Source organism: Paenibacillus sp. J31P316, assembly GCF_056269105.1.
In genome coordinates, this window is record NZ_JBWDNI010000027.1 from 1 (window position 1) to 55,195 (window position 55,195).

Consider the following 55,195-nt stretch of genomic DNA (forward strand, 5'->3'; position numbering starts at 1 on the left):
TTTTAAACTCTTCGTTGAATCTTTTCCGTTGTTCACCCATGTGAACACCTCCTGTTGAAGTTATTATTCACTTTCTCTTAAGAGGTGTCCACTTTCTATTCTAGGCCCAGAAAAGCTGCTGTTTCGCAGCTTTAGGCACTCGCCGGAGCCGATTCGGCCGGAAAAGCTGTTGTTTCGCAGCTTTAGGCAGCCGCCGGAGCCGATTCGGCTGGAAAAGCTGCTATTTCGCAGCTTTCGGCGCTCGCCTGAACCGGTTAGGCCGGAAAAGCTGCTGTTTCGCAGCTTTGAGCACCTGCCGGAGCCGGCTCGACCGGAAAAGCTGCTGTTTCGCAGCTTTGGGCATCCTCCGGAGCCGATTCGGCTGGAAAAGCTGCTATTTCGCAGCTTTGGGTACTCGCCGGAGCCGGTTCGGCCGGAAAAGCTGCCGTTTCGCAGCTTTAGGCAGCCGCCGGAGCCGGTTTGGCCGGAAAAGCTGCTGTTTCGCAGCTTTGGGCACTCGCCGAAGCTGGCTTGGCCGGAAAAGCTGCTATTTCGCAGCTTTGGGCAGCCGCCGGAGCCGATTCGGCTGGAAAAGCTGCTATTTCGCAGCTTTCGGCGCTCGCCTGAACCAGTTCGGCCGGAAAAGCTGCTATTTCGCAGCTTTAGGCAGCCGTCGGAGCCGGTTCGGCCGGAAAAGCTGCTGTTTCGCAACTTTTGAACTTAGACAGTTTTCGGTGGTTCTTCGCACGTTTTATATAACCGTTACAAGTAGTTGCTCGCCTGTTCATTCACCCGAAAGCCGGTCACATACGTCTCTTTGGCAAGTGGCGAGAGCAGTCCGAGCTCCGATAATCTTACCAAGGTTTTACGCGCTGCTCGAAAGGTGAGCTTGAAACGATCCGAGACGTCACAGGTTCGAATAGGCACTGTCATGTTGCAAGCCATGCGGAGCACCTCTCTTTCCAGCGGGGATAGCGATGCTTCTAATGCGGGGGCCATTCGCAGCGCATGAGGACCGATGGCGAGTTGGAGAAGCATGCGGCAGATTTCAGGGCGCTGCTGAATATCATCGAAGGAGAAATGTATCATTCTCCATCCGATGCCGGTCAGGTAGGTGTCCCGATTCAGCGAGTAACTGAAGCGTTCGCGATCCATGTCTTTCACATGGCTCTGAAAACCGTCGCACTCGATGCCGAATTGCCCGGTTGGCGGCAGGTATGCGAAGTCGAGGAATTGCGATTTGCGATTCCAGTCCATTACTTCGTATTCCGGGTGCAGATGCTCGAAAGTGCCGAATAGCGGCCACCACACCTGCTCGAGCAGCAATTTCTCCGCATGCCGATGGCCGCGGATGAGTCGGCCTCGCCGTTCTCCGGATCGTGTCTCCGAATGCCGAGCGATAAACTGTTCGTAGGCAGCTTCAAATCTAAGATTGATCATTTTCATTCCTCCTTGGATCAGGACATAAAAAAACGTCCTTCCGCCGGTTACCGGCAAGGAAGGACGTTCTTCGTCTGTTCCAAGTATATCATGCCACTGCGCCGAATCCAGCATCTTTAGTGAATGAACTTCACGCGAAAGTTTTACTCGGCTATTGGTTCGACTGCTTCTCTCGATGCAACGAGCCGTAGGAACTAAGAGTTCAAATCCGGTCTCACGCCCGTGACGAGATAAACGACGGATTCCCCGATGTTGGTCGCATGGTCGGCGAAGCGTTCGATGTAACGGCCGACGAAGCTCAGCAGGTTCGCTTGGGAAATCGTCTTCGGATTCTCCATCATCAGCGTGAACAGCTCGCGGGTGATCTGAGAATACAGCGCATCGACGAGATCATCGTCCTTCGCCATCTTGTAGGCCATGTTCACGTTTTCCTGCACGAACGACTGGATCGATTCATACGTCATCATTTGCACGATTTGCGACATGCGCGGCAGGTCGATCAACGGCTTGATCAGCGATTGGCCTTCCAGGCGAATGACGACCTTGGCGACGTCGACGGCGAGATCGCCCATCCGCTCCAGATCGCTGGCGATTTTGAACGCGACAAGAATGCGGCGCAAGTCCTTTGCCACCGGCTGCTGCGTCGCAATCAGCGTCGCGCCGAGCTCGGAGATTTTCTCCTCGATTTTGTTGAGCTCTTTATCTTCCTTCACGATGCGTCTTGCTTCGACCGCATCGATCGTTTCGAGCGCCGTCATCGCCTGCTCGATCGCCGTTTCGACGCGCCGCCCCATTTCCACGATCAGCTCGTTCAGTTCTTCCAGTCCGTGATCGAACTCTTTCCGTCTCGTCATCATGGCTAGTCCGCTCTCCCTCTCCTAATGGTTTCCGTCTCCGACTACTCGAAGATGCTGGTGAATGCTGCGTTCTCCGACTACTCGAAGATGCTGGTGAATGCTGCGTTCTCCGACTACTCGAAGATGCTGGTGAATGCTGCGTTCTCCGACTACTCGAAGTTGCTGGTGAATGCTGCATTCTCCGACTACTCGAAGTTGCTGGTGAATGCTGCATTCTCCGACGTTCGTCGGAGAATGCAAACCAATCACCTGAACGCAATCCGATCACCTGAACGCAAACCAATCACCTTAACCGAATCGTCCGCTAATATAATCCTCCGTACGCTGGTCGCGCGGATTGGAGAACAACTTCTCCGTATCGGAGAACTCGACCACTTCCCCGTTTAGGAAGAAGACGGTTTGGTTCGATACGCGCGCCGCCTGATGCATGTTGTGCGTCACCATGACGATCGTGTATTTATCCTTCAGCTCCTGCGCCAGTTCCTCGATCTTGAGTGTCGAGATCGGATCGAGCGCGGATGTCGCTTCATCCATAAGCAGAACGTCGGGGTTAACGGCAATCGCGCGCGCGATACACAGCCGCTGCTGCTGGCCGCCGGATAAGCTGAGCGCGGAACGTTTCAGGTAATCCTTCACTTCATCCCATAGAACGGCGGAGCGAAGGCTTGTCTCGACGATCTCGTCCAGCTTCTGCTTGCTGCGGATACCGTGCAGGCGAGGGCCATATGCCACGTTGTCGTAGATCGATTTCGGAAACGGATTCGGCTGCTGGAACACCATGCCGACTTTCTTGCGCAGCGTCTCCACGTCGACTTCCTTGGAATAAATATCCGCGCCGCCGATCGTGATCTTGCCTTCGATCCGCGTGTTCGGAATCATGTCGTTCATGCGGTTAAGCGTCCGCAGCAGCGTCGATTTGCCGCAGCCGGACGGACCGATGAAGGCCGTGATCGCCTTCTCCGGAATATCCATCGTCACGTTCTTGAGCGCTTGGAAGTTGCCGTAATACAGATTTAATTTATGAATGTCGATTAAGGTTTGCGAAGCGATGGATTGCATGGCTTTTCCTCCATATCGGTGGATTGATTCCGTTTTCGCTGCTTTTGCCGATTGGCTCAGCCAGCTCTTTCTTCTTGCTACACACCCAATAGTAGCTTCCATTTGTCATTCGAATATGATTGTTTTGTAAACGGAATATTAAAATTAGCGAATTCCCTGCATCTCGCGCATTAGCGACTCCATGCTCTCGGTCACGCGCTGCGCCCGATCGTAGGCCTCGTCCGACAGCTTGCCGATCTCCGTCACGCTGCCGCTGTTGTCGGCAGCGGCATGGAACAGCTGCTGGAAGACATCTGCCGCTTCCTGGACATAACCCTGGCTGGCGTTGGCTTCGGCGCGGCCAAGACCGACCAGCTGCACCGTTTCCTTGACCGCGCTCAGAATGGATCCGATCAGCCGGTTAATATCGTCCGCGGACGACTTGGTCTGCGTCGCCAGCAGCCTGACCTCGCTTGCCACGACCGCGAAGCCTCTGCCGTGCTCGCCGGCGCGTGCCGCCTCGATCGTCGCATTGACCGCCAGCAGGTTGCAGCGGTCCGCCAGCTCGCGAATCAGCCGCGACACGGTTCCGATCGAGCCGGCCCGCTCATGCAGCTCGCCGATCTGCTGCTCCTGTATGTTCGTACGCTGCGACATGCTTTGGATCGCCGCGGATACTTTATCCAGCTCGTTCTTCCCCTTGAGCGTCAAATCGAGCATCGTCTTCGACATCGCCTCGCCCTTGGCCGACGCTTCGTGCACCTCTAGCACCGAGCGGTCGATATCCGAAATCATCGTCTGCGCGCCTTGAATCATCGCGAGCTGCGACTGAACCGTCCGCTGCTGCAGCAGCCGGGACAGCTTCAGCAGGTCGGACATGGTTAGAATCCCGATGCAGCGTCCGCCTTCCGTCACGACGACGCAATCGTAAAGCGTCCGGTCCTCCCGGCCCAGCGCGCGGTCGAGCAGCTCCTGCGGCGAGATATCGAACTCGACAGTGAGCGGCTGTTTATCCATGAGCTTCGTAATGGATCGTCCGTAATAGATCTCTCTGCCGAAACGGTGAGTCTGGATAATCGTGAGCCGGTTCTTCATGACGAGCCCCAGCGGGCGTTCATGACCGTCGCAGACGACGACGCATTCATGATCCGACGCGGCCGCGAACAGTCCGATGATTTCTTCGCAAGTTCGGGATGCCGCGATAAACGGCGTTTTGCGAATAAATGGCATCATGAGTTCGTGATCAGTCATTCGTGCAGCCGACTCCGACAACAAGCCTCCGGATACAACCTCTTTCGATTCCACAACAGCTACGCCCATGCCCCGCACTCCCTCTCTCAAGCAATGATCTTGCTTAACTATAGGACCAGAGCATTATCGCTGCTGTCGTAAAATGTAAGACGAGTGTTAATTTTAAGGTATTTTGTCGCATATATCCTGTCTTACCGCATTTTGCGCGCATTCAGCCACAGCGGTACCCGGAAGACAATATTGATCATCAGGACGATAAAGACGAGCACGGCTGCGGATTTCTCCGCGATAAGCCGCGCATCGGGAACGATCGCCTCGGATTGCACGTACCAGAGATGCACGGCCAGCGTCGCGCCCGGATCAAGCGGATTGAAATCCCACATGACGCCCGAGGACGTTACCCCGCCGGTCAGAATAATAACGGCGCTCTCGCCGAATGCGCGCCCTGCCACCAAACAAATCCCCGTAATAATGCCGTTCAAGGCAACCGGAATCAAAACGCGCCGGATCGTCTGCAGATGCGTGCTGCCAAGGGCGAACGAAGCCTGCTTCATCTCCTGCGGAACGGAGCGAATCGCTTCCTCCGTCACGCGGGTAAGCACGGGCAGGTTCAAGAACGCCAAGCTTATCGCCGCGCCGATGACCGTAAGTCCCAGATCGAGCGATTCGACGAATAAGACGATCCCGAACAGGCCAAAGATAATAGACGGCACGGAAGCCAGCCCTTCGACGCAAATCCGGATAAAGGCGATAAATTTATTCGCCGGCGCAAACTCGGCCAGATAGATGCCGGACGCCATGCCAAGCGGAATCGAGATGATCAGCGAGATAAAGAGGACGTAGAACGAGTTGAACAGCACGGGGCCGATCCCGCCGCCTTCCTCGATCTCGCTCGGTTCGCCGTATAGGAAGCCCCAGTCCAGCTGAGGCAGCCCCTTCTGGAGAATCGTATAGAGCAGCGCGATAATGAAGAGGATCGTGCAAATGCCAACGAGCCAAACGATGCCCGTAAACAGTTTATTCGTCAGCTGATTCATGCTTCTGCGCGCGGCAAATGGATGGCTGGCCGCGACTGCGGCTGGTTTGACTTCGCTCATGATTTCGCTCCTCTGCCTTGAATCGCCCTCACGGCAACGATCATGATCAGTGAAATGACGAGCAGGATAAAGCCCATCATATACAGCGCATAGTTCCACGCGGAATCGAACGGTACGTTCGGGATTTGCATGACGATATTGCTCGTCAGTACGGACGTCGGCTTGAACAGCGCATCCGCCAGCTGCGGCGTATTGCCGATGACCATGACGACCGCCATCGTTTCGCCGAGCGCGCGGGCCATGCCAAGAATGACGGCGTACATGATCCCGCTCTTAGCCGCAGGAATGACGACACGTACGACGGTCTGGAAGCGGGTCGAGCCGAGCGCATAAGAAGCGTCACGGAATTTCTTCGGTACGGCAACGATGGAATCGTCCGTAATACGGCTGATCGTCGGCAGCACCATGATGGTCAATACGATTGCGGCAGCTAATATACCATCGCCCAGGTTGGTTCCCGTAACCGACCGCAGCATCGGGATCAGCACCGTCATGCCAAGGAAGCCATAGACGACGGAAGGAATGCCGACGAGCAGGTCAAGAATGGGACGCAGCGCGTTTTTCAGCCAAGCGGGCGTCATTTCCGATAGGAAAATTGCAATAATCAAGGACAACGGCACCGAGATGGCCATCGTCAGCAGGGTAAGAGCGATCGTGCCGAAAATAAAGATAAATGCGCCGTACTGTTCGTTTTCCGGCACCCATTCGGTCGAGAAAAAGAAGGTTTTCAAGGACACGGTCTCGAACGTCAACATGCCGGTCCGCCCCATCAAGAAAAGAATCGAGAACAAAATCAAGCATACGAATACTGCGCTTGCGATACATACGATTTTGAACGTGCGGTTATAGAACGCCAGCCGCGCTCTGCGGCTGAATGCTTTGCCGGACGAACCCTCCAAGCTTCGGCCAAGTTCTTCGCCTGAGTAAACGGTACCGGGATTCGGCACTTCCATCATACTCATATCCATCTCTTCTCCTCTCATTTCATAAAGAAAAGCCAGCTTCCCGCCCAGTTGCAGAAGCTGGCTTCACGTGTTCCTACGACGTACCTGAGTGACGCCTTCGGTTGTTACTGCTTATTTCTTCATTGCCGCAAGCGGAATGAATTTGAGTTTTTTCAGGGAACCGTTTTGGAACTTCGAGCTTTGCACGTAGTCGATGAACGCTTTAACGGCGCCAGTCGGTTGACCTTTTGTCATGTAGTAGCCGTACGACCATACTTTGTACGTGCCGTTGATGACGTTAGCTTCCGTAGGAGCAACGTTGTTGATGCTGACGGCCTTCATTTTGCTGCCCGATACGTAGACAAGGTCGATGTAGCCGATTGCGCCCGGCGTCGTCTCGATCGCCGTCTTCATGTCGCCGCTCGATTTCACTTCTTTGTAGTATTTGCCTTTTGTCATGAAGTCCGTGCCGTTCAATGCTTTGATTTGGAAGTTAACGCGCGTGCCGGAACCGAATGCGCGGTTGACGACGACGATGTCCGAATCCTTGCCGCCGACTTCTTTCCAGTTCGTGATTTTGCCGGAGAAGATTCCGGACAGTTGGCTGTTCGTCAGGCTGGATACGCCGACGTCGCTGCTCGTAACGGCCGCGAAAGGAATAACGGCTACTTTGTTGGCCACTTGACCCGTAAAGGCGGCGAAGCCCGGTACGGCCGTGGAAGCATCCCAGTCGCAAGCGCCGATGTCGGCGATGCCTTTGCGCACGGATTGCGGGCCCGTTACGGAGCCTGCAGCGGATGCGGAAATTTTAACCTTCGGATTCAGCTTCTTGAATTCGTTGGCAGCCTGCAGCGTCAGCGGGAGCAGTGCCGAAGATCCGTTGATGACGATGCGTCCGCTCAGTTTGCTCGATGCGCTGACAGCGGATACGCTGCCGAATGTAAGGGAAAGTGCCATAACGGCCAAGCCAAGATTTCTAAACCATTTCGTTTTCATAGATAGTTAAATCTCCTCTCGTTTTGTCGAATCGAATGTATTAGTTCGTAACTTTCATCAGGGAATCGCCGTCTACTACATAGGTCATGTCGTCGACTACGACTGCTACAGGCGCGCCAGGAGCCGCTACGACTTCGCTTACGTTGCCTTCAAGGTTGCCGATCAGCTTGGATGTACCGGCTACCGTATCGACTTCGTAAAGGGCCGTTTGCTCGCCCGCGTCGGTCAGGGCATAGATTTTGTCGCCTGCGAATGCGGCTTGCAGCACGTCTTTATCGCCGATCAGCTTCGTGATCGTTTTGTCCTTCGCTACCGCGACCAGGGAAGAAGGCTGGCCATCAACCACGCTGATGTAGAACGCTTTGCTGCCGTCAGCTGCCGCGCCGACGAAGATTTTGTCGTCGGTCGAAGCCGTCAGCTTCGTGCCTGCCGCCGAGTCCTTCACCGAAGCGTCGTAGAAGTAGATTTGCGGCTCCGTGCCCGTCGTGTCGATCGCCACGTCGTCCGCGTCTACAGGCTTAGTGGCATCGGCCGTAACCGCGCCCGGTTTCGATACGACATAGAAGAATTTCGTGCCGTCCGTCGAAACGCTCAGGTTGGATTTGTAATCAACCTTGTCGCTCAGCACTTGCGTCAGCTTGCCGTCGGCGACGTTCAGCTTCTGGATGACCGTTCCTTTGTCGCTTTGCAGGAAGTAGATCGCGCTGCTGTCCGCGGACCATACCAGCTCGGGCTTGATCGAATTGTCGGCCGTTACGGTTTGGCTCGTGAAGCTTTTGCTCGTCAAGTCGATGACGTAGACTGCGCCGTCGTCGTCCGTGTAAGCGGCTTTCTTGCCGTCCGGCGATACCGACAACTCGGAAGCGGAATCGGAGCTCAGCACTTTCGTGAAGGCGCTCGTCTTCGCGTCGACGATGTAGTCCGTGCGTCCTTCGTCGGACAGCGCCGAAGCGAGCAATTGACCGGCGTTGATCCAGCTGATGCTGTCCGCATGGATGCGCTCAACCGAGTCGATCCATACTAGGCCCGCATCGTCCGTCGCGCCGTCTACGCCGAAGGCGCCAACGAAGTCCTCGACCGAGATATAGTAAGAACCATTAACGCTTACGACCGCTTGCTGCAGGTCTACTTGCTCGCCGTCTACCAGCGCTGCCGCTGAACCGGCATGAAGCTCGATGGAGTGGCCATGGATGTAAGCCGTTACGCCGGATTTCACGTTGACGACGAACATGGCGCCGGTCGCGGAACCGAGGTCGCGCAGCGATACCAGCGTCGTTCCGTTAGCTTGGATCGAGCGAACCTGGATGGAAGAATCGTTGACCATCACGTTAAACGGAACCGTTGCGGTAGCTTGCTGCGGCGTTGCGGCCGATGCGATGCCGATTGCGGACGTGCTGAGCGCGACTGCGAGCGCGGAAATCATAAGCGTTTTTTTCATGGACATTTGACTGTGATCACCCTTCTGAAATGGTTTGGTTTTCTGCGTCGTTTATATGTACAAGACCGATTATAGGGAAACTTTGTTAAGCGATCGTTAATCGTTTACCATGTATTGTTAAGTGGCCGTTAATCTATTGTGTAGAAATTATTAACAATTGGTCGCAACGGCTCATAAATTCGGTACGAAAGTCTGGATTTCGACCCCCTCAAACGAGAATTCGCGATAATTCGCAGCCGGAAGCGGTACATTCAGCTCATGGTATAAGCACAAAAAAAGCCCAGCGCCAAGCGCGAGGCTTGGGTCACCGGACTTAAATGGCGCATTCGCGGCACCTTGGAGAAGATGTCCGAGACGTGCCCGATATTAATGGGTAGAAGGCGTCGATTCCGCATGTTCCATGTCGCTCAGCTTCTTGCGGCCCATGAAGAAGGCGAAGAACAGTGCCAGCGCGGATGGAATGATCGCCCATGCGAACGTATGCGTGATCGAGTACGACAACCCGTTCGTGATTTTGTCGAGAATCTCGGCAGGAATATGTTTTCGGAGCTCAGGCGCCAGAATCGCGCGAGGATCGCTCAAATTCACGTCCTGTGGAAGCTGGCTTTTCTCATCCGCCGTGAACAACGTCGAGAACTTGTTCATCATCGTATGACTTTGAATAATGCCGAATACCGTAATGCCGATCGTCATGCCGAGCGAGCGCAGGAAGTTCAACGTCGCGCTTGCCGTGCCCCGCTCCTGCGGAGAGAACGAGAAGATCGCCGCGTTGCTCAGCACGGAGAAGGAAGCCCCGATGCCAAGTCCGATCAGAACCATGAAGATGATGACCGTATAACGATGCGATTCCACGCCCAGCGTCGTGAGCAGAATATTGCCGACCGTCAGCAAGGCCAGCGTCGGAACCATCAGGGAACGGAACGACGTCTTCATCATCAGGGCGCCGCCCATGGTAGCCGTCACGACGGAACCGACCATCATCGGCAGCAGCACGAGGCCGGAGTCCGTGGATTTGCCGCCGAACACGCCTTGAATATAGATCGGAATATAGACGGAAGCCGTTACGAAGGCCGCGCCGCTGAACATTGCGATCGCGTTGCTGGACGAGTACAACCGATTACGGAACATGCTGAATTTGATGATCGGCTCGCCCACGACCCGTTCGATCAAGATAAATGCGATCACCAGAAGCGCGAAGCCGCCGAACAGGCTTAGGATAACGCCGGAATCCCAGGCATAATCTTTGCCGCCGAGCTCCAGCGCGAACATCAGGCAGACGACCGCGCCGACGAGCGTAACCGCGCCGCCCCAGTCGATGCGCTGCTTGCTGTGCTCCACCGATTCTTTATAGAAGAATGCGATCATGACGAAAGCGATCAGGCCAAGAGGCAGGTTAATGTAGAAAATCCATTCCCATTGGATGTAATCCGTAATATACGCGCCGAGCAGCGGTCCGAAGATGCTCGATAAGCCGAATACGGCACCGAACAGGCCGCCCAGCTTGCCGCGGCTCTCCGCGGGTACGGCGTCGAACATGATGGTGAACGCGATCGGCACGAGCGCGCCGCCCCCGATGCCTTGAACCGCGCGATAGATGCTCAACTCCACGATGGAGTTGGCCGTACCGCAGAGAATGGATCCCAGCATGAACATTAATAATCCAAATATAAAAAACTTCTTGCGTCCGTACATGTCGGATAGCTTGCCGAAGATCGGCATGCCCGCCATCTCGGCTACCATGTAGGCCGACGTGACCCATACGAATTTGTCCATGCCGCCAAGCTCGCCGACGATGGTACCCATTGCGGTCGCAACGATCGTATTATCCATGGATGCCATCAGAATGCCAAGCAGAAGGCCGGCAACTACGATACCGACTTTGTTACGTTGTGCGCTCATGCTTTGTTATTCCCTCCTGTTACTTTCTCGATTACCGAATGGCCAAGTTGACGTTGCCGAACAGAACACCCGAGTTGCCAATAACCGAATTGCCGTGTCACCGATGCAGCTCCTCGTCGGGAGGCACCGTCATATGCCAGGCTGTCTCCCCGTTCAATTGCTCCGTCAAACTGCCATTCTTGATATCGTCCTTGAACGTTAGCAGCCACTCCAGCTCCGCATGCAGCTGATGGACGATATACTCCGCCTCGATCACGAAAATACGCGACAGCCCTTCCCCGCGCGCCAAGTCGATGCCGGCCTGCCGCTCCGCGATCGACTTCCGGATGAATCCGATCCGCTGCTCGAGCAGTTCGTACGTCTCCGCGGGCGAGATATGCCCGATGAACGCCAAGGCTGCCGGAAAATGGGCGTACTCCTTGACCGGCTCGTAAATCAGCTCGCGGAGCCAATCCATGAATCCCGCCTTTCCCGCATCCGTCGGCGCGTAAATCGTCCGCTCCGGATGTCTTCCTTCCCGCTGCGTCTCGAGCTCCACGATCCACCCCTGCTTCAGCAAAGCCTCCACAACAGAATAAAGCGAGCCGTTGTTCAGCTTGATGACATCCGGAATGCCGCGCTGCTTCATCGTGGCGGATATCTCATACGGATGCATCGGTTTCTCGTTGAGCAGCGATAAGACGGCAAGAGCCAGCATATTGTGTATTCTTCGATTGGCCATGAGTCTTAATCCCCTTCGAAACGATTTTGCATCGTATAGTCTGTTTCGACTATACGAGATCGAATGCTTGCTGTCAACGGTCTGGAGATGTAAACGATAGGAAAAGATTTTGTCTTGGCGCGCTTGATTATTCTAACGCGGCGATTGCCCCGAAGCTGCCGCGGGGGTTGTAGGAGAAATTGAATCGGAGCCCCAAAAAATAAATGAGTCCGGATTGGCGACACCGCCAACTGGCAGTCTAATTGAAAAAGGATCTTAATTTCTGATATCGAATATCTACTGTTATCGGATAGCCAACATTTAATGACAGGAGTTTGAAACGATGATAAAAGGATTCGGCGGTATATTTTGGAGAACGAAGAATCTTGAAGCCACGAAGAAATGGTACAGCGAAGTGCTGAAGATCGAAATCGGAGAATGGAATGGGACGATGATCAAACCCCAAGCGGGAAACGAGACGATCTTTTCTTTCTTTGCCGAGCATGACGCTTATTTCCCTGCGGAGCAGCAAGTGATGTTGAATTTCGAAGTCCATGATTTGAACGAGACGATTCAGCATCTTGAACGGATTGGCGTACCTATTGCCAAGCCAGCAGAGACAAGCGAATATGGATCGTTCGTTTGGATTGAAGATCCCGATGGCCGGCTGGTCGAGCTTTGGGAAAAATAACGGGTTATCCTCTAGTTGTATATTGAGCAAACGGGGAACGTTGGCGCAACAAAGACAGCGGCAGACTAAGACTGATGTTCAAGTCTTAGTCCGCCGCTGTTTGTTTGGTATGGTTAATTAACCGGAAGCTTGTAAAAGGCAGCGGCATTGTCGCCGTACACTGCCGCAAGCTGCTTCTCGGTCAACCCTTCCGGGAGCGCTGACTTCAGCACCTCGCGGACGTCCGCGTAGCTGCCTGCCAGAAGGCAGACCGGCCAGTCGCTCCCGAACATGACGCGCTCGGTGCCGAAGCATTCCACGACATGCCGCACGTACGCGGTAAACTGCTCCGGCTCCCAGGAATCGTGATCGGCTTCCGTCAGCATGCCGGACAGCTTGCAATAGAGTCCGGGATGGCTTGCGGCAAGCTCCTTGATTTGGCTGGCCCACGGCTCGAAGATCCCTTGTCCGATCTGCGGCTTGCCGATATGGTCGATAACCGCATGCAGATTCGGTATCTGCTTCAGAAGTTGAATCGTCTCCGGCAGCTGCTTGGAATGCATGAGCAGATCGACGGGCTGGCCGATCTCGGCCAGATAGCGAAGCGCCTCCAAGCTCTCCGGCTCCAGCACCTCGGACGCATCCTTCATTTCTTGAATCATGATCCGAACGCCGACGAATTTGGGATGGGCGCGGAACTTCTCCAGCACCGTCTTCCATCCCGGATCATGAAAATCAAGCCAGCCGACAACGCCAGCGATCGAATCCGCTTGGTCTGCCAGCTGCAGCATGTAGTCGGTTTCCGCATGGGTGGCAGCCGCCTGCACGACGATCGTCTGCCGAACCCCGGCGCGCTCCAAATCCGGCTCCAGGTCCTGCGGGCCGTAATCCCGGTAAAGCACGGGTCCGCCTTCCGGCGTCAGCCAGCCGTAGTCTCCCCGGTCAAGCTTCCAGTAATGCTGATGGGCATCGATTGTTCGACTCATTCCAAGCACCTCTTCGATTTTATGATTTTGATGCTGACTTTGATGCTCGCGTCGATTCGGCCGCAAGCCAACGCAGAAACGCCCGCCGCCCATTGAGCTCCAATGAACGGCGGGCGCGTGTCTTCTCGCTTAAGCCGGATCCTTGACGAAACGGTTCGTCAGCTTGCCCAGCTTCTCGATTTCGATCGTAACTTCGTCGCCCGGCTGCAGGTACACCTGTTGATCCTCCGGCAGTCCCAGCACGACGCCTTCCGGCGTGCCTGTCAGGATAACGTCGCCCGGCACGAGCGTCATATGCTGCGAAATGTAGCTGACGATCTCGTCGCAGCGGAAAATCATATCCGACGTATTGGAGTTTTGGCGCGTCTCGCCGTTCACGATTGCCTTGATGGTCAGGTCGTTCGGATTGCCGACCTCGTCCGCCGTCACGAGATAAGGTCCGAGCGGGCTGAAGTCGTCGCAGGACTTGCCGAGCAGCCATTGCTGCGTGCGCAGCTGCAGGTCGCGCGCGGACAAGTCGTTGACCGCGCAATAACCGAATACATGGCCGAGCGCGTCTTCCTTGGACACATACTTCGCCGTTTTGCCGATAACGATGACAAGCTCGGCTTCATAGTCCAGCTTCTGCGTCACTTTCGGAACGGCGATCTCCTTCAGATGACCCGTCAGCGTGTTGTTGAATTTATTGAACAGAATCGGGAATTGCGGGATCGGCGCATTCGTCTCTTCCGCATGCTTGCGGTAGTTAAGTCCGACGCAGATGATTTTGTTCGGCGCCGTTACGCACGGTCCCCACTCGATCTCTTCCTCGCTCACTACATAGGCTTCATTGCCCCCTTCAGGCAGCGAAGCGATAAATCCGCGCAGCGACGCTAGCGCTTGCTCGCCGCCCTCGATGACCGCCATGACATCGGACGGCACCTCTGCGCTTGCCCGGGAAGCTTCTGCCGCCAGCGCCTGCTCGACATCGATAACGCCGTTCTCCGTTACGACGCCCAGCGCGTTCCGGCCTTGTTTGGATATGCTGATCAATTTCATTTCGTTATTCCTCCTTATATAAATGAAAAATAAGTGCAAGCAGCTTAAGTTAATTCGTTATGCGTTCTTGCCGAATACAACGCCGCCGTCCACGTAAAGCGGCGCGCCCATGACGAACGACGACTCGTCGGAAGCCAGGAACAAGGCTGCCTTCGCGACATCTTCCGGCAAGCCGAGATCTCCGCTCAGCTGACGCTTCTGCAGACCGGCAATCGCTTCTTCTTTGTTGCTGTAGGATGTCTTCAGGTAGTTCTCCACGAATGGCGTCATGATCGTACCCGGAAGCAGCGCGTTGACGCGGATTTTGTACGGCGCGTAATCGACTTGCATCGATTTGGTCAGCGCAAGCACGGCGCCCTTCGTAGCGGCGTACGAGGCGCGGTTGGCAAGGCCGATCTCGGCGATGCAGGACGACATGTTGATGATGGAGCCTTTGCCGGCTTTCATCATATGCGGAATGACGTATTTGCTAGGTAGGAACACGCCCCGGATATTAACGTTGATGACACGATCCCACGTTTCCGGCTCGATCTCGTGCAGCACGCCTACGCCGCTGATGCCGGCATTGTTGAACAAGACGTCGATAACGCCGTATTTCGCGATGATTTGATCGACCATGGCGGATACTTCCTCGGGATTCGTAACGTCGGCGCGAATGAAGGTCGCTTCGCCGCCGGCCGCCTCGATTTCCTTCACCGTGTCCGTGCCGTGCTGCTCGGACAGATCGTTGATGATTAGCTTCGCGCCTTCGCTTGCGAATAGCAGCGCCGTAGCCTTGCCGATCCCTGAACCCGAACCTGTAATCAAAATGACTTTGTCTTGTAACCGCATTGTCTTCATCTCCTCTTCCGATTATGAACGCTGTGCGGAGAGCCGCCTTGCAAGCGCCTGCATCTCCGTTCTTGCCTCTTCGCCCTTCGCATCCCATTGATGCAGCAGCATGGAACAGCTGACCGCGGTCGCGGCCTGCCCTTCCCCTCCGCGGATCACGGCTGCGATGCAGCGGAAGCCCATGACCGATTCCTGGTCGTCTTCGGCATAGCCTTGCTCCCGAATCTCATGCAATTGCCGAAACAACGCTTCGCGCGTAGCAATCGTATGCGGCGTTAATGGCGGAAGCGCTTGCTCGGGATATAGAAGCTTCAACTCATCGTCCGTCAGCTGTGCGAGCATCGCTTTGCCGAGAGCGGTCGCATGCGCGGGCAGCAGCATGCCGGGCTCCGACTGAAGCCGAACCGGCGATACCGCCTCCAGCTTGCCTAAGTAACGCACTTGATTGCCCTCCAGCTTGGCCAGCTGAATGGTTTCCTGCAGCCGATCCCGGGCAGTCGCCGCCTCGACCTGAAACGAACGGCTGAGGTCGTAGCTCTTCGCATACGACGAGCCGTACGCCGCGAAAGCGTGGCCGAGCGAATACGTATCGCCTTCCTCGCGCCTTACCCACTGGAGCGTTTCCATCGTGTTCAGCAGCGAAAACATCGAGCTCTTGTTGATATCCAGCCGCTTGGACAGCTCGATCAGCTTATACTTGGCGGGTTCTTCAGCAAGAACCGCAAGCACTTTATCGGCTTTCTCCAGCGCGGGGACCCAGTATTTGCGCTCCTCTGACACTCCATCGCCTCGCTAATGCCGGTTTGTAGTTTTATATACAAAACCAACTTCTGTATAGTAAACCTTCTTTCTTTACTATAGCTCGCCACCCAGACAATTTCAACCTGAAAATAAAGCGTTCTCCTTTCATTCGCGCGCATCTTCCCTCGATTTGCCCAACAGCGCCTTTGCTCTGTTCGGACGGGTCCTAGGGTACAGTTCCTGGTTGCGTCCATGCCGGCCTTCTTGCCATAATAGACTCAAAGCGGGTTGACGGATTAGACGGTCTCTGCCCGCGGCATGCCGGGGAAGGAAGTGCGACTTCATGAGTCTGGAGCAGGACCAATGGCCTTATGTCCATGCTGTTGGCGACATTATCGTAAGCAAGGGCTCGAAGCTGGGGATTCGCGAGATTGACGATTACGAGCTTGTATATTTTCCCGAGGGTACCGGAACCGTGTATGAATGGGGGGGCGCGCCGCATGTTCTCGATTCGCCCTGCTTCGTATTCACGCGCCCGCAGGAAAGCCACCAGTATTTGTTCGACCGGGAACGCAATACCCGCCATCTGTTCGTTCATTTCGATTATGAACCGCTGCGGCGCCGGGACGAGCGATTCGCCGCTCTGCTGCAGCAAAGCTTCCATATCATCCCCGCAAGGCACAGCAGCCTGGTCGCCGCGTTGATGCAGCAGATCATCGTCGTGGCGGGCTATCAGTCCCATCATTGGAAGCAGCGATTGTCCTCGCTCGTGGCCGCTGCCATGGAGGAGCTCGCCGCCTACGCCGACAATACGCCGGAATTCGCGTCCGAGAGCTATCCCGTCCAAGTCTCGCGCGGCATTACTTATATAGAAGAACATTTGACGGAGCCGATCACGATCGAGCAGGTCGCCAGGCATGCAGGCTGGTCGCATGAGCATTTCACCCGCATCTTCGTCGCCGCGGTCGGCATCTCCCCCAAACGCCTGCTGCTGGAGCGCAGGCTGCGCCTCGCCGAAGAGTTCATGCTGCTGGGCAGTCGATCGGTGAAGCAGATCGCGTACCAATGCGGCTTCGGGGATGAGCATCATTTCTCAAAAATATACAAACGGATCCGCGGCATCACGGCAACCGAATATTTGGAGCGCTGCAAAGAACCGATATTCCGCCATGCGGCCGTTGAGGTAGACCCCGGACGGACGTTTGCGAATCGACATATCCTTGTTAACGCCCCTATCAAATAAAGACATCGATTATCGCCTTTCTTCCATTGAAACCGCTCCCTCAGATGAGGCAATATAGAAGCAAGATCACACTTCACTGGAGGCAGGATATCATATGGCAACCTTCTATACGCCTAAGTCTCGCTCGCATGAAGACCGCTATCTGGTCAGCGTCGAGGACTACGTGCACTATCAACGCAACGGCTATTTGATCGTGAGAGGACTATTGTCAAAAGAAGACATCGCCGAGCTGTACGCGCTCGCGGAAGAGACGCGGCTGAAAGCCGAAAGTCTCGTGCAGTCTTACGTCCCCGGCTCTTCCGATCCGTTGAAAGAAGAATTCAAAGCGGCAACGCGTGTCCATATGCTGTCCCGCGTCGAGCCGGCCGGAGAACGCGGCATGCTGCATCCCCGCATCCTCGACGTCACGGAAGCGCTCATCGGACCGGACGTCTACGCCGTGCAATCGATGATGTTCCTCAACCCGCCCGGCCGCGGCGGCCAAGGCTGGCATCAGGATTCCTGCTACATCAAGACGCATCCCGATACATTGGTTGGCGCATGGATCGCGCTGGAGGATGCGGACGAGGAGAATGGTTGCCTTTGGGTCGTGCCGGGCTCCAACCACGAGCCCGTCTATCCGCCTAAGGAAATCGGCGGCGGCAACGTGCATGCGCTCGACGCTTTCTCCAACCTGGACGGCGTGCAGAACGTCAGCCATCTCGACGACGAAGTGAACACGCTGTCGCGCGTCGTCGCCAAATATCCCGCGCCGATCTCGGTACCACTCCAGGCTGGCGACGTGCTGTTCTTCCACTCGCATCTCTTCCATCGTTCCTTTCCGAACAAAACGACGGACCGTTACCGGCGTTCGTACGTATGCCATTACTGCAACGCGCGATCCTGGGTGCCGTGGGACCATGACGGCTACGAAGGCGATTCCGGCAACTACCGCCAAATTCTCGCCAGGGGCCGCACGCATCTGCCTTATGCCGAGCCTGCATTCGGTACGGAGGTTTACTTATATGAAGGCGCCGAAAGCGACGGCAGCGTCAGCATGATGGGCATGGACAACGGCATGATGATGCCGGTCGTGCAGAAGAAATAAGTTCGCCATGCCGCTTCCGTTGAGGAAGCGGCCTTTTATTAGGATGTTTTATTAGGATGAGATATTTTCACGACCGGGTGTTGACAATACGGAACGGATCGCGTATATTTATCTTAAAGTTAAGATTATTAATTTCGAAATTGTTGCTGACGAATCAAAACAATGCTTCTGGCGAATCGATTACGGAGGTGCGGTATCATGTAGAACATGCCGGATCAGAAGACGAATACAAGCGGTAGTGCTTTATTTTTTAGCCAATATCTTAAATTTAAGATTATTAAAACCAAACTAATTTTATGGAGGATGATTGCAATGATGGATTTGGGATTGCTTTTGATTCGAGTGGTAATCGGGTTGTTGTTTATCGGACACGGCGCGCAGAAGCTGTTCGGCTGGTTCGGCGGTTACGGACCGAAGGGTACCGGCGGCTGGTTGGAATCGGTCGGCATTAAACCGGGCGTTCCCATGGCGGTTGCAGCCGGACTGATGGAATTGGTCGGCGGCCTCCTGTTCGGAGCCGGACTGCTCGTGGAAGTCGGCGCCGTGCTGATCGCGCTGGCCATGCTGGGCGCCATCTTCAAGGTACATGGCAAGAACGGCATTTGGTCCACCGCGAATGGCTACGAGTATCCGCTGGTTCTGCTCGTTGTCGTCATCGGCGTCGCGCTGATCGGCGCTGGCGATTACGCGCTGAATTAAGAAGGCATTCCATTTCAGTTGTCGAAAGTGAACAGTGCATGCACGTTAAAATGGATAAGCTAGATAATCGATAGCAGCGGCCTGACTTGGCCATACTCAAACTAGGAGGGAATTCTAATGACGCATCATACAGCCGGTATTCACCATATTACTTCTTTCGTTCGCCACCCGCAGGACAACGTGGATTTCTATGCAGGCATCCTCGGCCTGCGCCTTGTGAAAAAAACGATCAACTTCGACGCGCCGGACGTTTATCACCTCTACTTCGGCAACGAGATCGGCGGACCCGGTACCGTTATGACCTTCTTTCCTTCCGAAGGCGCTCGAATCGGCAAAGTGGGCGGCGGTCAAGTCGGCTACACGACCTTTGCCATTCCTGCAGGAGCTCTCTCCTTCTGGGAAGCTCGGCTGACCTCATTCGGCGTCGCCTTCGAGCGGACGCATCGCTTCGGCGAGACCTACCTGCAGTTCAAAGACCGTGACGGCCTTCAGCTCGAGCTTGTCGAACGCGAAGAAGGCACGCTTAGCGAGTGGTCGTTTGGCGGCATTGCGGTCGAACAGGCGATCAAAGGGTTCGGCGGCGCCATCCTGTACAGCGTGAAACCGGCGCAAACCCAAGCCACGCTGGTCGATGTCCTGGGCCTCGAGAAAGTCGGAGAAGAAAACGGCCTCGTCCGTTACCGCGCTGCCGGCGATATCGGCAACGTCATCGACATCAATGCCGAACCGGTGCCTTGGGGCGCGGGCGGAGCCGGAACGGTGCACCATATCGCTTGGCGCGCAGCCAGCTACGAGGATCACGTCAAATGGCGCGATCACGTCATCGAACAAGGCTTCCACGCGACGGATATCATCGACCGCCAATATTTCAACGCGATCTATTTCCGCGAGCAAGGCGGCATCCTGTTCGAGATCGCAACCGACGCCCCTGGCTTCCAGCGCGACGAACCGTTCGAAACGCTCGGCGGCAAATTGATGCTGCCATCGTGGTACGAACCGCAGCGCGACCTGATCGAGCAAAATCTGTTTCCGATCGAGGTTCGGGTATTGGAGGCTGACGGACAATGAAGCATATCTTCCAACCCGGTACCGATCCGAATGCACCCGTACTGTTGATGCTCCATGGTACCGGCGGCAACGAGCATGATCTGCTGCCGCTGGCACAGCTGCTATCCCCCTCTTCCGCCGTGCTGAGCGTGAGAGGGAACGTGCTGGAGAACGGAATGCCCCGCTTCTTCCGCCGCCTGGCCGAGGGAATCTTCGATGAAGTGGACTTGCGCTTTAGAACGAAGGAGCTGTATGAATTTCTGGACGAAGCTGCCTTGAAATATGGCTTCCGCCGCGACAATATCGTCGCGGTCGGCTACTCCAACGGCGCTAATATCGCGGGAAGCCTGCTGTTCCATTACGCCGATGCGCTTCAAGGCGCCGTGCTCCATCATCCGATGGTGCCGCTGCGAGACCTTGCGCTGCCGGATCTGACGAAACTGCCCGTGTTCATCGGCGCCGGTACGAACGATCCGATCTGCACGGCTTCCGAAACGGAGGAGCTGGCGTCCCTGCTTCAAGGGGCTGGCGCTTCCGTAACGGTGCATTGGGAACAGAATGGACATCGGCTGTCTTCAACCGAGGTGAATCAAGCGGCGACATGGTTCAAATCGGCTTTCGCTGAATAATGACTGCGGGAGGTAAGCGCATGATTGCCATCGATCCGTCCAGCCGAAGCGAGCGGGACAACTATAAATTCATGACGGGCACCATCATTCCGCGGCCCATCGCGTGGGTCACGACAATGACTCCGTCAGGAACCGTCAATGCGGCGCCGTTCAGCTACTTCAACATCGTGACGTCCAATCCCCCGATGATCTCGGTGTCCGTGCAGCGCAAGAGCGGCGCGATGAAGGATACGGCCCGCAACGCGCAAGCTCTTGGCGAATTCGTCGTCCAAATCGCCGATGAGCGCAACTTAGCGTTCGTGAATCGGACGGCGGCCAATCTCGGCCCGGATGAAAGCGAGGCGGAAGCCTTCGGATTGACGCTTGCGCCGAGCGATGTCGTCCGAATTCCTGGTCTTGCCGACACGGCCGTGCGGATGGAGTGCACGGTCGAGCGCATCGTCACGCTCGGCGGCACGGACGATTCGCCAGCCTGCGATCTCTTGATCGGTCGGATCGTCCGATTCCATATCGACGAACGAATCTACGATGAACGGGGCCATGTCGATGCCCAGGGTCTGCGACCCGTAAGCCGTCTGGCCGGCAACATCTATGCGAAGCTTGGGGAAACCTTTGAATTGGAGCGTCCCTCCTAATCGTCCGTGATTAAAGTCCGCGATAACGCGGGCTTTTTGCGCGTCAGGTTGCGGTTTGCCCGCATTCAAGGTACTATCGTAACATTGAGTACATAGCTTATCCCCTGACATTCGCATGAGAGGAAATGAATACACAGCCATGATTATTAAACCTAGAACACGCGGTTTTATTTGCACGACGGCGCATCCTGTCGGCTGCGCCCAGCAAGTGCAGGAACAAGTGAATTACGTCAAAGAACGTCCGGCTCTGCAGGGCCCGCGCAACGTGCTCGTGATCGGCGCATCCGCCGGTTACGGACTCGCAGCCCGAATCGTATCCGCATTCGGCGCAGGCGCCAATACGGTCGGCATCTATCGCGCCAGCGAAGGCAAGCCAGGCCGCACCGCTTCCGCGGGCTGGTACAACTCGGCCGCCTTCGAGAAAGCCGCGCAAGAAGCAGGCTTGAAATCCTTCAGCGTCACGGGCGATGCCTTTTCCTCTGAAACGAAGGAGAAAGCCGTCGAACTGATTCGCCGGGAACTCGGCCAGGTCGACCTCGTGGTTTACAGCGTCGCTTCGGCACGCAGAACGGATCCGGCCACGGGCGAGACGTTCAACTCCGTACTCAAGCCGCTTGGCGGCACGTATACGAACAAAACCGTCAACTTCCACTCCGGCGAAGTGAGCATGATTTCCATCGACCCCGCCAGCGAGCAGGAAACGAAAGAAACGGTCGCCGTCATGGGCGGCGACGACTGGCAGCTGTGGATCGACGCGCTGCAAGCAGGAGGCGCGCTGGCGGACGGCGCGACGACGATCTCGTATTCGTATATCGGTTCGCAGATCACGCAGCCGATCTACCGCGAAGGAACGATCGGTCAAGCCAAGGACCACTTGGAAGCGACCGCGAAGCAGCTGAACGAGCAGCTTGGCGCCGCCGGCGGACGTGCTTTCGTCACGGTCAGCAAAGCGCTCGTCACGCAGTCCAGCTCCGCGATCCCTGTCGTGCCGCTGTACATCTCCGCGCTGTACAAGGTCATGAAGGAGAAAGGCATTCACGAAGGCTGCATCGAGCAGACGTACCGTCTGTTCTCCGAGCGCCTCTACGCCGGCGGCGAAGTGCCCGTCGACGCCGAAGGCCGCATCCGCATTGACGACTGGGAGCTGCGCGAAGACGTGCAGAGCGAAGTCGCGAAGCTGTGGGCAGCCGTCACGACCGAGAATATCGAACAGCTGACGGACCTTGCCGGCTACCGGACGGAGTTTTTCCAGCTGTTCGGCTTCGAGACGGACGGCGTCGATTACGAAGCGGACGTCGATCCCATCGTCGACGTGCCGAATGCGATCTAAATCAGAGATAAAGCCGGGAACCTCGCGTAGAGGAACCCGGCTTTATCTTTGCCCGCTTACTTGCTTGATGGGGTCGGCGGCAGCTGGATGCCCCTGCCTTCGGGCGCTCCTCCGTCCGGCAGCTCAAGGCGGAATGTATAACGGCCACTCTCGTGATGAAGAGCGATCGTCCCGCCATGCAGCTCCACGATCTGCTTTGCAATCGACAGTCCAAGACCCGATCCGTCGTTCTGCGCGCCGGAAGCACGCGCGAAGTCGGTTTTGTAGAAACGGTCGAACAAATGCTCCTCCTGCTCCATCGTGATCGGCTGACCTTGATTTTCGATTTCAATGGCGATTCGCCCGTGATTCCCGATAGATGACGCGCGCACGACGATATTCCCCGGCACGGTCGAAAATTTAATCGCGTTCATGAGCAGATTGTCGATCGCCCGCACGAACTTCTCGCTGTCGACCGCCACGGGAAGACTAGTCCCTGGCAGTTCCCGCTTGATGACGATGCCGCGATCAAGCGCGATCGGCTCGTATTCGGATATGAGCTGGCGGAGCAGCTCCGTCATATCGATCGCTTGGCGTTTCAGCTCGCTATCGCCTGAAGTCAGCCGAGTATATTCGAACAGATCATCGATCAGCTTCTTGAGCTGCAGCGTCTTGCTGTACGTGTTCCTTACGAACTGGTCATGCTCGGCTTCGTCTTGGTACCCCTTGCTCTCGAGCAAATCCAAATAGCCGATGATGCTGGTAAGCGGCGTGCGCAAATCATGGGATACCCCGGTGATAAGCTCCATTTTGGATTGCTCGAGCTTGCGTTCCTTTATCAATTGGCGCTGCAGGCTCTCGGCCATCGCGTTGATGTTCTTGGATACGACGCCGAGCTCGTCCCGGTCCCGCGTGCTTAAGCGTACGTTCAGGTTTCCGCTCGCGATCTCGCCGAGCAGCCGATTAATCTGTTGGATCTTCCGCGTCTTGCGGGAGGTGAACCAGTAGAAACAAACGACGAACACGAGCAGGAACAGCATGACGTTCTTCAGCGGCTGCTCCTTGATGTAATAGCCGGGCTCCCCTTTCAGGCGGCCCTCCGCCACGAGAAAAACCTGTTTGCCTTGCCACACTCCGGCATCGATCAATCCGTACGGCTTCCCCTCGTAGTCATCGGTCTCATCCGAATGGGAGGCATAATAGCCCATGATGCTGAGCTGCTGCTTGACCGCTTCCGCGGAATGGAAGAGTACTTTGCCCGATTCGTCCGCGACGTACACGTCAACCTTGCCATCGCTCGCTTCGTCTACCGCCGCTTGCAGCGAATAGCCATTGATTCGTCCGGGAAGCTCGTCTTTCAGGTAGGTTAACCGGTCCTCGACCAGCGCTTTGCTGGATTCATAGCTGGTAAAACTGACTCTATACGCCGATCGGGTTACCACGTTAAGGAGCGCGATGACGAGGACGCTGGCCAGCAGGCTGACGAGAATCGTCGCGATCAGCTGCGTGCGGATGTTGAATTTGAACTTAATCAAGTTTGTATCCAACTCCCCATACCGTCTTGATATAGGCCGGCTCGCGCGGATTGGTCTCCAGCTTCTCCCGCAGGTTTCGGATATGCACCATCACCGTGTTATCGGAATAGCCGGTCTGTTCCTTCCAGACGGTCTGATAGATGCGGTCGGCGCTGAAAACCTGCCCCCGATTGCTTGCCAGAAGACCGAGAATGGAAAATTCCAGCGGCGTAAGCGCGATTTCCTTGCCATTCACCGTCACCCGGTGCCGATCGATCTCGATGGTGAGATCCTGTATCGCGATGGCGGACTGCGCATTTTGTTTGGCCGACAGGGCGTTCATTCGCCGCATTTGCGCCTTGACCCTGGCAAGCAGCTCAAGCGGATTAAACGGCTTCGTCACGTAATCGTCGGCCCCCGTCGTGAGACCCGTGATTTTGTCCATATCCTCGCCTTTGGCCGTCAGCATAATAATTGGGATATCGAGATCCTCGCGCATCTTCATGCAGGCCGTAAGGCCGTCCATGCGAGGCATCATCAGATCGAGAATGATAAGATCCACCGCATCCCGCTCCGTCTTCAAAGCTTCCAAGGCTGCCACGCCATCTTCCGCTTCGAGTACGCGATACCCTTCGTTCCGCAGATAAATATGAATGATCCTGCGGATATCCGGATCGTCGTCGACCACCAATACGGTCCGTTGATTCATGAGTACCCACTCCCGATTCCTGCTGCTTTCATAATTCCCTGGTAGTTAGTATACAACAAATTCATCCCGCTTGACGCTTGCGCTTCTTGCGAACGGGAGCCGGAGCGGCCGTCAATGATGATGCCGAGTCTGCAACTTTACGCTTCTTGGCCGTACGAACTTGAATCCAGCCGCATACGAAATACGTCAGTTCGGCAGTCAGAATACCGGCTCCGATATCTGCGATCACATGTTGTTTCATGAATAACGTCGACGCCATGATGAGGACGGCCATCGCTTGAATGCCGATGCGAACCGGACGGCGGAACGCGATCGCGTTTCTGAGCATGAGGTAGCTGGTCAGCACGTGGATGCTTGGAAAGCAGTTGAACGGCTCATCGTTCGCATACACCCATTTCATGAGCGAAGGGAATAGCCCCGAACCGATAACTTCCGGCCGGTCGACAGTCGTCTGGAAGCAATAGTAGACCGCATAGCAGGCAACCAAACCTAGGCAAAGCGCGCCTAAGGTTCTAAAATACAGTCTGGCGTTAGTAAAAAACAAGCCGATCAGCGTCAGAGCGATGAAGGGATACCACAGCACGTAGGGCAGAACGAACGCCGGCACGACGGGCAGTGCCTTGTCGAACGCAGTAGCGAGATGATGCACCTGCTCGCCCGGACGGTTAAGGAGCACGTAGAAAATATTCAGGAAAGGGATCATGAGCATCCATAGGAGGGGCAAGAAATCGCTGACCTTGCGTTTGGATGCCGGGAGTGAAGAAAGTCGGATTGGATTCATAGCCGTTCGATTCCACCTTTGCGTCGATTGTTCAAGCGTGCCGGCTCCCGCTGCATGATCATGGTATGATCGCTGCTTTCCTCGGATTCGTAGAGCGTTGCTTGAACTGTTCCCATCTTAGCCTTCGAATCTTAGTTCCCCCTTGGAGAAATTCTGAAGGTTTTCTGAAGAGGTTCTGAAGGTTTTCGAAGACGATGCCCCGCGTGGCGCCCCGAGTTTGCGCGCATGCCAAAAAGGAGCCTGTCCGTCAGGACAAACTCCTTCGATTCACGAGCGTATTTCTGTTCTGCATTAGATTCGTTCTGTTGCTCCATACGCGCAAGCAATTGCTGCACAAACGAACAAGCGCGAGCGCTTCGTACGTAAACGCATTCCTTACAGCATAACCTTCTGCCCCGTGCGCGCGCTCTCGACGGCGCCGAATACCATGGCGACGCTCTTGATGTTGTCCAGGCAGTCGGTCTCGGCCGGGCGGCCTTCTTCGAGCGCCGCGAACATCTCGTCGAGACAGCCCCAGTGGCCTTCGCGGCCTTCCCAGCCCTGCTCGCCTTCGAACGGGAGCATTTCGCGCGTGAAGCCTTCCGTCTTCTCCGGATTCAGCTTCTCGCCGTGCGGCATGGCGTGCCCATCCCATTTGGCTCCGCCATTGCTGCCGGTCAAGCGCCACTCCGATTCCCACGACGTGTTCAAGCCGTCCGCGCACCACGAGCCGTTGTAGGAGAAGACGGAGCCGTCGCTCATCTCGAAGATGCAGATGGCCGACGCATTGCCCGCGTACCACGATCCCGGCGGGTTGTATTCGTGGCAATAGACGGATACGGGATCCGCCCCCGTAATAAAGCGCGCCTGGTCGAACGTATGGATCGCCATATCGATGATCAGCGGGTTGTCCATTGCATCGCGAAAGCCTCCGAAATGCGCGCCAAGGAAGAAGTCGGCATGAATGGAACCGACCGTACCGATCGCTTCGGATTCGACGATGTTCCGAAAGGAACGAATTTGCTTCAGGTACCGTCGGTTTTGCATGACGGAATAACGTTTGCCCGTCGCTTGGCTGACTTCGACGATTTCCTTCGCGTCCGCGAACGATTCCGCCATCGGCTTCTCGCCGAATACGTTGCAGCCCGCTTTCATCGCCGTGGTGGCGATCAGCTTGTGGCTCGCCGGAATCGTGACGTCAAACACCAGATTGGCTCCCGTCGCCGCAAGCGCCGTGCCAAGATCCGTAAACGTCGGCACGTTCAGCCCTTTGCGCTCGGCCATCGCTTTCGCGCTGTCTTCGAAGATGTCGACCAAGCCGACGATCTCCGCGTTTTCCCGCTGCAGCGCGTAGTCCACCCACGTATTCGCCATGCCGCCGCAGCCGGCGACAATGATTCGATGCGTCATGTTTGTTCAAGCTCCTTTTAGGAATTGGATTTAGAATGAGAGCAGTCTAGTAGTCACTAAGCCCGCCGATTAACCAGCCGTACGCCCTATTCGGCCGGGTTCGGCACGAAGTCGCCGCCGCGGCAGCGTTTCAAATAATTCAAGCCATGGACCTGGCCCGTCATCTCCAGCTCGTTCTTGTAAACCGGGTCATGCCAGCCCTCGATATCGATGCTGCCCGCGTAGCCCGATTGGCGTAGGATGGAGATAATGTCCGTCCAGTTCGTATCGCCGAAGCCCGGCGTCCGGTGCCAGACGAATTCGCGCGGTCCGTGAATGCCGTATTCTTTCACGACGTCCCAGGCAATCGTGGCGTCTTTGCCGTGCACGTTGAAAATTTTCCCCGTTGCCGCCCACTTGCGAAGCTGAGGGATCGGATCGATCAAGCTGACCATCTGATGGCAGGGCTCCCACTGCAGCCCGATGCTATCCGACGGAACCGCGTTGAACATCATTTCCCAGGCCGTCGGATTGTGCGCGACGTTCCATTCGCCATTGCTCCACGTGCCGCCCATGTCGCAGTTCTCGAATGCCAGCCGTACGCCGCGCGACTCCGCGCGCCGCGCAAGCTCGCCGAACACTTCGGCAAACCGCGGCATGGACTGGTCGATGCTGCCGGGCATACGGCCCGTAAAGCCGTTGATGAGCTTCGTGCCGAACGCTTCGGCTGCGTCGATCAGACGCTCCCAGCTCGCCAAGGTGTCTGCATTATCTCCTGCGCCCGTAAGCGGGTTGCCGAATACGCCGATCGCAGAAATGGGGATGTTATGCTCATCTACCGTTGCGCGAACCCGTTTGGCCAGCTCGTACAGATCCGTCGTGCCGGTCGACTGCCAGAAGGTTAAAGCGAACGACTCGAAGCCGTGCGGGATGATTTGCGGAATGATTTTATCTGCTGTTCCTCCGTTAACCAACGTGCCAATGCGTATGTTTTGCATGTGCGAATGTCATCACCTTTCAGCGCTTTATGGAACTGAACTAATCGTACTGAAAGAATACCGTTGAGACTAGCATCGAAATTGTGATATATTCGTACAATCTTACGTTTCTATTTTGAAGAAAACGATGACATTGACGAAATTCCCAACCATCATCGTAAAATCGTGCGTTTCGCCGAGGAGGAGCCCAGTTGACGGTCAGCCCGTTGAAAGAAAATACGTTCATTCCCGACCGCACCTTCCCCATTAACGTGTTTACGGTACCCGGCGAAATCGGTACGCATTGGCATGACCATATCGAATGGATATATGTTCGCGAAGGCCAGGCGCGCGTTCAAGTGGACGGCACCTTCGAGCAGCTGGACAAGGGCGAGCTCGCCTTCGTGAATGCCAAGCAGCTGCACGGCGCGGTCAGGCTGGCGCCGGGTACGGAGCTCATTTGCATCGTGTTCAACGAAGCGCTAGTCCGAGGCAGCGGCCTCGACATTACGGAGCATCACTATTTCGTCCCCTATCTGAACCAGCCGATGAAATGGCCCACCTGGATGCGAACGGCGGCTCCGTATATCGAGGAGATGAACGCCGCTTTCTCCCGCCTGCTCGTCGAATTCACGAACAAGCAGCCCGGTTACGAGCTGCTCGTGAAAGCCGAGCTGCTGCGGATCTTCGGCCTCTACTTCCGGTATGCGGAGCAGAGCACTTCCCAATCGCCGTCTCGGCCGCAGAAGCCCTATGATTTCTCGAACCTGCTCCAAACGCTGCGCGAGCGGTACCAGGAAACGGTCAGCGTGGGCGAAGCCGCGCGGATGGTCAATCTCAGCCCCAACCATTTTTGCAAAATTTTCAAAAGCGTTACCGGCAAGACCCTCATCGAATACATGCATATGCTGCGCGTTCAGGAAGCCGAGCGGCTGCTGCTCGATACCGATTATCCCGTCACGGAGATCGCAAGTCTCGTCGGATTCTCCAACATGACGTATTTTGGACGCGTGTTCAAGAAAGTGCGGAGCAAAGCGCCTTCCGCGATCCGCAAAGGGCCGCTGCGGCCGCTGCCGGATGATTCGATGATGAAATAAATGACGGATTGGCTACGACTAGGGGGGACTCATATGGAGCTGCTGTACAGAATTACGGATCAGGATATTATGGGAGGAGATCCGGCTTTGCTCCCGGCCGTAAACCGCTATGCGTCACGCGGAGTCTTGTTGGATGAGCATGCGAACGTTGCGATGATGTATGTGTCCAGATCGGCGCTCTACAAGCTTCCCGGCGGAGGCGTAGAGAACAAGGAGACGCCCGATGCGGCCTTCATGCGAGAAATTCGGGAGGAAACCGGCTACGATGCCGAAATCCTTCACCCGCTCGGTTATATCGAAGAGCACAAGAAACGGAATCATTATTTGCAGTTGTCCTACTGCTTCATCGCAAGAGCCAGCCAAGCCTACGAAACGAACCTCACCGAGCATGAGAAGAAACTGGGCCTGACCACCCGCTGGATGACGCTGGAGCAGGCGCTGGATGCCATGAATGAACGACTCGCGTCCTGCACGGACTATTCGACGTCCTTCATGCTGCTTCGGGACAAGCTGATCCTCGAGGAAGCGTCCAAGCTGCTGTCAGCTTCACGCACCGAAGCCTGAGGTGCTTCCCCGGGTAAATTCCGGTTCTTCAGGTGAATAGACGAAGTCCGTGCTGCACCTCCACGCCAAACAGCCCGCAGCGGCGAACGGCTCCCCTTACGGGACTCGTTTCACACTGCGGGCTGTTGTATTGCTGGCGTATTGCTGGCGTAACATCAGGCAATAGGCGTTAGCTTCCGATTCAGCTTCTGTGCCGATTCGCCTCTATTTCACGTAAATCCGCGCGCGTTCCTGCCAGATCTCGCCCGGCGCGAGGCTGAACAAACCGATGTCGTCGGCCGGCAAATCCGTGTTCGGCGCATTCACGAGACTGATTTGCGGCTCCGGACAGAAGAAGCCTTCCGTCGCGGCGTTATTCCAAATCATCCACTGCTTGTAGGAAGTGCCTGCGTCGTAGACGAGCGTCAGACCGGCTGTCATATCCGTCAGCTCCATCCGGTTGCGGCCGTTCTGCGGCTGGACCGTGTAGTGGTTGTCGAGCGATTCGAAGAACGGATAGACGCCTTCGCCCTTCATCAGCTGCTCGTTCGGCGTCAGCGGCTGGAATTCGCCTGTCGGCAGCATGCGTTCGCTTAACTGCCAGCGATCGCCAATCGTCAGCTTCAGACGATAATCCTTCGCCGAATTACCCGGTACGAACGGCGCGTTCACCGACGTATGGAAGGCGTACAAACACGGCATCGTTTCTTCGCCGTCATTGATGACCGTGAATTGCTGCTCCAGCCCTTGCTCGCTGATCGCATAGCGCAGGCGCAGCGTGAAGCGGAATGGCATGTATCTGTACACTTCGCTCTGCTCGTCCACTTTCAGCGCGGCAACGACGTAGCTCTCGGTCGCGGTCGTGCCGAAATCTTCGACCGTGAACGTCTCGCTGTGCACGAAGCCGTGCAGATGGTTGCCCGTCGCCGGCTCGTTGACCGGGAACGTCAGCGTGCGGCCGTTCCACGGAAACTTGCCGTCCTCGAAACGGTTCGGAGGAAACAGCACCGGGATGCCGTGAATGAACGGACGCGCTTTGAACGCTTCCATCTCGTCCTGCGTCGGTTCATGCAGGAACGCATAGCCGTTCTCCGCGTCGCGGAACGCGATCAGATTGGCGCCGACTTCCGGAAGCAGGACGGCTTCGTAACGGCCGAATGTCAGAAATACGGCGGGCTCGCCCAGATAGGTATCTTTATAAGCTTGATTCGTGCTCATGTGTCATTCGTCTCCTTTAATATGAGTGAACGATAATATGGATAGCGAAACTATAATACCATTAATCGTCCGTCGGATGAAACTGCCTGTTCCTTGCGGACAACGAAAATCCTCCCCGCCGAAACGGCGGGAAGGATTACTGCGCAGGACGGTTGTCCCCTTTAGAAATCGTAACGTTTCAGCCACAGTCCGCAAACCGTCGTCCAGTTCCCCACATGCGGATCGCGTTCGGCCAAACCCATGCCGTGCGGACCCTTCTCGTACACATGCAGATCGAACGGAACGCCTGCGCGGCTTAGCGCGGCCGCGAACAGCAAGGCGTTCTCCACCGGCACGGCGGCATCGTCCGACGTATGCCAGAGGAAGGTCGGCGGCGTGTCCGCCGTCACTTGGAGCTCGGTGCTCATCCGCTCGACCAGCGCAGGTTCGGGATCGGCGCCGAGCAAATTCGCGCGCGAGCCCCCGTGTCCGACGAGCCCCATCGAAATGACCGGATAGCAGAGAATGGCCGCGTTCGGCCGGCTAGACATCCGATCGATCGGATCATCCGCTTCCAGTCTTCCGGAATCGTACAGCGTAGCTGCGGACGATGCCAGGTGGCCCCCGGCGGAGAAGCCGAGAATGCCGATCTTCTCCGCGTCGATGCCGAATTCAGCGGCATGCAGCCGGACGTAGCGGATGGCCCGCTGCGCGTCGAGCAGCGGACTTGGATGCTGGTAAGGCGCAACGCGGTAGCGCAGCACGAAGGCGCTGATGCCGATGCCGTTCAGCCACAGGGCAATCGGCTCGCCTTCGTGATCCGCCCGCATGCCGTAGCCGCCGCCGGGACATACGATGACCGCGCCTTTACTGCCTGATACCGGATAAGGCGTCAGCGCGGGACGGTCTTCATCCGTCGTTCCGGCCGCGTAAGGCGCGCCCTCCGGCCAAAGTTCGATTAGCGCGTTCTCAGATCCAGCCATTTGATTTCCTCCATCGTGAGCGGAATGGTCGTTGCTTCCTGGCAGGATTTCATCTCCGCTTCATTGCGCGCGCCGATGATCGCCGCCGTCGGGAACGATTGATTCAGCACGTAAGCAAGCGCGATCTGAATCGTGGAATAGCCCTTCTGCTTGCCGAGCTCCTCGGCGCGGCGGTAACGCTCCCAATTGTCGTCGTTGTAGAATACGCGAACGAGATCGGCGTCCGAACGATCCTCCGGCGTAAAGCGGCCGGTGAAGAAGCCGCGCGCCTGCGAAGACCAGGAGAAGAGCGGCAGCTCGGTATTCTCGTGCCAGGACAGAATCGCGTCGTCTACGCTGATGCAGTCTGCCCAGTACGGTTCTTGCGCCTTTCCGAGGCTCAGGTTCGGGCTGCTGAACTCGAAGCCGCGCAGGCCGTGCGCCGCCGCGTATTCGTTCGCTTCCTGCAGACGCGCCGTCGTCCAGTTGGAGCCGCCGAACGTGCGGATGCGGCCCGCTTCGATGTGCTCGTTCAGAATTTCCACGATTTCGCCGACCGGTACGTTCGTGTCGTCGCGGTGAAGCGCGTACACGTCGATGTAATCCGTGCGAAGGCGTTCCAAACTGACCATCAGCTCGTCGTAAATGGCCTTCTTGTTCACCTGCGGCTCGCCTTTATGCGGATGGCCGCCCTTCGTCCATACGTTGATGGATGCGCGATTCTTCCGCTCCTCCATCCACATGCCGATGGCCTGCTCGCTTTTGCCGCCGTAATAGATGTATGCGGTATCAATCGTGTTGCCGCCAATTGCAGTGAAAGCGTCCAGATTCGCGCTGACCAGCTCGTAGACCTCCGGCGCGAAATAATCGGAGCCCATGATCAGTTGGGAGACGCCTTGATTTAAACCCGGAAGTGCGATATGTTTCATTGGATGTTGACTCCTTCTCGTTTGTTTATAGTGTTACGCGTTTGCGGGAATACGCGGATTCCAGGCAGGCGTCGATGACTTTCATATTCGCGACGGCATCGGCCGGCGTGAACCGCACCGGTTGTTCGCCCCATACGTTGCGCGCAAAAGCATCCGCCTGCAGGGCATATTGGTTCAACGCCGGCTGCTTCACTTCGCGTTTGCCATCCTTGGTGAAGACATAATACTCCGCATCGCCGATGTAAGCGGAAGGCACCTCGATGCGGCCTTCCGTGCCGAGTACTTCAAGCGTGTTGCGGAACGCCGCCCACATGCCGCAATCGAACGTCAACGCGACGTTGTTCGGGAATTCCAGAATTCCGGATGCCATCATGTCGACATTGTCATGCTCGGGGGAGATCAGGGCATGAACCGTAGCCGCTTCGGGCTCCGCGCCCAAGATCAATCTTGCCGCGCTGATCGGATAGCAGCCAACGTCATACAACGAGCCGCCGCCCCACTCTTTACGGTAACGAACGTTCTTGGCATCGCCGGCGTTGTTGAACGTGAACGCGCCGTGAATGCCGCGGATTTCGCCGATTTCGCCGGAGTCGATGATCGATTTGATCTCTTCATAACGGGGATGATTGCGGTACATGAACGCTTCGGCAAGGTGCACGCCGTTCTTCTCTGCCGCATCCGCCATCCGCTGAGCTTCTTCCGCGTTCAACGCGATCGGCTTCTCGCAGAGGACATGCTTGCCCGCTTCCATCGCACGGATCGACCACTCCATATGCAGGTGGTTCGGCAGCGGAATATAAATGGCGTCAATCTCTTGATCCGCCAAAATTTCTTCATAACTTCCATAGGCTTTCGCTATTCCAAGCTTAGCTGCCGTTTCTTCGGCTTTGGCAAGATCGCGGCTTGCAATCGCTGTCACTTCTCCGGTTTCGGAAAGCTTGGTACCTGGAATGACGGAATGGACGGCAATGCCGGCACAGCCGATGACGCCCCAACGCAATTTACGAGTCAATTCGATAGCCACCTTTAACATTAGAATGAATTCGTCCCTAGTATAGTCCATTCCGATATGGGAAGAAATATAAAACAACAACATTTTCATATAACAATCATGTCGAATTTGCATATTCATCGTTCATTCGGTCGTTCTCACTCTTATTTCAACCGCAGAAAGTAGGCCTCTCACTTGGAAAACCTCTTAGAGCTGCTCATCATGCGCTATGGCTATATCGGACTGACCTTGGCTCTCGCGCTCGGCATCGTCGGCGTTCCCGTACCGGACGAAGCGCTGCTCACCTATTCGGGCTATCTCGTCGGCGAAGGCAGGCTCCTGGCGCCGCTGGTCGTCTTAAGCGCATTTCTCGGTGCCGCGATCGGCATTACCGCCAGCTACGTGATCGGCAACCGCCTCGGGCTGCCGTTTCTGCTCAAATACGGCCCCCGCATCCACCTCTCGTCCGCCAAGATCGAACGCGCGCAGGGCTGGATGAACCGCTATGGAAAAGTGCTGCTGTTCGTCGGCTTCTTCGTCCCCGGCTTTCGCCACGTGACCGCGTATATGGCCGGCATGTCGCGCTTCAAGCTCCGAACGTTCCTGCTCTACGCCTACGCGGGCGCGCTCGCGTGGAGCACCTTGTTCGTTTACATCGGCTATATGCTCGGCGAACGCTGGGAGAGCGTCAAGACTTACGTCCATCATAACGGACGCACGCTGCTGTTCATCGCCTGCCTGCTTGCGCTTCTGGCCATCTTCTTCCGAGCGGTGATGTACGCCCGCAAAGTGAAAGCATAAGAAAAAAAGAACGGCCCGGGTCTCGTTATGGAGACCCGGGCCGTATGCGTTCATCGCGTTCGATTCCAAATAGGCGGTTAGTCAGTTCCAGCTTCAACCCTAGTTTCAGTCGCTGTCCGCTTTCGGAATCACGATGCCGAAATGAGCTGCCAGCGCCTCGTCGTATTCGGCTTGCGTCGACGGCGTGAGCACGGTCACGCTTCCGTTCCGGAATAGGCGGATTTCGCCGCCGACGCCGGTATTGCGGCCTTCCGGCGTGCAAATCGCCAGCTTCGCTTCCGTTCGAAACGGCGATTCAGGCGCATATTGGCACCAATAACTGGCGAACACATAATCGTCGGCCAACTGAGGCTCTTCCGTGAAGGAATAGACGCGGCCCCATTCGCCTTTCTTCCGCTCGCTCAAGAACCACCCGTATGCGGCGTCCCGGTCAAGGCGGTACGCTTCCTCTCCCTGCCGCTGCTCCAGCCCGTCCTCCAGCAGCAGCGGACGCCGCGGAACGCTTCCGCCGACGCCGACATCGCATAGATACGTCCGGCCTTCCGCTTCCACCTTCAGCACGTGATGCCGCCGCTTGGGCGGAAAGATCGTCTCATCCCGCCAAAACCGCGCCACGAGGTTCGTGACGGGGAAGCCCAGCTCCTGCAGCAGCCAGCTGAACATCGCGTTCAGTTCGAAGCAGTAGCCGCCGCGGCGCCTCAGGACGATCTTGTCCCATAAGCGCTCAGGCTCCAGCGACAGCGGCACGCCGTTCAAAATATCCAAATTTTCATAGGGTACCGCCAACAGATGCGCTTGCTGCAGCCGGGCCAGCATCTCCGCGCTCCCGTCCGCCGGTCCCTCGTAAGCGATCCGTTCCAAGTAGGCGGCCACTGCCGGTTTCACGATTTGCTCCATCTTCATTCCGCTCCTCTATCTTCCCATTCAGCCGGGCGGCTGTCATCGGAATCCGAATAGACAACTGTTCTGCGCCGTGCCATAATCATCCTATCTCACCGGACCGGAGGATGGATACTGTTCATGACGATTTATAAAGGCGATATGTTCTTTAACCAGGACGACTTTCCGTTCTTCATCGACCGTTACACCATTCGGAAGAACGAATATATTCCGTCGCATACGCATGATTTTATCGAGCTCGTATTCGTCGTGGAAGGCAGCGCGCTTCATGAAATGTCCGGTAACTCATACCAGCTTGCAGCCGGAGATGTCTTCGTCGTGGAGCCGAACGTCTATCACAGCTACACTTGCGCGCCGGACAAAGACGCGATCGTGTACAACGTGCTGTTCGACGCGGCTTTTCTGCAGCGGGAAATGGAAGTGCTGCAGCAGATGCCGTCCTTCATCAACTTCTTCTATCTGGTGCCTTTTCTGCGGAAAAGCCATTCCTTCGTGCCTTATCATCCTCTGCAGCCTGCGCAAAAGGTCCACATCCAATCGCATTTGCAAACGATTTACGAGGAGTTCACGCAGCGCCGCGAAGGCTATCAGCTCGTCATCAAGACCCGCTGGATCGAATGCCTCGTCTGGCTGAGCCGGTTCCATCAGGAAAACCGCGACTCCGAGCTGCGTCCCAGCGTCAGCGACCGCGCCTGGATGGACTCCATCATCCATTACGTGGACCAGCACTACTATCAGCCGCTGACCTTGCAGCAGCTAAGCCGCCTGAGCGGCATGAGCGTCTCGTCGTTCACGGCCAAATTCAAGGAAGCCGCCGGCATGAGTCTGCTTGATTACAAGCATACCGTGCAAATTCGGCATGCGTCTACCCTCCTCCGGACCTCCGACAAAAAAGTGCTCGACATCGCGCACGAAACCGGCTTCGGCGACATCAGCTTCTTCAATCGCATCTTCCGCAAGCATACCGGTTTCTCCCCTCGGGAATTCCGCGCAGGCGGCCCGCGGTCTTGACTAGGAGAGTTGTTTACTCGGGCAAGGCTTTGCCCATCAGCTGATAGCTGATGGTCGAATACCGCGTCTTCTCGTATAAGCGGATCGCGCCCGCATTCTCGGGATCGACCATTAAATAAACCAGCGGACAACCGAGCGCGGTCAAGGCGTCTTCAACGCGCCGAAGCAGTTCGGCGGCGATCGACTGCCTGCGGAATTCAGGCCGTACCGTCAGATGATAGATCCAGCCTCTCCGTCCGTCGAAGGCCCCGATGATCGAACCTACGACGGTATCGCCATGAAACGCGATCAGGAACAGCTCAGGGTCGCGCTCCAATTTACGAGCAAGCGAAGCTTCGTCGTCTCCCGGTCGCTGCTCCAGACCGGACTCCGTCCATAGCCGAACGAGCTTCTCGTAATCGATTGTTTGGTAGTGGCGGTAATGAATGTCCCGCATGGCAATCACCTCGCTTAGAGTGTAGTTGGAACGCCGACCGGGAGGAATGGAGCGGTGCGGCTTTTATTTGCACTTGTTGGCTGCGGCTACCGGCTCACGCCAATTCCCCCCGCCATTGAAAGCTTGCTCGCTGCATCAAAAAGAGCTCTCCTCGAAGCGCATGCTTCTTGGATAGCTCCTTTTTGTTTGAATCGAACGTTATCATCACTCAAGCAGGAGACTGAAATCCATCGCCCCGGCTGCTTCTGCTTAACCCGTAGTCTTTTTCTCCACGCACTTCGCGATAATCTCCGAGACGGATTTCATCTGAATCGGCTTGCTGATGTAGTCGTCCATGCCTGCGGCGATGTATTTCTCCCGGTCGCCTTTGACCGCATGCGCCGTGACCGCAACGATCAGCGGAGCTGTCTCGGGCGACAAGGTTTCCTTGATCATCCGCGTCGCCTGGAGCCCATCCAATAACGGCATCTGGATGTCCATGAAAATAATATCGTACGGATGGCGGTTGACCGCCTCGATCGCATCCGCGCCGTTCGCGACGACGGTCGAATTGTAACCGAGCTTTTCGATCATTTTTTTGATCACCATCTGATTGACTTCATTATCCTCGGCGATCAAGATACGAAGCGGATTATCCGGGAGCTCTTCCTCCGTCTCCACGTTATGCGAGCCTCCCGAGTGAGGCACGGTCTTGAACTGCCCGGTGAATACGAACGTCGAACCCGCCTGTTCCCCGTTATGCTCGTGCCAGATCTCACCATCCATCAACTGAACGAGCTTCTTGCAGATCGCAAGCCCGAGACCCGTCCCTTCGAACTTGCGCGTCATGAAATAGTCGACTTGGTAGAACGGATCGAACAGGTGGACGACCTTGTCCGGTTCAACCCCCAAGCCGGTATCCCTGATCGCGAAACGAAGATGGATCCTCTCTTCTTCGACCGAGTCGCAATAGACGGCTATCGAGACCGCTCCATTGGGCGTAAACTTGATCGCGTTGCTGAGCAGATTCATCAGCACCTGCCTGAGCTTCGTCACGTCGCCCAGCACCATCGTCGGCACGTTAGGCGAGACGGAGGTGTTCAGCTCCAGATTCTTCTCCAGCGCCTTCGGCAAAATCACGTTAAGCGTGTCGGACAAGGTCGCCCTGACATTAAACGCTTCTTCCACGATCTCCGATTTTCCCGACTCGATCTTGGAGAAGTCGAGAATGTCGTTAATGATCGCCAGCAGCGTGGTGCCGCTTTTCTTGATGATTTGAATAAACTCGTTTTGCTCCTCGTCCAGGTCGGTTTGCATGAGAAGGTCGGTCATGCCGATCACGCCATTCATCGGCGTCCGAATTTCGTGGCTCATCATCGCCAGAAAATCGCTCTTCGCCTTATTCGTTTTCACGGCGGCTTCCTTCTCGACGATCAGCCTTTTCTGCTCCGTCATATCCTTGGCGATCAAGTAGAAGCCAACGTTCTTGCCGTGGATAATGATCGGCGCTACCGTCGCCAGCACTTCCACCTGGTGGCCTTCCTTGTGCCGAATCGCGTTGATCTCGCTCTCCACGGCCGCGTAATCCTCATTAGCCGAGAGTACGTTTTGCAAATTGGCCTTGCCGATCAATTCCGCGATATTCATGCCGATCAATTGCGCTATTTTATACCCCGTCAGCCGTTCTGCCATCATGTTTCCGTTAATAACCTTGCCATCCAGGCTGAAGGATACGATTGCATCGTGATTGTACTTCTTAAGCGAGGTATATCGCTCGATGCTCTCCTGCAGCTTCAGCTCCATCGCCTTGCTGCTCGTAATGTCGAGCACCTGCGTAATATAATAGAGCGGTCTGCCGTCGTTCTCGTCGCGGACAAGCGATACATGCAGCGAAAGCCAAAGGTTCCGTCCGTTCCTATGCTTGAATTGTTTCTCGACTTTGAAGGGCTGCGTGACGCCTTCGTAAAGTTCCTGAAGCAGCAGCGCATTGATGACGGCATCGTCCGAGTGGATAAATTCCGTTGCAGGCCGGTTCTTTAATTCTTCTTCCGTGAAGCCTAATATGTTACATACCGCCGGATTAAGGCCGATCCACTCGCCTTGAACCGATACGAGCGCGATTCCGATCGGCGCATGTTTGAACACATGCTCGTAAACCGATTGTTGACCGACAACATCCACATCCTGCATGCCGTTTACCCTCCTGATGACCCCAATATCTATATTTCCATTCTTATGCTTCGATATCGCCCGCACTAATGATCATACACATTTGTCGATGTTTTGAATCATTTCTGCCGAGCTATTCGGCCGTTCTCGATAAGACAACACAACAGCCTTGAGTCAGGACGGTTATCAATACATGAAGCCACTCGTCCGATCAGCAACCTGCCCCATTGTTTGCCGCAAGGTGAAATACGGATTCCGGAGCTGCAATGATTTTGGATTTAGCTTCTTCTGTTCTGTATTTCCGATACCATGTCTCCGCCCATTGATTCCAGCTTTGTTTGACGATTTCTATAGGATTGTTCAACCTTGATTCCCCCTCTTACAGCTTCGCGTAATCATACAAAAGATAGCCCGTATACGTCACTTTGAAACCCTTCCGGATTCGTTCCACGTCTTCCTTTTGAATGCCGAACGAGAAATCGCTATTCGGTCCGTATCCGGTTTGGCCGAGCTTGATCTCGTTCCCTTCCATGTCGGTCAAACGAATTTCGCCCGAAGAAGGAGACGTGAACGTGCCGTCTTCGTTAAACACGCCGTTATATAAGAATTCCCCGCTCTTCTCGTGCATCCGGATGTCCGAATGAAAACTAAAATAAATATCGTCATCTCGGTTCAGCACATTATCGAGCTCGATCGTCGTATCGTGCACGGTCTGCAAGTCCAGCTTCAGACCCTTGCGTTCATCGGGCTTAAAAGCGATCCAGTCAGGCTGAATCGTAATCGCGAACGGCACATGCTCTTCATGAAGGTTCAATGTATAGCCGTCCCGATTCGTAACGCGCTCGAAAATGCCTTTGTCGGAATGGGTACGGGCGTAATCGCGAATGAAGATAAACGCGAAGATAATGACGGCGAACGCAATTACGAAGGCTTTGCGCCGATTGCTCATAGCTGTCTCCTCTTCTAACCGGAATGTGCAAGCAGTCAACCATTCGGACTGTCCTCCAAATGATCGTTTGACGTTTGACTCTCCCTCATCGTGCCTATGAACAAAGCGAAGGCTGCCGGAACTAGATGCCAGCAGCCTTCTCATGATGGGTTTATGGGCTATTCGAAGCGAACCAAGAAATAATTTTTTTTGCCGCGGCGCAGCACGACGTATTTGCCATGCAAACGGTGCTCGGCTTGAATGACGGCTTCCAGGCTCGCCTGCTTCTGGCCGTTCACGGAAACGGCGCCGCTCTCGATGTCCTGCTTCGCTTGACGCTTGGACGGAGCCGCCCCAGCTTCAATCAGCAGATCGATCAGAAGGCGTTCTTCCTGCGCGGCAATGACCGTCGTCGGCAGATCCTGCAGCGCTTCGACGAGTTCGGATTCCGTCAGCTTCGTAATATCGCCGGAGAACAGCGCCAGCGTGATCTTCTCCGCGCTCTCCACGGCTTCTTCGCCATGCACGAGCCGCGTCACTTGGCGGGCAAGCTCGCGCTGGGCCGCGCGCTTCTCCGGACGTTCCTTGAGTTCATTTTCCAGTTCTTCGATTTGCGGCGGCGTCAGGAACGTGAAGTACTTCAGGAACTTGACGACGTCGCTGTCGTCCGTGTTCATCCAGAACTGGTAGAAGTGGTACACCGACGTTTTGTTCCGATCGAGCCAGATCGCGCCGGACTCGGATTTGCCGAATTTCTTGCCGTCGCTCTTCGTAACGAGCGGCATGGTCAATCCGAACGCGCCGGATTCGCCCATTTTTCCGATGAGATCCAGACCTGCCGTGATGTTGCCCCACTGGTCGCTGCCGCCGATTTGGAGCGCGCAGCCGTGATCTTGACGCAGCTTCAGGAAGTCGTAGGCTTGCAAAATCATGTAGCTGAACTCGGTAAACGAGATGCCGTTCGACAGACGCGAATCGACCGAGTCCTTCGCCAGCATGTAGTTGACCGTGAAATGTTTGCCTACGTCGCGGAGGAAGGAGATCACGTCAAGCTGCGAAATCCAATCATAGTTGCTCACGAGCTTGGCCGGATTGTGCTCCGCTTCGAAATCCAGGAAGTTGGACAGCTGCCGCTTCAAGCTGTTCGTCCATTCCGCTACCGTATCCGCCGTATTCAGCGAACGCTCCGTCGAACGGCCGCTCGGATCTCCGATCAAGCCCGTGCCGCCGCCGACCAACGCGATCGGAACGTGACCGGCGTTCTGGAACCGGCGCAGCATCAGAATGGGAAGCAAGCTCCCGATATGCAGGCTGTCCGCGGTCGGATCGAATCCGCAGTACAGCAAGACGCGCTCATCCTGCAGCTTGCCGCTCAATCCCTCGCGATCGGTGACCTGATGAATCAGCCCCCTGTACTCCAAATCCTCCAATAAAGCCGCTTGGCTGGTTACGATGTCTTGTGCCATTTCCATATCCTCCTGTAGTTGCAAACTAAAAAGACCCGCCCCTGTCATAGACAGGGACGAGTCATCGCGGTACCACCCTAATTGAATACGCAAGCGCATATTCCACTCTGTCCGGTATCGGCGGACGGCCGTCTCTCCCTTCCGCGACGCGCGCGGGTTCGGGACAAGAAGCTCGGGGAGGTAATTCGCGTTCAATCAAGTACCGGCTTGCACCATCCGCCGGCTCTCTGGAAGCATGAGCTGAACACTACTGAATCCCTTCATCGCTGGATCATGGATGAATCGATACATTCACTTTAGTAGACATGGATCGTCTTGTCAACTTCCACGTCTATCCATGCCGCCTGCGGCCATCTTCACTCCGCCCAGCACTGCGTCTCGGTCTTCACCGCTTCGCCGGAACGAAGCGATTGCTGCATCGCAAGCGCCAAATAATGATCCTGGCAGGCTTCCGCCAGACTATAGAAATCCGGACCGCCGGAGGCGTACTCCGCCATTCGCTCCAGGCAAGTCGCCACGGCGATTTCGTCATCGGTCAGCCGCGCCGGAGCGGTGGCATTCGTATACACGACCTGTTCGCCGCAATGCAAGCCTTTCAGATAAAAGCCTTCCAGATTGCCGTCCAGTCCCGCCTGCTGACGGGCGAGCTGCACATGAACCGGCGTCAGATGATCGTGCAGGTAACGGACGTCGAAATTATTGATTTCTCCCCGCTCTCCTCTCACGAGCAGGCGCGGCGAACGAATCCAGGAGAAATATTGGTCCCCTGTAAAATCGTACGCCCCGTATCGATCGCCGAAATCAAAGGCGGCCATCACTTGGCTGGACTCGACGATGCGGTTTTCCTGCGGCGGACCCGAGCGGCCCGATCCCTCCACGATCGGAGATACGAACGCCGAAGCGCGAATGATTGCATTCTCGAAGCCGATATCCAAGTATCTGCGCATCAGGCTGATGCCGTGATAATCATGCGCGGCCGACACCTGCGCCTGCGTCACGCGGCCGAGCCGGCCGGAACGGACGATCGCCAGGCGACCGGCATGATTAGGCTGAAACGCGTACTGTTCCGCCACCTGGATCCGCCCTCGTCCGGCCGTCTGCCGATACAGCGAGATCATCTCCTCCAGCGTCTCGGCCGGCGGCGTCTCGCAGAGCACGGGCACATCGCGCAGGGACAGCTCCAGCATAATGGACGGGGCGACCTTCCGCGGCACGCTGACGACGACGAACGCAGGCGGCGCGCCGTCAAGGAGCGCATCCACGGTACGATAGGTCGGGACGTTCCATTGCTGTTCGAAGGCCGTGCCTTTCTCCGCGTTCCGGATGACGACGCCCGTCACCTGAAAGCGCTCGGGCAGCGCCTTGGCGATGCGCAGGAAAAATTCGGTTCGCCAGCCGCCGCCGACGATACCGAAGTTGACCGCGCTCATAGCAGCCTCCCGTTCCGGCCGCCGCCGGTGCCGGAGTAAGGGATGCCCGGAATCCATTCTCTGCCTGCCGATGGCGTTTCGAACGCATCGACAGGGAAAGTGACCATACAGCCGTGTCGCGCTGACAAGTAAGCCCCTTCGACGATTTCAAGCGCAGCCAGCGAGCTCTCCGCGAGGCCGTAATCGGCCGTGCCCCGCTCGATATCGTCGGCCAGCGCCTCAAGAAGACGCCGATGACCAATGACAGCATATTCTTCCGGCAGGATCATCTCGCCCCCCGGATGTGTCCCGTTCAACAACATATATCCGTCCTCCCAGCCCCAAAATTCGATCGTTCCCTTCGTTCCTACGATGCGGAACAGCGTTTCCTTGCCTTCGCGATTGATCTGAACGTCGTCGCCCGTTATCATGACGACGCGGATTCCGCTCTTCGTCTGAGCGTATGTAACGGCCACCGTCTCCACCTGCATGCCGTCCCGGTACGTGCGCGTGCTCGTGTCTGCCTGTGCCATCACGTACGCGAGCGGCTCGTTGCCGGTCAGCTGCACGAAGAAGTTCAGCCAGTGGATGCCGGCGTTGATAATGTCCCATTTCGCGCTCTGGATTTCGACCAGCTTGAGCTCGCCGATCTCCCCTCCGCGCACCCTGCCGATAATTTCGACCTGGGTAGCCTTCGTCAACATGCCGTGCGGCACCGTCATCGGAATCCCGCGGCTTTGGATCGCCTGCAGAATCGCGCGGCCGGATGCGACGGTATGACCGAGCGGCTTCTCTACGAGAATTCCTTTCAACGGCAGCTTCAGCGCGTCCATCGCGACCTCCTCGTGCGAAGGCGGAAACGTGCTGACGCAGACGACCTCCGTCGGACATGCAGCCAGCATTTCGCGATGGTCGGTAAACGTTTGAATATCCGGGTATTTTGCTTTCAACTGCTCGCAGATGTCCGGCCGCAAATCGGCAACGGCCTTCAGCTCGAATCGATCTGAATCCGCAAGCGCTTTCATGCTCAACTGACCGCCTTGCCCGCCGCCCACCACGGACGCCGTTAATTTAGTCATGACTACAAGCTCCTCTCGTTCTGTACGTGGACTAAGCATCCGCTTCCGGCAAGCCGGGAAAGGCCCGACGCCGGAAGCACCCTTTTACCTTATACAGCTTCTCCATTGGAACTGGCAACTCCTGCGGGACGGCCGGCATCCACGATTGTTTTCTCTTGGACGGCTCCGCCGAGTGCCGCTTTACCTTTGTCCGTCCGACGTCCGCCTCCAAGCTTGAACACCAGCATGCCGGCGACAATGACGACCACGCCGATGAGCCGTCCGGGGGTGAGCTCGACCTTCGTCAAGCCCAGCCAACCCTGCGAATCGAGTACCAGCGCACAGACGAGCTGCGAGGCGAGCGAGAGCGAGACGGCAACCGTCGGCCCTAGCCGCTTAATGCCCTGCATGAGACAAGTGACCACGCCGACCCCGATCAAGCCGCTGAAGAAGAACCATATTTTCGCGTGCGCCAGATTAAACATCTGCTGGCCTTCCAGAATCATTCCAAGCGTCAAGGAAGCCGCAAACCCCAAACCCAAGACGAGCGTCGTCGTTACCCAAGATCCCGCTTGTCCGTTCACCTTACTATTGAAAATCGTCTGCAGGCTGACCAATGAGCCCGCGATAAGCGCGATGATGAAGCCTTGCAGCATGGTTCCCTCTCCCTTCTTATTCAGTCTGTGCTTCGTAAATATTATGATTGGCGCGTATGCTTAAGCCGGCTCTATCCTTGACGTGGATCATGCCCTTCGTCCGCTCGATCAGACCGTCCGCGGCGAATTGGCCGAGGACCCGGTTCACATGCCGGTAGCTGGTTCCGATCAAGTGCGCCGCATCCCGCAGGCCGGCTGTCCGTAAATAGCCATTCGATTCCGGATCCGCATCCGCGAATGCAACGGAGAGCAGATAACTAGCCAGCCGCACCTCGACGGGCTGCATCAGATTGAAGCTCATCGACAACGATTTGGCATAGAACTTGCGCGAGATATTCGTTAACAAAAATTGCAAAAAAGGCGCATGATCGCCGGCATGACTGCGCAGCCGCTTATAGGGAATGCTAATCATCTGAACGGACGAGACCGCTTCGACCGTGTTGAGAATCGCGGCATCCTGCACGTATTCAATGTCGCCGATCGTGTCGACCGGCGTCTTGAACGAGAGGATGAGCGTTCGTCCTTCGGCGGAGTCGGTATAGATCTTGATCTTCCCCTTCACGAGGACATGCAGCGTATGAGACGGATCGCCTTGGGAGCAGATCAGCTCTCCCTGATTATAGTGATTGAGCGACATATGCGGCCGCAGCGCTTCATGGAATACGTTCCGCAGCTGATCCAGCTGCAAATAATGCTCGAGCTGTCCGCTGTCCTGAATCTCGTTCACGACCTTTTCCCCTTTCGGCTTTCCTGCCCGATCCCGTGCCAGCCCTTCCCATGCAACGCCTAATTCAGCCCTAGTATGACCACGCCGGCTGCCATTATCCCGATCCCGATGAACTGCGGCGGCTTCACCTTAAGCTTCGCAAGGCCGAACCATCCGCGGCTGTCGATGAAGAAGGTCAGCAGCAGCTGGGCGATCATCACCGCGGATATGGTAACGGCGGCTCCGACCCGGTGCATCGCGGCTACATTTCCGAATATAATCAGCGCTCCAAAGGCGCCGCTCGATAGATACAACGGCTTGACTTGCTTCAGGCTGCGCCAGCTTCTGTCCCGAACGATGAGCGTGATGATCAGCGCCGCGACGAAACCGGTCAATTGCGTGAGCGCAGCCGTTTGCCAAGTGCCGATTCCTTCGCTGATGCGCGAATTGGCCGCTCCCTGCAGCGCGATGAAGACGCCGCCGAAGCAGGCGAATAGAATGCCTTTCACGAACGATTCACTCCTTGATCATAACTTCTCCTTTTATTAAAAGATACTTCGGCGCCCGCAGTGAAGGACATATGTCCCAACGGCTGCTATTTACTGCGTCTTCTTGGCCGACAAACCTGCAACGCAAAGAACCGTCCCCTGCACCGAAGTGCATGGAGGACGGTTCTTATGGCGGTCTCATGATCGGTTCTTGCGAGCGCTTCTAACGGACGGTGCTGCTCCATGTTAGAGCTGATTCAAACGTTGCGGCGCATTACCGATACGCTTCGCTGCCTCTGAACGGCATGTGTTCGCCAGAGACGAACTTTGGCTTGGACAAGTATTCGTTAATCCCCTCCACCGGCTCGCCTCTCAGCAGAAAACCGCTATGCCACGGCGTCACCTTGATGCGCGTCGAAGTCGGGATATAACGAATCGTAAGACCGGCGCGGCGCATCGGCGACAGGTTCGCGTTTGACCCGTGAATCACGTTGGGATGATGCACGGAGACGCTGCCGGCCGGCAGGATGATATCGACGGCCGACGATTCGTCCACCAGCGACGTGTCGATCGCCGAGCCCAGCACGTTCGCCACGTCGTTACGGGCGATCATCTGCTGCAGGTCCATATGCTGCGTACCGGGAATGACGCGCATGCAGCCGTTCTCGGGGACGGAATCGTCCACCGCCAACCACAGCGTCACGACGTCCATCGGCTCCAGCGGCCAATAGCTTCCGTCTTGATGCCACAGCACAGGCTGGCCGTCATAGGCCGGCTTGCTGATATAATGCGTGGCGAACAACGCGATATCCGGCCCGATAAATGCTTCCGCGATATCCAGCAGCCGATCGTCGCTGATCAGCCGATGCCAGAACGGATCTTTTCCCATCAGGTCGGAATGGTACTGCTCCGGACGGAGATCCGGGTATTTCGCAGCCAGCCAATCCAGGTGTTCCCTCGTCTCGCCGATGAGCGCTTCGTCCAGTACATTCGGCACTTGAACGTAGCCTTGTTCGTCGTACTGCGCGCGCAGCGTTTCTTTTGCGGTCATTTGCATCGCTCCCTGTAGGTGCATCTTACTCCTCAGTATAAAGGCGGTTTGGATGCCTTGTCTTTGTTTGAAAGCGCCATCTTTTTGCAAATAACCGACATCAAGGCGAATAGGCGCATTCGTATCTTCGATAAACATGCACGACAGCTAACGGTTGTAAGGAAGCCTAAACGGCTCAAAATGTCCATTTTTATAAGCGGATGGTTGTCAGGAGGCTTATTGCGAGATTTTTCCGTGCAAATCGGCTCCTCTACGCCCCATAACGTCAGTCAGAACCGTTAGCGTTTATTGAGCTGCACTTTTGCTGAATTAGCATCGCTGGCAACCGTTAGACGTCATCGCGAATTCACGTTGCATGATTGACAGTTTCCGCCGCTAGCCGATCTCCCTTGAAAGGCAGCGGTTCCTCAACATCAAGAGCCCGGACGGCTGTCCGGGCTCTTTGCGTTAGTTATGAATTATTTCGCGCTCCACAGTTCCACGCGGTCCTTCACGTACTTCTCGTAGCCGTCTTCCATTTTCTCGACGCCGGCTTTCTTGAGCTCTTCCATATACGAATCCCATACTTTGTCGAAATCGGCCGGCTTCGCCAGAATGGCTTCCGGAACGCGTTTCCACGTAATGTCGCGCATCTTCTGACCGAGGATCGTCACGTCGTCTTCGCCGGGAATGGAAATGTTCCATGCCGCGCCGTACGATTTGACCTTGAATTCGTCCTCTTTCGGGAACAGATCCTTCCAAGTCGTCGCTTTGTAGGCGGCCAATGTTTCCTTCTCGACGTCGCTGTAGCCGTTGACCAGCTGCTCAGGGAAGTTCTTCGTGTAGTAGTTGCCGGATGGATCTTTGGCACCGTCGCCGTAATGCGCCATGATGTTCCAGTAGAAGCCGATGCCGGTTTCTTTCGTGAATGCCGTGTTGTCATTGTTGATGCGGTCTTGTACTTCCTTCGGAACGACGCGTTTGCCGTCCTCCATGACGTAGTGCTTGCCTTCGATACCCCAGTTGTTCAGGATTTGGCCTTCGTCGGAAGCCAGGTAATCCAGGAACTTGATCGCGCGGACAGGATCCTTGCACGTGCTGGAGATCGCGATGCCGTAACCGCCCATGAAGCCCGTTGGCCAGAACGACGTGTCCTTGAAGTCCTTCGTCAGCGTAACCGGATAGTGACCGTACGTTTGGTCGAATTTGCCGGCCGTCTTCAGCGCTTGCTGCGCGTCGTTGTAATCCCAGTCCTGATCGATCAAGCCGAGCACGCGGCCCGTAGCGACTTTGGATTTGTACTGATCGTATTTTTGCACGAAGCTTTCTTGGTCGAGCAAACCTTCGGCGTTCATGTGGTTCAGCCAGCGGAAATATTCCTTCTCTTCCGGACGGCGGAAGTGGTACGTCACTTCGTTCGTGTCTTGGTTGATGAAGTATTCGCCGTCATCGGAGCCGCCCGTCGTCAGGAATGCCGGGTTCGTGACGGAGATGTACATATGCCAGTCGTCGGCGTTCAGGGACAGGCCGATGTTTTTGTTGCCGTTCTCGTCCGTCGGGTGCTTGGCCAGGTAGTCCTTCATGACCTTCTCGTAATCCTGTACCGTACGGATCTCCGGATAGCCCGCTTCTTTCACGACGCGGTGCTGCAGCTCGAAGCCGCCGCCGGCGACGAAACGCTGCTCGTCCGCGGCTGCCCATGTCGGGATCGCGTAGATGGCTTGATCGTCATTCGTGTATTTGGCGCGTACCATGTAATCGCCGAGCACTTTCTTGATGTTCGGTGCGTATTTATCGATCAGATCGGTCAGATCGAGCACGGCGCCGGCGTCTACCAGCTTGCCGATGTCGCCTTTCGCCGCGATGATGTCGGGATATTCGCCGCTCGTCGCGATCAGCGCAACCTTCTGCGCAGGGTCGCCTACCGCGAATTCAGCGTCGAGCGTAACGCCTGTTTTCTTCGTGATTTCCTTGGATACTTCGTCCTGCATGTTGTTCCAGTTCGGGTTCGGGTCTTCGCTGAAGTAGGAGAACGTAATCGGAGACAGATCTTCCGCCGCGTCTTTCCCGTCATTCGCGTTCGCATCCGCATTCGTATTCGAGGCGCCGTTCGTCGCAGCGTTACCGTTGTTGGCTGCGTTGTTCCCGTTGTTGCCGTCATTGCCGCAAGCCGCCAGCATTCCTGTCAGAAGCACTAGCGAAAGAGCCATCGATACTTTCTTCGAAATCCCTTGTTGCATGTTGCAAACCCTCCCATATGAATCTCTGAATTATATTGTATAAACAGGAAACCTGTAGATACCGTGCGGTGGTGCTGCTGCGTGAACTGTTCGTACTTTACTCTGCTGGTTGTCTTGCTGTTTGCTGTTCTGATGTTTGCCGTTTGCTTTTGGTGTGCTCGTGGACTGCACTGGCAATAGCGGTTGTTGTGCTGTGTGTTTTGAACCGCTTTCCTCTTTGCTGTTTATCACTTAGCTGTAAGTATTTAAGAAGCCTGGTAAAAATCGCCCGGAGGGCGGTGCGAAGTCAGAGCAACGAAGTGGTCGCCTTTGTAGTCGGATATCCACCATTTCTGAATTCACCCATTCAAGATATCCGACTACAACAGCGAGCGGAGACTCGCACCGACCGCAGGGCAATTTTTACATTCCGGGCTAGCTCTTCACAGCGCCCAGCGTCATACCTTTAACAAAGTAATTTTGCAAGAACGGATACACCACAAGAATCGGCACGGTTACGATGATCGTGATCGCCATCTTCACCGATTCCGGCGAGATCTGCGCCATGACCTCCGTCATGTTGCGGCCATGGAAGCTGTCGGCGTTGGTCGTCGTGCTCTGAATGACCTTCATGAGCTCGAATTGCAGCGTCGTCAGATAATCCTTCGAGCCGTTATACAGGTAGGTGTCGAACCAGGAGTTCCACTGGCCGACGGCCAGGAAGAGCGCGATCGTGGCGAGCGCCGGCTTCGTCAGCGGCAGAATGACCCGCCAGTAGATCGTGAAATCGTTCGCGCCGTCCAGCTTGGCGGATTCCTGCAAAGCGTACGGGATGCCGTCGATGAACGAGCGGATGACGAACACGTTGAAGGCGCTCACAAGACCGGGAAGCACGTAGACCGCGAACGTGCCCATCATGTGCAGGTCCTTGATCAGAATGTAGGTCGGAATCAAGCCGCCGGAGACGTACATCGTCAGGGCAAGAAACGTGGAGACGAAGCGGCGTCCCTGGAAGTCGACCCGGCTGAGCGTGAACGCCAGCATCGAAGCACTGATCAGGCCGAGAATCGTGCCGACGACCGTACGCAGGATCGAGATTTTCAGACCGGTGATCAGGCCGGAGAAGGCGAAGATCGTTTCATAGTTCTTGAACGTGAACGCACGAGGGAAAATCGTGATGCCGCCTCGGACGCTGTCGGTCGAATCATTGAGCGAGATCGCCAGGACGTTCAGAAACGGATACAGCGTGATGACGGTGACGAGCGTGATGACGAAGTAAACGGTGAAATCGAAGAAGCGGTCTGACCAGGGGGTGCCGCTCGAGAATAATCGTGCTTTCATCTGCCGCAGCCTCCCTAAATGATGCTTTCTTTCGTGATTTTTTTGAAAATGCCGTTCGCGGTGAACAAGAGAATGACGCTGACGACGGAGTTGAAAATATTGATCGCCGTCCCGAACGAATACCGCCCCATGCCCAAGCCGTAATTCAGCGCGTACAGGTCGAGCGTCTGCGAGTAATCGCGCACGAGATTGTTGCCGAGCAGGAACTGCTTCTCGAAGCCGATGCTGATGAGATGGCCGATCGAGATGATGACGAGCACGATGATCGTGGAGCGAATGCCCGGCAGCGTGATATGCCATGCTTGCTGCGACCTGCTGGCGCCGTCGACGCGTGCCGCTTCGTACAGCTCGGGCCCGATGCCGGCGATGGCCGCCAAGTAAATGATCGTGTTCCAGCCGGTCTCTTTCCAGATATCGGAAGCGGTGACGATGCTCCAGAAGAGATTGCCTTTGGCCGCGAATTGAATGGGCTCATGGATGATATGAAGCCCGACCAGCAGGTCGTTGACGGCCCCGTTGTCCGTCGAGAGCATCTTGGTCACGATGCCGGCCGCGACGACCCAGGACACGAAATGCGGCAAGTAGGAAATCGTTTGCACGAACCGTTTCAGGAAGCCGATCCGAACCTCGTTCAGCAGAATCGCGAACACGATCGGGATGATGAAGCCGGCGACCAGGCCCATGACGCTCATAGCCAAGGTGTTGCGCAGCGCTTGGAAGAACGAATCGTCGTGGAACAGCTCCTTGAAATACTTGAGTCCGACCCACTCCTGGTCCAGGAACGAATCCTTCGGCTTGAATTTCTGGAACGCCATCGTCCAGCCCCAGAGCGGCAGGTAATTGAAGACGAACACCCACAGCACGAAGGGAAGCGACATCAAGTATAAGTATTTCTGCTGGAAGAACGTGCCCCAGAAACGGGATTTGCGCCGTGCCGCAGGCTGCGGCTTCAACGTTGTAACGGCTTTCATTTGGCGATACCTCCTTGCTGTATGGCTTTATGATACCGGATATAAAGCGCTTCCAATACCACTGCAATTGGGGGTAAAATCATGTGAAAATTGCATCCGGCTTTGGACCTATCGATCATTTCTTGCGGTATGCGGACGGCGATCCCCCGACGTATTTGCGGAATTTGGCGTGAAAATAATCCGCGTTGGCGTACCCGACCTTCTCCGCCACCTGATAGACCTTGAGCCCTTGCTCCAGCAGCTCCTTGGCCTTCTCGATCCTCACCTTGTCGAGGTACGTATTGAAATATTCGCCCGTCTCGCTCTTGAACAGCTTCCCGAGATACGCGCTGTTGTAATTGAACACCTCGGCCAGCGTCTCCAGCTTCAGATTCTCGTCATAGCTGCGCTGGATCAGATCGATCATCTTCTTGATCTGCTTGTCTCCGCTGCAAGCGGAGCTGCCTTTCAGCAGGGCAGGCAAAATCGCGTTCAGCTCCCGCTCCAGCTCGTCGTAACGGACATGGTCATAGATCGCCAGCATGCAGCGGGACAGCAAATCATGATCCAGCTTTCGTTCATCGCCGGACTGGGACAGCTTGCCCGCGACGGCCGTGACAAGGCCGGCAAAGGCGGATTTCACGGCTTCCTCCGCCTGACCGCAATCGATCAACCGGCGGCCCGTGCTGCTGATAAGCTGCGCGACCGCCTCGGCGTTGCCGACGTCGATGGCAAAATAGAGCTTATCCGCCAAAGCCGGAACATCGATCGCGCAGTCCGCTGCCGACGGCGTAACGGCAGCCGGCGGATGACTCGGGGCCGTGCCGGACATAACCAGCTGTCCGCCTGCATAGAAGAAGCGCCGCTCCAGCAGCCGTGCCGCTTCCAAATACGATTGCCGAATGTCGCCTAGCTGCGTCACGGACGAACCGCCGGCTGCCGCAATATGTATGCCGGGCTCCGTAATGAGCGATGCCAGCTCATTGTATACGCGTTTGCGCGCCTTCTCTTCCTGCAACCGATCGGGCAGCAGCAGCACAAGCGCGGTGTCCACGGCCAAGACGACGCCTTTGCCTGCCTCATCGTAGGCGGTAACGAAACGGTCCCGGATCGCCTCGAATTGCCCCGGCTCCAAGGCGCGGTCCTTCCCTTTCAGCTTCACGATCGCAATGCTGTAGCTCTCCCAGCAAAGTCCCGCCGCCTCCAGTTCGGTCGGACCTGGCGTTTCCCGCTGCGTCTCGTCTGCGGACACTAAGGCTTGCAGCAGCTTCTGCCGACTCCATTCCTGCATCGATCCGCTGGCCAGCTTGGCCTGCCGCTCGCGCTCCATGACGCTCGCGAGCTTGCTCAGATGAGCGGTAAGCTCATCTTCATCGACCGGCTTCAACAGGTAACCGTCAATGTTCAGCCCGATGGCCTTCTTCGCATAATCGAAATCCGCATACCCGCTCAGAATGAGCACATGCACCTCTTCGTCCGTCTGCCTGACCGCTTCGATCAGCTCCAGACCGCTCATGCCCGGCATCCGGATGTCCACGATGAGCAGATCGGGACGATGGGTCGTGATTTTGCGCAAGGCATCCTTGCCGTTGGCCGCCGTGTCCATGACGGCGAAGCCCAGCCCTTCCCAATCGATTAAGGTTCGCAGTCCCTCGCGGATTGTCGGTTCATCATCGGTAATCAGCACGTTAAACAACATGGCGATCCACTCCCATCGGTATCGTAAATTGAACATTCGTCCCTACGCCAGGCCGGCTCCAGATGCGCAGACCGTATTCCTGCCCGTACATCAGCTTCAACCGCATGTGTACGTTGCGGAGTCCGATATGGTTGCCTTCGCTTTCCTCGATGTCGTCCAAGGAGCCGCGGAGCTCCTCAAGCTTCTCCTGCGGGATCCCCTCGCCGTTATCGGATACCTCCACCTGAATGCGATTGTCTTCGACGACCGCGGAGATGCGGACGCAACCGCCGGCTTCCCGGTTCTCCAAACCATGAATGACGGCATTCTCCGCTAGCGGCTGTATGATGAGCGGCAGGATCGGAACCTGCTCGGCGGCGGGATCCATGTTCAGCTCATACCGCAGCCGGTCCTCATAGCGGAATTTCTGAATGTCCAGGTAACAGCGCACCATATCGATTTCGTTGCAGAGCTGCACGGTGCGGCTGCCGGCCTCGAGATTTTTGCGCATCAGCTTGCCGAGCAGCTTGACGACGTTCGAGATTTCGCGCTCGCCCTTCAAATGCGCTTTCATGCGGATCGATTCCAGCGCGTTGAACAGAAAATGCGGATTGATCTGACTGGCCATCATTTTGAATTTGATCGCGTTCTGTCTCGACTCCAGTTCGACCTTCTGCCGGTTAGAATCCTGCACCTCGACGATCAGCTCGTTAATGCTCGCCACCATGCTGTTGAATTGCCTGGACAGCTGCCCGATTTCATCCTTGCCGTCGATCTCGAGAGCGACGTCCAGATTGCCGGTACCGACCTTCGTAATATATTTGCTCAGGCGCATCATGCGTTTGGAAAGCATCGCGGAGAAGCCGTAGATCAGCATAATCGCGACCACCAGACTGATGATGATAACCGTCAACCCCAATTGGATGATGCGGTTCGGTTCCTTCATGATGTCATCGATGGAGAACACCGATATAATGCGCAGGGCGTTCAGGCTCGACTCGGGCACGAGCGGCTCGATTTGGATCTGCGAGGAATTGCCGCCGACGTTCGCCTTGAAGCTGCCGCTCTTCGCAGCGATGACTTTGGGATCATAGCTGATGCTGGCCAGCGTGCTTCCGACGCGACCCGGCCGATTCGCCGCGACGATGCGGTTGTTGCCGTCCACGATCATCGTCTCGAATTTCTCCTGACTGAGAATCGATTCCAGCTTGTCGGAGCTGACATTTATGACGAGCACTCCGCTCGTATGCTCGGTCAGAAAATCGATTTTGCGCACCAAACTCAAATAATAGCGATGATCGCGCTCGTCCTCCATGTAATACCAGGCCGCAAGGCCGCTGTTCGTCAATGCTCGCTTGTACCAGTCGGTCTGCATCACGTCCGGCGTCGGCTGCAGAAACTCCCAATTGTTAAGCAGCGTTTGGTTATTCACGTACAGCCGGATATTGGAGATATCCTTGTACAAGCGAATGTAATCCTTGATATCCGGATATTCCTTGTACGCCTTGACGACCTCGTACACCGACTCGTAATGCTGGTTGGCCAGCGTCTCCAGCCGGCTGTCATTGGACATCCGGTACGAAATATCGTACGACACGTTGATGACCTCGCTGGTCCGTTTCTTGACCCGTTCCATGTTGTTCGCCGTCTGCTCGAGCGCGTTGTCGAGCGCCATCGTGCGGAGCTCGCTGGTGAGGAAAGCCCCCACGATCAGCACGGGCACGAAGGTCACGAAAATAAAGGAAAACACCAGCTTCGTTCTCAGCTTCAGGTCATTGATGCCGCGTTTCATGAAGTAAATCATGCCGGACGTCCTCCCAGTATTTATGAGATTTATGTAAGCGTTTGCAAATTTGCGGAACGTAAATTGTCAATTTTGTCCTTGTTCATTGTAATCAAACCTTCCGCGCAAAACTAGAGTACAATTTATTCCATTTTCATGTCATAATTAGTGATTTGTCCGCTGGTGAGAAGAACGGCATGCACCGGCTGCCAAAACCCAAGCTGTTTTGTCCGATGAGGTACGGGTTTAGCCGGCTCACTCTCAAAATCGGCGCTCGACGATATCACAATCGAATAAGATGGCCGTTACAACCGAGGAACTTCATTGTCTTGCTGAACGCTGATGCAAACGATATCGTCCTGATAGCGAGCGTAAATCTAACTGTCATAAAGCTAACGGTTGCCCGAGCGGCTATTCTGGTCAAAAAGCCATTTTAACCGGCTAACGGTTGCGGTGGGTCTAGAATGAAAAGTGGACACCCGTTAAGAGAATTAACATAATGGTCTTAACAGGAGGTGTTCACATGGGTGAGCAGCGGCAAAGGTACACAGAGGAGTTCAAACGT

52 protein-coding genes and 1 other annotated feature are annotated in these 55,195 nt (G+C 56.0%); of the genes, 13 read left to right on the forward strand and 39 right to left on the reverse strand.

What is annotated here, in order from left to right:
- The first annotated feature begins 169 nt into the window (after positions 1-169).
- On the forward strand, positions 170-697 hold the full coding sequence (locus tag AC0YNU_RS32115; protein ID WP_475763969.1) for a hypothetical protein: 528 nt from the start codon (positions 170-172) through the stop codon (positions 695-697).
- A gap of 44 nt (positions 698-741) precedes the next feature.
- Here AC0YNU_RS32115 and AC0YNU_RS32120 read toward each other — a convergent pair whose 3' ends face one another.
- From AC0YNU_RS32120 to AC0YNU_RS32165, 10 genes are all read right to left on the reverse strand, one after another.
- A complete protein-coding gene (locus AC0YNU_RS32120; protein WP_475763971.1) occupies positions 742-1,533 on the reverse strand; it encodes a hypothetical protein in 792 nt (263 codons plus the stop codon).
- Between the two features lie 80 nt (positions 1,534-1,613).
- Entirely contained in the window at positions 1,614-2,273 is a 660-nt protein-coding gene (phoU, locus tag AC0YNU_RS32125; protein WP_475764076.1) for a phosphate signaling complex protein PhoU, read from the reverse strand.
- Positions 2,274-2,564: 291 nt separating this feature from the next.
- Entirely contained in the window at positions 2,565-3,335 is a 771-nt protein-coding gene (gene pstB, locus AC0YNU_RS32130) for a phosphate ABC transporter ATP-binding protein PstB (RefSeq protein WP_475763973.1), read from the reverse strand.
- A gap of 144 nt (positions 3,336-3,479) precedes the next feature.
- A complete protein-coding gene (locus tag AC0YNU_RS32135; protein ID WP_475763975.1) occupies positions 3,480-4,634 on the reverse strand; it encodes a methyl-accepting chemotaxis protein in 1,155 nt (384 codons plus the stop codon).
- Positions 4,635-4,756: 122 nt separating this feature from the next.
- Positions 4,757-5,662 carry a phosphate ABC transporter permease PstA gene (pstA, locus tag AC0YNU_RS32140; protein ID WP_475763977.1) on the reverse strand — a complete coding sequence of 302 codons (906 nt, stop codon included), beginning with the start codon at positions 5,660-5,662 and terminating at the stop codon, positions 4,757-4,759.
- Positions 5,659-6,624 carry a phosphate ABC transporter permease subunit PstC gene (gene pstC, locus AC0YNU_RS32145; RefSeq protein WP_475763979.1) on the reverse strand — a complete coding sequence of 322 codons (966 nt, stop codon included), beginning with the start codon at positions 6,622-6,624 and terminating at the stop codon, positions 5,659-5,661. The genes pstA and pstC overlap by 4 nt, the downstream gene beginning before the upstream one ends.
- Before the next feature lie 114 nt (positions 6,625-6,738).
- Entirely contained in the window at positions 6,739-7,602 is an 864-nt protein-coding gene (locus AC0YNU_RS32150; RefSeq protein ID WP_475763981.1) for a phosphate ABC transporter substrate-binding protein, read from the reverse strand.
- 40 nt (positions 7,603-7,642) lie between these two features.
- Positions 7,643-9,046 (reverse strand): stalk domain-containing protein, encoded by a 1,404-nt coding sequence (locus AC0YNU_RS32155; protein WP_475763983.1) that lies wholly within the window; start codon positions 9,044-9,046, stop codon positions 7,643-7,645.
- A 360-nt stretch (positions 9,047-9,406) separates the two neighbouring features.
- Entirely contained in the window at positions 9,407-10,939 is a 1,533-nt protein-coding gene (locus tag AC0YNU_RS32160) for an MDR family MFS transporter (RefSeq protein WP_475763985.1), read from the reverse strand.
- Between the two features lie 97 nt (positions 10,940-11,036).
- The gene (locus AC0YNU_RS32165; protein ID WP_475763986.1) at positions 11,037-11,660 is read right to left on the reverse strand and encodes a PadR family transcriptional regulator; all 624 of its coding nucleotides are present in this window, start codon (positions 11,658-11,660) and stop codon (positions 11,037-11,039) included.
- A 322-nt stretch (positions 11,661-11,982) separates the two neighbouring features.
- On the opposite strand from AC0YNU_RS32165, the gene AC0YNU_RS32170 reads away from it, so the two are divergent.
- The gene (locus AC0YNU_RS32170) at positions 11,983-12,330 is read left to right on the forward strand and encodes a VOC family protein (protein ID WP_475763988.1); all 348 of its coding nucleotides are present in this window, start codon (positions 11,983-11,985) and stop codon (positions 12,328-12,330) included.
- Positions 12,331-12,443: 113 nt separating this feature from the next.
- Here the strand turns inward: AC0YNU_RS32170 and AC0YNU_RS32175 are convergent, their stop codons facing one another.
- The 4 genes from AC0YNU_RS32175 to AC0YNU_RS32190 form a co-directional block, all read right to left on the reverse strand.
- Positions 12,444-13,295 carry an amidohydrolase family protein gene (locus AC0YNU_RS32175; RefSeq protein ID WP_475763990.1) on the reverse strand — a complete coding sequence of 284 codons (852 nt, stop codon included), beginning with the start codon at positions 13,293-13,295 and terminating at the stop codon, positions 12,444-12,446.
- Positions 13,296-13,424: 129 nt separating this feature from the next.
- The gene (locus AC0YNU_RS32180) at positions 13,425-14,333 is read right to left on the reverse strand and encodes a fumarylacetoacetate hydrolase family protein (protein ID WP_475763992.1); all 909 of its coding nucleotides are present in this window, start codon (positions 14,331-14,333) and stop codon (positions 13,425-13,427) included.
- 57 nt (positions 14,334-14,390) lie between these two features.
- Positions 14,391-15,164: an SDR family NAD(P)-dependent oxidoreductase gene (locus tag AC0YNU_RS32185; RefSeq protein WP_475763994.1), complete on the reverse strand. Its 774-nt coding sequence runs from the start codon at positions 15,162-15,164 to the stop codon at positions 14,391-14,393.
- A gap of 21 nt (positions 15,165-15,185) precedes the next feature.
- A complete protein-coding gene (locus AC0YNU_RS32190) occupies positions 15,186-15,944 on the reverse strand; it encodes an IclR family transcriptional regulator (protein ID WP_475763996.1) in 759 nt (252 codons plus the stop codon).
- Between the two features lie 304 nt (positions 15,945-16,248).
- Here AC0YNU_RS32190 and AC0YNU_RS32195 point away from each other — a divergent pair, with 304 nt between their 5' ends.
- The 7 genes from AC0YNU_RS32195 (at position 16,249) to fabV (ending at position 22,575) form a co-directional block, all read left to right on the forward strand.
- Positions 16,249-17,148, forward strand: coding sequence for a helix-turn-helix domain-containing protein (locus AC0YNU_RS32195; RefSeq protein ID WP_475763999.1), 900 nt, complete (start codon positions 16,249-16,251; stop codon positions 17,146-17,148).
- A gap of 94 nt (positions 17,149-17,242) precedes the next feature.
- The gene (locus AC0YNU_RS32200) at positions 17,243-18,235 is read left to right on the forward strand and encodes a phytanoyl-CoA dioxygenase family protein (protein WP_475764001.1); all 993 of its coding nucleotides are present in this window, start codon (positions 17,243-17,245) and stop codon (positions 18,233-18,235) included.
- Positions 18,236-18,547: 312 nt separating this feature from the next.
- A complete protein-coding gene (locus AC0YNU_RS32205) occupies positions 18,548-18,934 on the forward strand; it encodes a DoxX family protein (RefSeq protein WP_475764003.1) in 387 nt (128 codons plus the stop codon).
- A 117-nt stretch (positions 18,935-19,051) separates the two neighbouring features.
- Entirely contained in the window at positions 19,052-20,002 is a 951-nt protein-coding gene (locus tag AC0YNU_RS32210; RefSeq protein ID WP_475764005.1) for a ring-cleaving dioxygenase, read from the forward strand.
- Positions 19,999-20,610, forward strand: coding sequence for an alpha/beta hydrolase (locus AC0YNU_RS32215; RefSeq protein ID WP_475764007.1), 612 nt, complete (start codon positions 19,999-20,001; stop codon positions 20,608-20,610). Before AC0YNU_RS32210 ends, AC0YNU_RS32215 begins: the two co-directional genes overlap by 4 nt.
- A gap of 20 nt (positions 20,611-20,630) precedes the next feature.
- Positions 20,631-21,245, forward strand: coding sequence for a flavin reductase family protein (locus tag AC0YNU_RS32220; protein WP_475764009.1), 615 nt, complete (start codon positions 20,631-20,633; stop codon positions 21,243-21,245).
- 139 nt (positions 21,246-21,384) lie between these two features.
- Positions 21,385-22,575, forward strand: coding sequence for an enoyl-ACP reductase FabV (gene fabV, locus AC0YNU_RS32225; RefSeq protein ID WP_475764011.1), 1,191 nt, complete (start codon positions 21,385-21,387; stop codon positions 22,573-22,575).
- Between the two features lie 56 nt (positions 22,576-22,631).
- On the opposite strand, the gene AC0YNU_RS32230 is transcribed toward fabV, so the two are convergent.
- The 5 genes from AC0YNU_RS32230 to AC0YNU_RS32250 form a co-directional block, all read right to left on the reverse strand.
- Entirely contained in the window at positions 22,632-24,089 is a 1,458-nt protein-coding gene (locus AC0YNU_RS32230; protein WP_475764013.1) for a HAMP domain-containing sensor histidine kinase, read from the reverse strand.
- Positions 24,082-24,777, reverse strand: coding sequence for a response regulator transcription factor (locus AC0YNU_RS32235; protein WP_475764015.1), 696 nt, complete (start codon positions 24,775-24,777; stop codon positions 24,082-24,084). Before AC0YNU_RS32235 ends, AC0YNU_RS32230 begins: the two co-directional genes overlap by 8 nt.
- A 61-nt stretch (positions 24,778-24,838) precedes the next feature.
- Positions 24,839-25,558, reverse strand: a complete 720-nt coding sequence (locus AC0YNU_RS32240) for a phosphatase PAP2 family protein (protein ID WP_475764017.1) — start codon at positions 25,556-25,558, stop codon at positions 24,839-24,841.
- A gap of 375 nt (positions 25,559-25,933) precedes the next feature.
- Positions 25,934-26,947 (reverse strand): Gfo/Idh/MocA family protein, encoded by a 1,014-nt coding sequence (locus tag AC0YNU_RS32245; RefSeq protein WP_475764019.1) that lies wholly within the window; start codon positions 26,945-26,947, stop codon positions 25,934-25,936.
- An 86-nt stretch (positions 26,948-27,033) separates the two neighbouring features.
- Positions 27,034-27,924, reverse strand: coding sequence for a sugar phosphate isomerase/epimerase family protein (locus tag AC0YNU_RS32250; RefSeq protein ID WP_475764021.1), 891 nt, complete (start codon positions 27,922-27,924; stop codon positions 27,034-27,036).
- Positions 27,925-28,115: 191 nt separating this feature from the next.
- Between AC0YNU_RS32250 and AC0YNU_RS32255 the strand changes: the two genes are divergently transcribed.
- Positions 28,116-29,000, forward strand: a complete 885-nt coding sequence (locus AC0YNU_RS32255; protein WP_475764024.1) for an AraC family transcriptional regulator — start codon at positions 28,116-28,118, stop codon at positions 28,998-29,000.
- A 33-nt stretch (positions 29,001-29,033) separates the two neighbouring features.
- Positions 29,034-29,564, forward strand: a complete 531-nt coding sequence (locus AC0YNU_RS32260) for an NUDIX hydrolase (RefSeq protein ID WP_475764026.1) — start codon at positions 29,034-29,036, stop codon at positions 29,562-29,564.
- A gap of 204 nt (positions 29,565-29,768) precedes the next feature.
- Here the strand turns inward: AC0YNU_RS32260 and AC0YNU_RS32265 are convergent, their stop codons facing one another.
- The 4 genes from AC0YNU_RS32265 to AC0YNU_RS32280 all read right to left on the reverse strand — a co-directional run bounded on the left by AC0YNU_RS32265 (position 29,769) and on the right by AC0YNU_RS32280 (position 33,643).
- Positions 29,769-30,761, reverse strand: coding sequence for an aldose epimerase family protein (locus AC0YNU_RS32265; RefSeq protein ID WP_475764028.1), 993 nt, complete (start codon positions 30,759-30,761; stop codon positions 29,769-29,771).
- Positions 30,762-30,922: 161 nt separating this feature from the next.
- On the reverse strand, positions 30,923-31,723 hold the full coding sequence (locus tag AC0YNU_RS32270; RefSeq protein WP_475764030.1) for an alpha/beta hydrolase: 801 nt from the start codon (positions 31,721-31,723) through the stop codon (positions 30,923-30,925).
- Complete coding sequence (locus AC0YNU_RS32275; protein ID WP_475764032.1) at positions 31,699-32,631, reverse strand: aldo/keto reductase; 933 nt, start codon at positions 32,629-32,631, stop codon at positions 31,699-31,701. Before AC0YNU_RS32275 ends, AC0YNU_RS32270 begins: the two co-directional genes overlap by 25 nt.
- Before the next feature lie 25 nt (positions 32,632-32,656).
- A complete protein-coding gene (locus AC0YNU_RS32280; protein WP_475764034.1) occupies positions 32,657-33,643 on the reverse strand; it encodes a Gfo/Idh/MocA family protein in 987 nt (328 codons plus the stop codon).
- Positions 33,644-33,817: 174 nt separating this feature from the next.
- Between AC0YNU_RS32280 and AC0YNU_RS32285 the strand changes: the two genes are divergently transcribed.
- Positions 33,818-34,423, forward strand: a complete 606-nt coding sequence (locus AC0YNU_RS32285; protein WP_475764036.1) for a DedA family protein — start codon at positions 33,818-33,820, stop codon at positions 34,421-34,423.
- Between the two features lie 105 nt (positions 34,424-34,528).
- On the opposite strand, the gene AC0YNU_RS32290 is transcribed toward AC0YNU_RS32285, so the two are convergent.
- Positions 34,529-35,326 carry an arylamine N-acetyltransferase family protein gene (locus AC0YNU_RS32290; protein ID WP_475764039.1) on the reverse strand — a complete coding sequence of 266 codons (798 nt, stop codon included), beginning with the start codon at positions 35,324-35,326 and terminating at the stop codon, positions 34,529-34,531.
- A 117-nt stretch (positions 35,327-35,443) separates the two neighbouring features.
- Between AC0YNU_RS32290 and AC0YNU_RS32295 the strand changes: the two genes are divergently transcribed.
- Positions 35,444-36,334, forward strand: coding sequence for an AraC family transcriptional regulator (locus AC0YNU_RS32295; protein WP_475764041.1), 891 nt, complete (start codon positions 35,444-35,446; stop codon positions 36,332-36,334).
- Positions 36,335-36,347: 13 nt separating this feature from the next.
- Here the strand turns inward: AC0YNU_RS32295 and AC0YNU_RS32300 are convergent, their stop codons facing one another.
- The 15 genes from AC0YNU_RS32300 to AC0YNU_RS32370 form a co-directional block, all read right to left on the reverse strand.
- Positions 36,348-36,770: a GNAT family N-acetyltransferase gene (locus tag AC0YNU_RS32300; protein WP_475764043.1), complete on the reverse strand. Its 423-nt coding sequence runs from the start codon at positions 36,768-36,770 to the stop codon at positions 36,348-36,350.
- 249 nt (positions 36,771-37,019) lie between these two features.
- Positions 37,020-38,939, reverse strand: a complete 1,920-nt coding sequence (locus AC0YNU_RS32305) for a PAS domain S-box protein (RefSeq protein ID WP_475764045.1) — start codon at positions 38,937-38,939, stop codon at positions 37,020-37,022.
- A 358-nt stretch (positions 38,940-39,297) separates the two neighbouring features.
- Positions 39,298-39,867 (reverse strand): hypothetical protein, encoded by a 570-nt coding sequence (locus AC0YNU_RS32310; RefSeq protein WP_475764047.1) that lies wholly within the window; start codon positions 39,865-39,867, stop codon positions 39,298-39,300.
- Positions 39,868-40,025: 158 nt separating this feature from the next.
- Positions 40,026-41,312 (reverse strand): tyrosine--tRNA ligase, encoded by a 1,287-nt coding sequence (tyrS, locus tag AC0YNU_RS32315; protein WP_475764049.1) that lies wholly within the window; start codon positions 41,310-41,312, stop codon positions 40,026-40,028.
- Positions 41,313-41,361: 49 nt separating this feature from the next.
- Positions 41,362-41,585 (reverse strand) — a binding site (T-box leader).
- 83 nt (positions 41,586-41,668) lie between these two features.
- Positions 41,669-42,742 carry a Gfo/Idh/MocA family protein gene (locus AC0YNU_RS32320; RefSeq protein ID WP_475764052.1) on the reverse strand — a complete coding sequence of 358 codons (1,074 nt, stop codon included), beginning with the start codon at positions 42,740-42,742 and terminating at the stop codon, positions 41,669-41,671.
- Positions 42,739-43,800, reverse strand: coding sequence for a Gfo/Idh/MocA family protein (locus AC0YNU_RS32325; protein WP_475764054.1), 1,062 nt, complete (start codon positions 43,798-43,800; stop codon positions 42,739-42,741). Before AC0YNU_RS32325 ends, AC0YNU_RS32320 begins: the two co-directional genes overlap by 4 nt.
- An 89-nt stretch (positions 43,801-43,889) precedes the next feature.
- Positions 43,890-44,435: a DMT family transporter gene (locus tag AC0YNU_RS32330; RefSeq protein ID WP_475764056.1), complete on the reverse strand. Its 546-nt coding sequence runs from the start codon at positions 44,433-44,435 to the stop codon at positions 43,890-43,892.
- A gap of 16 nt (positions 44,436-44,451) precedes the next feature.
- Positions 44,452-45,162 (reverse strand): Crp/Fnr family transcriptional regulator, encoded by a 711-nt coding sequence (locus AC0YNU_RS32335; RefSeq protein ID WP_475764058.1) that lies wholly within the window; start codon positions 45,160-45,162, stop codon positions 44,452-44,454.
- Between the two features lie 59 nt (positions 45,163-45,221).
- Entirely contained in the window at positions 45,222-45,650 is a 429-nt protein-coding gene (locus AC0YNU_RS32340) for a DMT family transporter (protein ID WP_475764060.1), read from the reverse strand.
- Between the two features lie 253 nt (positions 45,651-45,903).
- The gene (locus AC0YNU_RS32345) at positions 45,904-46,680 is read right to left on the reverse strand and encodes a phytanoyl-CoA dioxygenase family protein (RefSeq protein ID WP_475764063.1); all 777 of its coding nucleotides are present in this window, start codon (positions 46,678-46,680) and stop codon (positions 45,904-45,906) included.
- A 458-nt stretch (positions 46,681-47,138) separates the two neighbouring features.
- Positions 47,139-48,899: an ABC transporter substrate-binding protein gene (locus AC0YNU_RS32350; RefSeq protein WP_475764065.1), complete on the reverse strand. Its 1,761-nt coding sequence runs from the start codon at positions 48,897-48,899 to the stop codon at positions 47,139-47,141.
- A gap of 414 nt (positions 48,900-49,313) precedes the next feature.
- Positions 49,314-50,219, reverse strand: coding sequence for a carbohydrate ABC transporter permease (locus AC0YNU_RS32355; RefSeq protein WP_475764067.1), 906 nt, complete (start codon positions 50,217-50,219; stop codon positions 49,314-49,316).
- Positions 50,220-50,233: 14 nt separating this feature from the next.
- Positions 50,234-51,190, reverse strand: a complete 957-nt coding sequence (locus AC0YNU_RS32360) for an ABC transporter permease (protein ID WP_475764069.1) — start codon at positions 51,188-51,190, stop codon at positions 50,234-50,236.
- Positions 51,191-51,305: 115 nt separating this feature from the next.
- Positions 51,306-52,868: a response regulator transcription factor gene (locus AC0YNU_RS32365; protein WP_475764071.1), complete on the reverse strand. Its 1,563-nt coding sequence runs from the start codon at positions 52,866-52,868 to the stop codon at positions 51,306-51,308.
- A complete protein-coding gene (locus AC0YNU_RS32370; protein ID WP_475764074.1) occupies positions 52,858-54,651 on the reverse strand; it encodes a sensor histidine kinase in 1,794 nt (597 codons plus the stop codon). The genes AC0YNU_RS32365 and AC0YNU_RS32370 overlap by 11 nt, the downstream gene beginning before the upstream one ends.
- Positions 54,652-55,195 lie beyond the last annotated feature (544 nt).

Excerpts from the sequence above, each read along its gene's own strand:
- AC0YNU_RS32120 (WP_475763971.1), bottom strand. The coding sequence starts at position 1,533 with ATGCTGGATTCGGCGCAGTGGCATGATATACTTGGAACAGACGAAGAA.
- phoU (WP_475764076.1), bottom strand. The coding sequence starts at position 2,273 with ATGACGAGACGGAAAGAGTTCGATCACGGACTGGAAGAACTGAACGAG.
- pstB (WP_475763973.1), bottom strand. The coding sequence starts at position 3,335 with ATGCAATCCATCGCTTCGCAAACCTTAATCGACATTCATAAATTAAAT.
- AC0YNU_RS32135 (WP_475763975.1), bottom strand. The coding sequence starts at position 4,634 with ATGGGCGTAGCTGTTGTGGAATCGAAAGAGGTTGTATCCGGAGGCTTG.
- pstA (WP_475763977.1), bottom strand. The coding sequence starts at position 5,662 with ATGAGCGAAGTCAAACCAGCCGCAGTCGCGGCCAGCCATCCATTTGCC.
- pstC (WP_475763979.1), bottom strand. The coding sequence starts at position 6,624 with ATGAGTATGATGGAAGTGCCGAATCCCGGTACCGTTTACTCAGGCGAA.
- AC0YNU_RS32150 (WP_475763981.1), bottom strand. The coding sequence starts at position 7,602 with ATGAAAACGAAATGGTTTAGAAATCTTGGCTTGGCCGTTATGGCACTT.
- AC0YNU_RS32155 (WP_475763983.1), bottom strand. The coding sequence starts at position 9,046 with ATGTCCATGAAAAAAACGCTTATGATTTCCGCGCTCGCAGTCGCGCTC.
- AC0YNU_RS32160 (WP_475763985.1), bottom strand. The coding sequence starts at position 10,939 with ATGAGCGCACAACGTAACAAAGTCGGTATCGTAGTTGCCGGCCTTCTG.
- AC0YNU_RS32165 (WP_475763986.1), bottom strand. The coding sequence starts at position 11,660 with ATGGCCAATCGAAGAATACACAATATGCTGGCTCTTGCCGTCTTATCG.
- AC0YNU_RS32170 (WP_475763988.1), top strand. The coding sequence starts at position 11,983 with ATGATAAAAGGATTCGGCGGTATATTTTGGAGAACGAAGAATCTTGAA.
- AC0YNU_RS32175 (WP_475763990.1), bottom strand. The coding sequence starts at position 13,295 with ATGAGTCGAACAATCGATGCCCATCAGCATTACTGGAAGCTTGACCGG.
- AC0YNU_RS32180 (WP_475763992.1), bottom strand. The coding sequence starts at position 14,333 with ATGAAATTGATCAGCATATCCAAACAAGGCCGGAACGCGCTGGGCGTC.
- AC0YNU_RS32185 (WP_475763994.1), bottom strand. The coding sequence starts at position 15,164 with ATGCGGTTACAAGACAAAGTCATTTTGATTACAGGTTCGGGTTCAGGG.
- AC0YNU_RS32195 (WP_475763999.1), top strand. The coding sequence starts at position 16,249 with ATGAGTCTGGAGCAGGACCAATGGCCTTATGTCCATGCTGTTGGCGAC.
- AC0YNU_RS32200 (WP_475764001.1), top strand. The coding sequence starts at position 17,243 with ATGGCAACCTTCTATACGCCTAAGTCTCGCTCGCATGAAGACCGCTAT.
- AC0YNU_RS32205 (WP_475764003.1), top strand. The coding sequence starts at position 18,548 with ATGATGGATTTGGGATTGCTTTTGATTCGAGTGGTAATCGGGTTGTTG.
- AC0YNU_RS32210 (WP_475764005.1), top strand. The coding sequence starts at position 19,052 with ATGACGCATCATACAGCCGGTATTCACCATATTACTTCTTTCGTTCGC.
- AC0YNU_RS32215 (WP_475764007.1), top strand. The coding sequence starts at position 19,999 with ATGAAGCATATCTTCCAACCCGGTACCGATCCGAATGCACCCGTACTG.
- AC0YNU_RS32220 (WP_475764009.1), top strand. The coding sequence starts at position 20,631 with ATGATTGCCATCGATCCGTCCAGCCGAAGCGAGCGGGACAACTATAAA.
- fabV (WP_475764011.1), top strand. The coding sequence starts at position 21,385 with ATGATTATTAAACCTAGAACACGCGGTTTTATTTGCACGACGGCGCAT.
- AC0YNU_RS32235 (WP_475764015.1), bottom strand. The coding sequence starts at position 24,777 with ATGAATCAACGGACCGTATTGGTGGTCGACGACGATCCGGATATCCGC.
- AC0YNU_RS32240 (WP_475764017.1), bottom strand. The coding sequence starts at position 25,558 with ATGAATCCAATCCGACTTTCTTCACTCCCGGCATCCAAACGCAAGGTC.
- AC0YNU_RS32245 (WP_475764019.1), bottom strand. The coding sequence starts at position 26,947 with ATGACGCATCGAATCATTGTCGCCGGCTGCGGCGGCATGGCGAATACG.
- AC0YNU_RS32250 (WP_475764021.1), bottom strand. The coding sequence starts at position 27,924 with ATGCAAAACATACGCATTGGCACGTTGGTTAACGGAGGAACAGCAGAT.
- AC0YNU_RS32260 (WP_475764026.1), top strand. The coding sequence starts at position 29,034 with ATGGAGCTGCTGTACAGAATTACGGATCAGGATATTATGGGAGGAGAT.
- AC0YNU_RS32265 (WP_475764028.1), bottom strand. The coding sequence starts at position 30,761 with ATGAGCACGAATCAAGCTTATAAAGATACCTATCTGGGCGAGCCCGCC.
- AC0YNU_RS32270 (WP_475764030.1), bottom strand. The coding sequence starts at position 31,723 with ATGGCTGGATCTGAGAACGCGCTAATCGAACTTTGGCCGGAGGGCGCG.
- AC0YNU_RS32275 (WP_475764032.1), bottom strand. The coding sequence starts at position 32,631 with ATGAAACATATCGCACTTCCGGGTTTAAATCAAGGCGTCTCCCAACTG.
- AC0YNU_RS32290 (WP_475764039.1), bottom strand. The coding sequence starts at position 35,326 with ATGAAGATGGAGCAAATCGTGAAACCGGCAGTGGCCGCCTACTTGGAA.
- AC0YNU_RS32295 (WP_475764041.1), top strand. The coding sequence starts at position 35,444 with ATGACGATTTATAAAGGCGATATGTTCTTTAACCAGGACGACTTTCCG.
- AC0YNU_RS32300 (WP_475764043.1), bottom strand. The coding sequence starts at position 36,770 with ATGCGGGACATTCATTACCGCCACTACCAAACAATCGATTACGAGAAG.
- AC0YNU_RS32305 (WP_475764045.1), bottom strand. The coding sequence starts at position 38,939 with ATGCAGGATGTGGATGTTGTCGGTCAACAATCGGTTTACGAGCATGTG.
- AC0YNU_RS32310 (WP_475764047.1), bottom strand. The coding sequence starts at position 39,867 with ATGAGCAATCGGCGCAAAGCCTTCGTAATTGCGTTCGCCGTCATTATC.
- tyrS (WP_475764049.1), bottom strand. The coding sequence starts at position 41,312 with ATGGCACAAGACATCGTAACCAGCCAAGCGGCTTTATTGGAGGATTTG.
- AC0YNU_RS32320 (WP_475764052.1), bottom strand. The coding sequence starts at position 42,742 with ATGAGCGCGGTCAACTTCGGTATCGTCGGCGGCGGCTGGCGAACCGAA.
- AC0YNU_RS32325 (WP_475764054.1), bottom strand. The coding sequence starts at position 43,800 with ATGACTAAATTAACGGCGTCCGTGGTGGGCGGCGGGCAAGGCGGTCAG.
- AC0YNU_RS32330 (WP_475764056.1), bottom strand. The coding sequence starts at position 44,435 with ATGCTGCAAGGCTTCATCATCGCGCTTATCGCGGGCTCATTGGTCAGC.
- AC0YNU_RS32345 (WP_475764063.1), bottom strand. The coding sequence starts at position 46,680 with ATGACCGCAAAAGAAACGCTGCGCGCGCAGTACGACGAACAAGGCTAC.
- AC0YNU_RS32350 (WP_475764065.1), bottom strand. The coding sequence starts at position 48,899 with ATGCAACAAGGGATTTCGAAGAAAGTATCGATGGCTCTTTCGCTAGTG.
- AC0YNU_RS32355 (WP_475764067.1), bottom strand. The coding sequence starts at position 50,219 with ATGAAAGCACGATTATTCTCGAGCGGCACCCCCTGGTCAGACCGCTTC.
- AC0YNU_RS32360 (WP_475764069.1), bottom strand. The coding sequence starts at position 51,190 with ATGAAAGCCGTTACAACGTTGAAGCCGCAGCCTGCGGCACGGCGCAAA.
- AC0YNU_RS32365 (WP_475764071.1), bottom strand. The coding sequence starts at position 52,868 with ATGTTGTTTAACGTGCTGATTACCGATGATGAACCGACAATCCGCGAG.
- AC0YNU_RS32370 (WP_475764074.1), bottom strand. The coding sequence starts at position 54,651 with ATGATTTACTTCATGAAACGCGGCATCAATGACCTGAAGCTGAGAACG.